General features: G+C 66.0%; 48 protein-coding genes (2 of these 48 only partly in view). 25 read left to right on the top strand and 23 right to left on the bottom strand.

The window, feature by feature from the left end; genetic code table 11:
- The 3 genes from TSB10GB4_RS06610 to TSB10GB4_RS06620 form a co-directional block, all read right to left on the bottom strand.
- Positions 1-439, bottom strand: partial view of an ABC transporter permease gene (locus tag TSB10GB4_RS06610; protein ID WP_186395080.1) — the 5' end (the start) only. Its footprint begins 482 nt before the window's first position; only the first 439 of its 921 coding nucleotides appear in the window; the start codon lies at positions 437-439; its stop codon lies off the left edge, out of view.
- A 10-nt stretch (positions 440-449) separates the two neighbouring features.
- Positions 450-1,427 (bottom strand): ABC transporter permease, encoded by a 978-nt coding sequence (locus tag TSB10GB4_RS06615; protein WP_186395081.1) that lies wholly within the window; start codon positions 1,425-1,427, stop codon positions 450-452.
- Between the two features lie 173 nt (positions 1,428-1,600).
- Positions 1,601-3,193 carry an ABC transporter substrate-binding protein gene (locus TSB10GB4_RS06620; RefSeq protein WP_208984523.1) on the bottom strand — a complete coding sequence of 531 codons (1,593 nt, stop codon included), beginning with the start codon at positions 3,191-3,193 and terminating at the stop codon, positions 1,601-1,603.
- A 175-nt stretch (positions 3,194-3,368) separates the two neighbouring features.
- Between TSB10GB4_RS06620 and TSB10GB4_RS06625 the strand changes: the two genes are divergently transcribed.
- The 4 genes from TSB10GB4_RS06625 (at position 3,369) to TSB10GB4_RS06640 (ending at position 8,948) form a co-directional block, all read left to right on the top strand.
- Positions 3,369-4,331, top strand: a complete 963-nt coding sequence (locus tag TSB10GB4_RS06625; protein ID WP_186395082.1) for a LysR family transcriptional regulator — start codon at positions 3,369-3,371, stop codon at positions 4,329-4,331.
- Positions 4,332-4,356: 25 nt separating this feature from the next.
- On the top strand, positions 4,357-5,523 hold the full coding sequence (argE, locus tag TSB10GB4_RS06630; RefSeq protein WP_186395083.1) for an acetylornithine deacetylase: 1,167 nt from the start codon (positions 4,357-4,359) through the stop codon (positions 5,521-5,523).
- Between the two features lie 38 nt (positions 5,524-5,561).
- Positions 5,562-6,521, top strand: a complete 960-nt coding sequence (locus TSB10GB4_RS06635; RefSeq protein ID WP_186395084.1) for a succinylglutamate desuccinylase/aspartoacylase family protein — start codon at positions 5,562-5,564, stop codon at positions 6,519-6,521.
- Positions 6,522-6,761: 240 nt separating this feature from the next.
- On the top strand, positions 6,762-8,948 hold the full coding sequence (locus tag TSB10GB4_RS06640; protein WP_186395085.1) for an anthranilate synthase: 2,187 nt from the start codon (positions 6,762-6,764) through the stop codon (positions 8,946-8,948).
- Between the two features lie 49 nt (positions 8,949-8,997).
- On the opposite strand, the gene TSB10GB4_RS06645 is transcribed toward TSB10GB4_RS06640, so the two are convergent.
- The gene (locus tag TSB10GB4_RS06645) at positions 8,998-9,375 is read right to left on the bottom strand and encodes a helix-turn-helix domain-containing protein (protein ID WP_186395086.1); all 378 of its coding nucleotides are present in this window, start codon (positions 9,373-9,375) and stop codon (positions 8,998-9,000) included.
- A 221-nt stretch (positions 9,376-9,596) separates the two neighbouring features.
- Between TSB10GB4_RS06645 and gstA the strand changes: the two genes are divergently transcribed.
- The 3 genes from gstA (at position 9,597) to TSB10GB4_RS06660 (ending at position 10,939) form a co-directional block, all read left to right on the top strand.
- The gene (gstA, locus tag TSB10GB4_RS06650; protein ID WP_186395087.1) at positions 9,597-10,211 is read left to right on the top strand and encodes a glutathione transferase GstA; all 615 of its coding nucleotides are present in this window, start codon (positions 9,597-9,599) and stop codon (positions 10,209-10,211) included.
- A 78-nt stretch (positions 10,212-10,289) separates the two neighbouring features.
- Complete coding sequence (locus tag TSB10GB4_RS06655; RefSeq protein WP_186395088.1) at positions 10,290-10,691, top strand: nuclear transport factor 2 family protein; 402 nt, start codon at positions 10,290-10,292, stop codon at positions 10,689-10,691.
- 29 nt (positions 10,692-10,720) lie between these two features.
- Positions 10,721-10,939 (top strand): 4-oxalocrotonate tautomerase family protein, encoded by a 219-nt coding sequence (locus tag TSB10GB4_RS06660; RefSeq protein ID WP_186395089.1) that lies wholly within the window; start codon positions 10,721-10,723, stop codon positions 10,937-10,939.
- A 13-nt stretch (positions 10,940-10,952) separates the two neighbouring features.
- Here TSB10GB4_RS06660 and TSB10GB4_RS06665 read toward each other — a convergent pair whose 3' ends face one another.
- From TSB10GB4_RS06665 to TSB10GB4_RS06695, 7 genes are all read right to left on the bottom strand, one after another.
- A complete protein-coding gene (locus tag TSB10GB4_RS06665; protein ID WP_186395090.1) occupies positions 10,953-12,959 on the bottom strand; it encodes an acyltransferase family protein in 2,007 nt (668 codons plus the stop codon).
- A 109-nt stretch (positions 12,960-13,068) separates the two neighbouring features.
- The gene (locus TSB10GB4_RS06670) at positions 13,069-13,488 is read right to left on the bottom strand and encodes a RidA family protein (RefSeq protein ID WP_244293206.1); all 420 of its coding nucleotides are present in this window, start codon (positions 13,486-13,488) and stop codon (positions 13,069-13,071) included.
- Between the two features lie 66 nt (positions 13,489-13,554).
- The gene (locus TSB10GB4_RS06675) at positions 13,555-15,207 is read right to left on the bottom strand and encodes a benzoate-CoA ligase family protein (protein WP_186395091.1); all 1,653 of its coding nucleotides are present in this window, start codon (positions 15,205-15,207) and stop codon (positions 13,555-13,557) included.
- A 54-nt stretch (positions 15,208-15,261) separates the two neighbouring features.
- On the bottom strand, positions 15,262-16,461 hold the full coding sequence (locus tag TSB10GB4_RS06680) for an acyl-CoA dehydrogenase family protein (protein WP_186395092.1): 1,200 nt from the start codon (positions 16,459-16,461) through the stop codon (positions 15,262-15,264).
- Positions 16,462-16,485: 24 nt separating this feature from the next.
- Positions 16,486-17,355: an enoyl-CoA hydratase family protein gene (locus TSB10GB4_RS06685; protein ID WP_186395093.1), complete on the bottom strand. Its 870-nt coding sequence runs from the start codon at positions 17,353-17,355 to the stop codon at positions 16,486-16,488.
- Positions 17,348-17,923 (bottom strand): MarR family winged helix-turn-helix transcriptional regulator, encoded by a 576-nt coding sequence (locus TSB10GB4_RS06690; protein WP_186395094.1) that lies wholly within the window; start codon positions 17,921-17,923, stop codon positions 17,348-17,350. The genes TSB10GB4_RS06685 and TSB10GB4_RS06690 overlap by 8 nt, the downstream gene beginning before the upstream one ends.
- Positions 17,924-17,933: 10 nt before the next feature.
- The gene (locus tag TSB10GB4_RS06695; RefSeq protein ID WP_186395095.1) at positions 17,934-18,707 is read right to left on the bottom strand and encodes an SDR family NAD(P)-dependent oxidoreductase; all 774 of its coding nucleotides are present in this window, start codon (positions 18,705-18,707) and stop codon (positions 17,934-17,936) included.
- Between the two features lie 211 nt (positions 18,708-18,918).
- Between TSB10GB4_RS06695 and TSB10GB4_RS06700 the strand changes: the two genes are divergently transcribed.
- Positions 18,919-21,258 (top strand): bifunctional salicylyl-CoA 5-hydroxylase/oxidoreductase, encoded by a 2,340-nt coding sequence (locus TSB10GB4_RS06700; protein ID WP_186395096.1) that lies wholly within the window; start codon positions 18,919-18,921, stop codon positions 21,256-21,258.
- 132 nt (positions 21,259-21,390) lie between these two features.
- A complete protein-coding gene (locus tag TSB10GB4_RS06705; protein ID WP_186395097.1) occupies positions 21,391-22,830 on the top strand; it encodes a DUF418 domain-containing protein in 1,440 nt (479 codons plus the stop codon).
- A gap of 26 nt (positions 22,831-22,856) precedes the next feature.
- On the opposite strand, the gene TSB10GB4_RS06710 is transcribed toward TSB10GB4_RS06705, so the two are convergent.
- Positions 22,857-23,366, bottom strand: coding sequence for a hypothetical protein (locus TSB10GB4_RS06710; protein WP_186389932.1), 510 nt, complete (start codon positions 23,364-23,366; stop codon positions 22,857-22,859).
- Positions 23,367-23,639: 273 nt separating this feature from the next.
- On the opposite strand from TSB10GB4_RS06710, the gene TSB10GB4_RS06715 reads away from it, so the two are divergent.
- The 6 genes from TSB10GB4_RS06715 (at position 23,640) to ilvD (ending at position 30,292) form a co-directional block, all read left to right on the top strand.
- A complete protein-coding gene (locus TSB10GB4_RS06715; RefSeq protein ID WP_186389933.1) occupies positions 23,640-24,806 on the top strand; it encodes an ABC transporter substrate-binding protein in 1,167 nt (388 codons plus the stop codon).
- A 93-nt stretch (positions 24,807-24,899) separates the two neighbouring features.
- Positions 24,900-25,823, top strand: a complete 924-nt coding sequence (locus tag TSB10GB4_RS06720) for a branched-chain amino acid ABC transporter permease (RefSeq protein WP_186395098.1) — start codon at positions 24,900-24,902, stop codon at positions 25,821-25,823.
- Between the two features lie 4 nt (positions 25,824-25,827).
- On the top strand, positions 25,828-26,823 hold the full coding sequence (locus TSB10GB4_RS06725; protein ID WP_186395099.1) for a branched-chain amino acid ABC transporter permease: 996 nt from the start codon (positions 25,828-25,830) through the stop codon (positions 26,821-26,823).
- Positions 26,816-27,568 carry an ABC transporter ATP-binding protein gene (locus TSB10GB4_RS06730; RefSeq protein WP_186395100.1) on the top strand — a complete coding sequence of 251 codons (753 nt, stop codon included), beginning with the start codon at positions 26,816-26,818 and terminating at the stop codon, positions 27,566-27,568. Before TSB10GB4_RS06725 ends, TSB10GB4_RS06730 begins: the two co-directional genes overlap by 8 nt.
- On the top strand, positions 27,568-28,278 hold the full coding sequence (locus TSB10GB4_RS06735; protein ID WP_186395101.1) for an ABC transporter ATP-binding protein: 711 nt from the start codon (positions 27,568-27,570) through the stop codon (positions 28,276-28,278). The genes TSB10GB4_RS06730 and TSB10GB4_RS06735 overlap by 1 nt, the downstream gene beginning before the upstream one ends.
- Before the next feature lie 169 nt (positions 28,279-28,447).
- Positions 28,448-30,292: a dihydroxy-acid dehydratase gene (gene ilvD, locus TSB10GB4_RS06740; RefSeq protein WP_186395102.1), complete on the top strand. Its 1,845-nt coding sequence runs from the start codon at positions 28,448-28,450 to the stop codon at positions 30,290-30,292.
- A gap of 167 nt (positions 30,293-30,459) precedes the next feature.
- On the opposite strand, the gene TSB10GB4_RS06745 is transcribed toward ilvD, so the two are convergent.
- From TSB10GB4_RS06745 to TSB10GB4_RS06760, 4 genes are all read right to left on the bottom strand, one after another.
- Positions 30,460-31,227, bottom strand: a complete 768-nt coding sequence (locus tag TSB10GB4_RS06745) for an SDR family NAD(P)-dependent oxidoreductase (RefSeq protein ID WP_186395103.1) — start codon at positions 31,225-31,227, stop codon at positions 30,460-30,462.
- 140 nt (positions 31,228-31,367) lie between these two features.
- Positions 31,368-32,186, bottom strand: coding sequence for an MBL fold metallo-hydrolase (locus tag TSB10GB4_RS06750; RefSeq protein ID WP_208984525.1), 819 nt, complete (start codon positions 32,184-32,186; stop codon positions 31,368-31,370).
- A 19-nt stretch (positions 32,187-32,205) separates the two neighbouring features.
- Complete coding sequence (locus TSB10GB4_RS06755; RefSeq protein WP_186395104.1) at positions 32,206-32,664, bottom strand: cyclic nucleotide-binding domain-containing protein; 459 nt, start codon at positions 32,662-32,664, stop codon at positions 32,206-32,208.
- Positions 32,665-32,749: 85 nt separating this feature from the next.
- Positions 32,750-35,293: an ATP-binding cassette domain-containing protein gene (locus tag TSB10GB4_RS06760; RefSeq protein ID WP_208984527.1), complete on the bottom strand. Its 2,544-nt coding sequence runs from the start codon at positions 35,291-35,293 to the stop codon at positions 32,750-32,752.
- A 250-nt stretch (positions 35,294-35,543) separates the two neighbouring features.
- Here TSB10GB4_RS06760 and TSB10GB4_RS06765 point away from each other — a divergent pair, with 250 nt between their 5' ends.
- The 5 genes from TSB10GB4_RS06765 to TSB10GB4_RS06785 all read left to right on the top strand — a co-directional run bounded on the left by TSB10GB4_RS06765 (position 35,544) and on the right by TSB10GB4_RS06785 (position 41,201).
- A complete protein-coding gene (locus tag TSB10GB4_RS06765) occupies positions 35,544-36,764 on the top strand; it encodes a glycosyltransferase family protein (RefSeq protein WP_186389941.1) in 1,221 nt (406 codons plus the stop codon).
- Between the two features lie 68 nt (positions 36,765-36,832).
- Positions 36,833-38,074 (top strand): glycosyltransferase family 4 protein, encoded by a 1,242-nt coding sequence (locus TSB10GB4_RS06770; protein WP_186395105.1) that lies wholly within the window; start codon positions 36,833-36,835, stop codon positions 38,072-38,074.
- 18 nt (positions 38,075-38,092) lie between these two features.
- Complete coding sequence (locus tag TSB10GB4_RS06775) at positions 38,093-39,220, top strand: glycosyltransferase family 4 protein (RefSeq protein WP_186395106.1); 1,128 nt, start codon at positions 38,093-38,095, stop codon at positions 39,218-39,220.
- Entirely contained in the window at positions 39,217-40,371 is a 1,155-nt protein-coding gene (locus TSB10GB4_RS06780) for a glycosyltransferase family protein (protein WP_186395107.1), read from the top strand. The genes TSB10GB4_RS06775 and TSB10GB4_RS06780 overlap by 4 nt, the downstream gene beginning before the upstream one ends.
- A gap of 11 nt (positions 40,372-40,382) precedes the next feature.
- Positions 40,383-41,201 (top strand): polysaccharide deacetylase family protein, encoded by an 819-nt coding sequence (locus TSB10GB4_RS06785; RefSeq protein WP_186395108.1) that lies wholly within the window; start codon positions 40,383-40,385, stop codon positions 41,199-41,201.
- On the opposite strand, the gene TSB10GB4_RS06790 is transcribed toward TSB10GB4_RS06785, so the two are convergent.
- The 6 genes from TSB10GB4_RS06790 to TSB10GB4_RS06815 all read right to left on the bottom strand — a co-directional run bounded on the left by TSB10GB4_RS06790 (position 41,176) and on the right by TSB10GB4_RS06815 (position 49,980).
- On the bottom strand, positions 41,176-41,766 hold the full coding sequence (locus tag TSB10GB4_RS06790; protein ID WP_186389945.1) for a trans-aconitate 2-methyltransferase: 591 nt from the start codon (positions 41,764-41,766) through the stop codon (positions 41,176-41,178). The two genes, TSB10GB4_RS06785 and TSB10GB4_RS06790, sit on opposite strands and share 26 nt — an antisense overlap.
- A 91-nt stretch (positions 41,767-41,857) precedes the next feature.
- Positions 41,858-43,018 (bottom strand): ABC transporter permease, encoded by a 1,161-nt coding sequence (locus TSB10GB4_RS06795; RefSeq protein ID WP_186389946.1) that lies wholly within the window; start codon positions 43,016-43,018, stop codon positions 41,858-41,860.
- Positions 43,018-44,037, bottom strand: coding sequence for an ABC transporter permease (locus TSB10GB4_RS06800; protein ID WP_186389947.1), 1,020 nt, complete (start codon positions 44,035-44,037; stop codon positions 43,018-43,020). Before TSB10GB4_RS06800 ends, TSB10GB4_RS06795 begins: the two co-directional genes overlap by 1 nt.
- Positions 44,038-44,076: 39 nt before the next feature.
- Positions 44,077-45,990 (bottom strand): ABC transporter substrate-binding protein, encoded by a 1,914-nt coding sequence (locus tag TSB10GB4_RS06805; RefSeq protein WP_186395109.1) that lies wholly within the window; start codon positions 45,988-45,990, stop codon positions 44,077-44,079.
- Entirely contained in the window at positions 45,987-47,879 is a 1,893-nt protein-coding gene (locus TSB10GB4_RS06810; RefSeq protein WP_186395110.1) for an ABC transporter ATP-binding protein, read from the bottom strand. Before TSB10GB4_RS06810 ends, TSB10GB4_RS06805 begins: the two co-directional genes overlap by 4 nt.
- A gap of 193 nt (positions 47,880-48,072) precedes the next feature.
- Complete coding sequence (locus TSB10GB4_RS06815) at positions 48,073-49,980, bottom strand: adenylate/guanylate cyclase domain-containing protein (protein ID WP_186389950.1); 1,908 nt, start codon at positions 49,978-49,980, stop codon at positions 48,073-48,075.
- Between the two features lie 236 nt (positions 49,981-50,216).
- Here TSB10GB4_RS06815 and TSB10GB4_RS06820 point away from each other — a divergent pair, with 236 nt between their 5' ends.
- From TSB10GB4_RS06820 to TSB10GB4_RS06840, 5 genes are all read left to right on the top strand, one after another.
- A complete protein-coding gene (locus tag TSB10GB4_RS06820; protein WP_186395111.1) occupies positions 50,217-51,062 on the top strand; it encodes an alpha/beta hydrolase in 846 nt (281 codons plus the stop codon).
- Between the two features lie 119 nt (positions 51,063-51,181).
- Positions 51,182-53,827 (top strand): aminopeptidase N, encoded by a 2,646-nt coding sequence (gene pepN / locus TSB10GB4_RS06825; RefSeq protein ID WP_186395112.1) that lies wholly within the window; start codon positions 51,182-51,184, stop codon positions 53,825-53,827.
- A 256-nt stretch (positions 53,828-54,083) separates the two neighbouring features.
- Entirely contained in the window at positions 54,084-56,441 is a 2,358-nt protein-coding gene (locus tag TSB10GB4_RS06830; protein ID WP_186395113.1) for a PAS domain-containing sensor histidine kinase, read from the top strand.
- 205 nt (positions 56,442-56,646) lie between these two features.
- On the top strand, positions 56,647-56,994 hold the full coding sequence (locus TSB10GB4_RS06835; RefSeq protein ID WP_186395114.1) for a helix-turn-helix transcriptional regulator: 348 nt from the start codon (positions 56,647-56,649) through the stop codon (positions 56,992-56,994).
- Positions 56,984-57,460, top strand: a complete 477-nt coding sequence (locus TSB10GB4_RS06840; protein ID WP_186395115.1) for an SRPBCC family protein — start codon at positions 56,984-56,986, stop codon at positions 57,458-57,460. The genes TSB10GB4_RS06835 and TSB10GB4_RS06840 overlap by 11 nt, the downstream gene beginning before the upstream one ends.
- Positions 57,461-57,522: 62 nt before the next feature.
- Here TSB10GB4_RS06840 and TSB10GB4_RS06845 read toward each other — a convergent pair whose 3' ends face one another.
- Positions 57,523-57,671 carry the final stretch of a hypothetical protein gene (locus tag TSB10GB4_RS06845; RefSeq protein WP_208984531.1) on the bottom strand. The gene runs 631 nt beyond the window's last position, so 149 of the gene's 780 nt are visible here — the last part of the coding sequence; its start codon lies beyond the right edge, outside the window; it ends in the stop codon at positions 57,523-57,525.

Here is a 57,671-nt window from a genome sequence, read left to right on the forward strand (position 1 = left end):
ACTGGATGTCGACGATGCGCATGATCACCCCTTCCGTCCGCCCGCCGGCATAAGCGGCGACCAGTCCGACGATCATGCCGATCGTCAGTGCAATCGCTGCGGAGGCAACGCCCACCGACAGCGAGATACGCAGCCCGTAAAGAATCGCGGAGAGCAGGTCCCGCCCCGAACCATCCGTACCAAGCCAGAAGGTGACGCCGTCCATGCTCTGCGAGCCCGGCGGCAGGCGGGCGTCGAAGACCGACACCACGGCCAGATCGTAAGGGTTCTGCGGCGAGATCCAGGGCGCCAGCAACGCCGCCAGGACAACGATGGCAAGCCCGATGGCGGCAAGAACGGCCAGCCGGCTATCGGTGAAGTCCGAGAGGAAACGGCGAAAGGGCGTGTCCGCGCGGCGGGAGGCGGCAATGCCTGCGATGGGGGTCTCGGTGGATGCCATGGGTATGTCCTCACTGGCCACGGTTGCCGAGCCGCACGCGCGGATCAAGGATCGAATAGAGAATGTCGACCACCAGGTTGATGACCACGAAGAGGAAGACGATCATCATGAGGTAGGCGACGATGATCGGCCGGTCGAGCTGCTGGATCGACTCGATGAGCAGCTTGCCCATCCCCGGCCAGGCGAAGATCGTCTCAGTGACCACCGAGAAAGCGATGAGCGAGCCGAACTCCAGTCCAAGAACCGTGACGACCGGAATGAGGATGTTCTTCATCAGATGAACGCCGACGATGCGCGAGCGCGACAGGCCCTTGGCGCGGGCGAACTTGATGTAATCCTGCAGCATCGCCTCGCGGGCGCCGGCGCGGGTCAGACGGATGACCAGCGAAATCTTGAGAAGCGCAAGATTGAGGGCCGGCAAGGCGAGATGGCGCAGCCCATCGAGTGTCAGGAAGGACACGCGGATGCCGAAGACATCGACCGTGCTGCCGCGCCCGGTCGAGGGCAGCCAGCCAAGCATCACGGCAAAGACCATGATCATCATGATGCCGACCCAGAAGGTGGGCAGGGAGAAGCCGAGGATCGAGCCGGCCATGATGGTCTTAGCGCCGACACTGTCCGGATAGAGCCCGGCATAGAGGCCTAAAGGAATGCCGATGACAACGGCCATCAGCAGGGCGGCGAAGGCCAGTTCAAGCGTCGCCGGCATGCGCTGGATGATCAGCCCCAACGCCGGCTCGCCGAAGATGAAGGACTGGCCGAGATTGCCGCTCAAGGCATTGACGATGAACAGCCAGAACTGCTCCCAGATCGGTCGGTCGAGGCCGAGCGCGCGGGTGACGTTCTCGATGTCCTGCTGGTCCATGTCAGGCGTAATGAACATGTAGACCGGGTCGCCGACCAGATGAACGCCGAAGAAGACGATCATGGCCATGGCGACGATGACCAGCACGCTCTGCAGGAGGCGGCGGAGAATAAAGACGCTCATGAAGCGGTTTCCCGGCAAAGCGGCATGGAGGGGGCGGGACAGTCCGGCGGAGCCGCCGCAAGGTGCGGCGGAGAGTCCTTGCGGGCGTCTCCGCCGGCACTGCCTGTCATCGCGACGGAGCGTCCCGGACACTCCGCCTCCGGCACGGAGCCGGAGGCGGAACGAGGCGAGCCTCAGTCTTTGAGCACACCATAGGCGACGGTGTATTCGTCGGTGCGCGGGATGTAGTTCAGCCCCTTGCGGGTCGCCCAGGTGTTCACCTGATAGTGGATCGGGACGATCGCGAGTTCGCCGATTGCGATCTCCGTTGCTTCCGCAAGCAGGCCGGCGCGCTTCTCGTCGTCAACTTCCGAGAGCGCCGCCTCGATCAGCCGGTCGACCTCCGGGTTTGAGTAGCGGCCGCGATTGGCCGAGCCCATGCCCTTGTCCTTGTCGGCGGTGGCGATAAGGGCGCGCAGCGGCGAGGACGCCTCGCCCGAGCCCGCTCCCCAGCCGACCAGGATCAGCGAGAATTCCGGCAGGCCGTCGGCACCGGTGGAGGCGCGGGTGAAGTAGACCGAGCTCGGCATGGTCTCCACCTGCGTCTTGATGCCGGCGCGCGTCAGCATCTGCGCGATCGCCTCGGCGATCTTGGCGTCGTTGAGATAGCGGTTGTTGGGCGCGTGGATGGTCAGCTCGAACCCGTCCGGCAGTCCGGCCTCGGCAAGCAGCGCCTTGGCGCCCTCCAGATCATAGGGTTCCGCCTTCAGGTTCTCCGACACGCCGAAGAAGCCCTCCGGCAGGAGCTGGCCGGCCGGGATCGCCTGCCCTTCCATGACGCGGTCGCGGATCAGCTCGCGCGAGATCGCCTTCGAGAGGGCCTTGCGAACCTTGACGTCCATCAACGGGTTCTTGATGTCGCCGCCGCCATTGGCCTTCACGAAAGGCGAGGCCTCGCGGAAATGGTCGAGATGCAGGTAGATGACGCGGTTGGACACGCCCTGCGAAAGCACGACATTGTCCCGGCTCTTCAGCGTCTCGATGTCGGTGGTCGGAACACCGTTGATGACATCGACATCGCCGGCCAGAAGCGCGGCAACGCGCGAGGGAGCCGACTTGATCGGCTTCAGCGTCACCTTGTCCCAGATCGGCTTGCCGCCCCAGTAGTCTTCGTTCGCGGCAAGCACGATGCGGTCACCGGGCACGTATTCGACGAACTTGAAGGGCCCCGTGCCGGCCGCCGCCTTGCCGGAGTTGAACTCCTCGGTCGTGCCCTGGCAGCCACCCTCGTTGGAGATGATCGCGACGTTGCCGAGGTCATTGACCATGACCGGATAGGGCTCGGCGGTCTTCACATGGATCGTATAGTCATCGATCTTGATGAAGGTTTTGCCCTTGATATAGGTGTCGAAGCTCGCTGGCGAATTCGGCACGCTGGGGGCGCGTTCGAACGTGCAGATGACGTCGTCGGCGTTGAAGTCCGTGCCGTCGTGGAACTTCACGCCCTCGCGCAGCTTGAACTCCCAGGTGGTGCTGTCGACCGGCTTCCAGGATACGGCAAGACCGGGCTGGAAGTTCTGGCGCTCGTCCGGATTGGCGAGGCGGTCGAACATCATGAAGCCGAGCTGGTTGTTCGGCCCCAGATTGTGGAAATGCGGATCGATCGAGGTCGACTCCGAATCGAGGCCGATCACGAGATCCTCGGCCGCGGCCGGTGTGGCGAAAGCGACAATGGCGCACGCCGCCCCCATGAGCGCGCGCGCGAGCGGCGTCCTTGCAGACTTCATCAGGTAGCTCCCCTCTGGATCCCCTCTGGTCTTGTCCAGACGGGGCGGGATCGACTGGTCCCCGTCTGCTGTCCCGTGTCGAGGTTGACGCCTCGCCGGCTTGTGGGGAAGGCTATTATGCGTTTATATGATCGACAAACGAAAAACGATAACTCGAACGCATAATTGTATTCCCATGACAAATACAGAGGTTACGGACGAGCCGCCGGCTCGGCAAGCCACGAGCACCGTCAACCGCAGCGGCCTGACGCTTCGCGAGCTGGAAGTGCTGCGGGCGGTTATTTCGGAAGGCAAGACGACGGCCGCCGCCCACCGGCTCGGCATCTCGCAGCCGGCGGTGAGCCGTGCCATCGCCCAGTTGGAAACCCGGCTCAACCGGCAACTGTTCCACCGCAACGGCAACAAGATCCTGCCGACATCCGAGGGGCTTGCCTTCAACGAGCAGATCGAGCCGATCTTCGCCACGCTGGCGCGGCTCGATGCGGCCGAGGCGGAGGACCTCAACCCGAAACGGTTGCGGATCGCCGCCCCGCCGACGCTGGCCCACCGCCTGATGACCAAGCTCGTTCCAGGGTTTCTGGCCGACAATCCGGAAGCGTCTGTGCATCTGGAAATCGGCATGTCGACCACCGTGACTGCGGCGGTCGCCGACGAGAACGCCGACCTCGGCATCAGCGACGGGCGGTTGCGCCACGATGGTCTGCGGATCTATCCCTTCCGCCACGCGATCGCCCATGCGGCGATCCCGGCGGATCACCGGCTGGCGAGCCGTGAAGAGATCCTGCCGGAAGATCTGGCGGGAGAATCCTTCATCGCGCTGACCCGCCGCTTCCACCAGCGCAATGTCTATGACCGGATCTTCGCCGAACGCGGCATCGAGCGGAAGATCCGGGCGGAAACAGCGACCAGCATCGCGATCTGCGAGTTGGTGCGCGAGGGCATGGGCGTCGGCCTGGTCAACCCCTTCCCCGTGAGTCTGCGGCCGCTTGAGGGCGTGGTCTTCCGGCGCTTCTCGCCGCGTGTCGACTATCTCACCCAGTTCTTCGTTCCCGCCGGGCGCGTCTCGCCGATCGCCCAGCGCTTCATCGAATATGCGCGCCGGGCCGTGCCGGCCGACGCCTACTCGCATCCGGCCTGATTCGGCCGCAAGGAAAGGACACCGCATGCTCCAGCTTGCTGCTCCGCGCTCGGTCGGCATCCTGAAGGACCTCGTCGGCTTCGACACCACGAGCCGGAACTCCAACCTGGCGCTGATCTCGCATGTGGAGGCCTTCTTCGCCGCGCGCGGCGTCGCCACGACGCGGGTGCCGGACGAGACCGGCGAGAAAGCCAACCTGATCGCCACCATCGGACCGAAAGACATCCCGGGCTACGTGCTGTCCGGCCACACGGACGTGGTGCCGGTGGATAGCCAGACATGGGCCAGCGATCCCTTCACCTTGACCGAGCGCAGCGGCCTGCTCTACGGGCGCGGCGCCTGCGACATGAAGGGATTTCTCGCCTGCTGCCTTGCCAAGGTCGACGAGATGCTGGCGCGCGATCTCGTCAAGCCGATCCATTTCGCCTTTTCCTATGACGAGGAAGTCGGCTGCAAGGGCGTCCCAAGCCTGATCGAGCGGCTGGTGGAGACGGTGGCCCTGCCGGAAGCCTGCTTTGTCGGCGAGCCGACGGAGATGCAGGTGGTGATCGGCCACAAGGCCAAGCGCTCCTACCGAGCGATCGTCACGGGCCGAACCTGCCACTCCTCGCTGGCTCCGCAGGGCGTCAATGCCATCGACCATGCCGCGCGGCTGATCCTCAAGGTGCGCGAGATGGGAGTTAAGCTTGCCGATGGCCCCAGCGACCCGCTCTACGATGTGCCGGTGACGACGTCGCATACAGGCACCGTTGCCGGAGGCACGGCTCTCAACATCGTCCCCGACCGCTGCGACTTCGCCTTCGAGTTCCGGGTTCTGCCCGGCGAGGATGCGGACGCGCTCGTCGACGAGGTGATGCGCTTCGCCCGTGAGGAGATCGAGCCGGAGATGAAGTCACGCGCACCGGAGACGGGCATCGCCTTCGAGCAGATCTCCAGCTTCCCCGGCCTCGACACGGCGGCGGATGCCGACGTCACCCGGCTCGCCAAACGGCTTGCCGGGCGCAACGACCACGCCAAGGTCGCCTACGGCACGGAAGGCGGCCGCTTCGTCGAGATCGCCGCCATCCCCACCGTGGTGATCGGCCCCGGCTCCATCGAGCAGGCGCACAAGGCGGACGAGTTCATCGCCGTTTCCGAACTCGTCAAGTGCGAGACCTTCCTCGACCGGCTGATCGAGGAAGCCACCCGCTAAACCACCGTTTCCCGCTCAACTTCGCCGAGAAAAACGCCATGACCACCGGACAGCCTCCTGTCGAACTGCTCAAGACGGACATCTCCTCCTATCGCGCCGGCAATACCGGTATCGAGGGCGTCACCACCTTCGACAGCGGCATCGCCGGCCCGCATGTGGCTGTCACAGCCGTGGTGCATGGCAACGAGCTCTGCGGTCCGATCGCGCTTGACTGGCTGTTCCGCCACGATGTCCGCCCTGTGCGCGGCAAGCTGTCCCTCGCCTTTGTCAACCTCGATGCCTATGACCGCTTCGACCCGGCGGACCCGTTTGCCTCGCGCTGGGCGGACGAGGACATGAACCGGCTGTGGCAGCCGGAAACGCTCGGCGGCGGCGAGACCTTGGAGCGCAAACGCGCGAAGGAGCTGCGCCCCTTCATCGACAGCGTCGATCTCCTGCTCGACCTGCATTCGATGCAGAACGCGACGGCGCCGCTCTACATCGCCGGTCCCCTGGCCAAGGGACGGGCGCTGGCGCGTGCCGTCGGAACGCCGGCGCTGGTTGTCAGCGACGAGGGCCATGCGGCCGGCAAGCGGATGCGCGACTATGGCGGTTTCGGCGATCCTGCGAGTGAAAAGAACGCGCTGCTGGTGGAATGCGGCCAGCATTGGGAGGCCGCCAGCGCCGAAGTGGCCCTTGAGACCACCCTGCGCTTCCTGCAAGTGACGGGCGCGGTGGCGCCCGACGCCTTTGCCGACGAGCTTGCACGCTTTCCGGTCCCCAGGCCGCAGACCTCTATCGAGATCATCGAGCCGATCACGATCATGACCGACAACTTCCGCTTTACGGCGGACTATGTCGGGCAGGAAGTGATCGAGAAGGCCGGAACAGTGATCGCCTATGACGGCGAGGTAGCGGTGACGGTGCCGGAGGATCGCACGGTGCTGATCATGCCGAACCGGCGGCCTGTGAAAGGCCAGACCGCCGTACGGCTCGGCCGCCTCATTGCCGGATCGTGAGCCCGTTCCGCCCGCGACTTTCGGCGTTGCGGACGGGGCCGGCATGCGCTACTGACATTGGCATGACGATGACGACGATGATCAACGGCTGGTGGTGGCGCTCCTGGTAACAGGCGGCGAACGACAGCGCGTGACTTAACGTCATTCGGGGAGTTTCAAAAAGCCGCCGCGGGGTCCCGCCGGCGGCTTTGTCATGTCCGGCCGGGAGGATCGCGGCCAGCGGAGGCAGGGAAGACGGACATGCAGACAGGACGCGAAGAGAGCTTCGTGACGAAGGGGGGGATCGGCATCAGCGTCGTGACGCGGGCCGCCGACTACGACCAGGGCACCTCGCCCTGGATCGACCGGCTGGACGCTGAGCGGGGTGCGGTCTTCTCTTCTTCTTACGAATATCCCGGCCGCTACACCCGCTGGGACATGGCGCTGGTCAACCCGCCAATGGCGCTGGAGTCCCGGGGTTCCGACGTGCGCGTCGAGGCGCTGAACGAGCGCGGGCTTCTGCTGCTGCCGGCGGTCGAGCGCTGCCTTGCCGCGCAGGAGGACGTCGAAGGCCTTGCCCGCGACGGCAACCTCCTGACCCTGCGGATCAAGCCGGCCACCCGCGCTTTTGCCGAGGAGGAGCGCTCGCGCCAGCCCTCCGTCTTCTCGGTGATCCGGGCGATCAGCGCGCTGTTTGCCTGCGACGACGGCCATCTCGGCCTCTACGGCGCTTTCGGCTACGATCTCGCGTTCCAGTTCGAGCCGATCGAATTGATCCTCGCGCGCCCCGACGACCAGCGCGACGTGGTGCTCTACCTGCCGGACGAGATCCTGCTGGTCGACCACTACGGCCGCAAGGCGCATGTGCGAAGCTACGACTTCGAGATCGACGGGACCAGCACCGCCGACCTGCCGCGCGGCGGCAAGAAAGAAGCCTACCGGCCGGCCAACGAGGATCCGGGGCGGGGCGACCATGAGCCCGGCGAATATGCCAGGCTGGTGGATGCTGCCAAGGACTACTTCCGGCGCGGCGACCTGTTCGAGACCGTTCCCGGCCAGGTGTTCTACGAGGCCTGCCCGGCAGCGCCCTCCGCCGTCAGCCGAAGGCTGACGGAAATCAACCCCTCCCCCTATGGCTTCTTCATCAACCTGGGCAACGCCGAATATCTGGTCGGTGCCAGCCCGGAAATGTATGTCCGCGTCTCCGGCGGCCGGCGGGTCGAGACCTGCCCGATCTCCGGCACCATCCGGCGCGGTCGAAACGCGATCGAGGACGAGGCGCAGATCCGCAAGCTGTTGAATTCGGCCAAGGACGAGGCCGAGCTCACCATGTGCTCCGACGTCGATCGCAACGACAAGAGCCGCATCTGCGTGCCGGGCTCGGTGCGGGTGATCGGCCGGCGCCAGATCGAGATGTATTCCCGCCTGATCCATACGGTCGACCATATCGAGGGCATCCTGCGCGACGATCTCGACGCGCTCGACGCCTTCCTGTCGCACACCTGGGCTGTAACCGTGACCGGGGCGCCGAAGCGGTGGGCGATGGAGTTCATCGAGCGCCACGAGAAGAGCCCGCGCGCATGGTATGGCGGCGCCATCGGCGCGATCCTGTTCAACGGCGACATGAACACGGGCCTGACCCTGCGCACCGTGCGGATCAAGGACGGCGTCGCCCAGATCCGCGCCGGCGCGACCCTGCTCTATGACAGCGTGCCGGAGGAGGAAGAGGCGGAGACGGAGTTGAAGGCGGAGGCGATGCGCGCCGCCGTGCGCGAGGCCGGGCTTGCCCGCGAACGCAAGATCGATCCTTTGGCCGCGCAGCCAGGCAAGGGACTGAAGATCCTGCTCGTCGACCACGAGGACAGTTTCGTCCACACGCTCGCCAACTATTTCCGGCAGACGGGCGCCGAGGTCGTCACCTATCGCTCACCGGTGGCGGACAGCGTGTTCCACGATGTTGCGCCGGATCTTGTGGTTCTGTCGCCCGGCCCCGGCAGTCCGAAGGACTTCGACTGCGCGGCGACCATCGGTCGGGCGCGGGCGCGCAGATTGCCGATCTTTGGCGTCTGCCTCGGACTGCAGGCCTTGGCGGAAGCCTATGGCGGCGAACTGGCGCAGCTAGCCATCCCGATGCACGGCAAGCCCTCACCCGTTTCGTTCATCGAAGGATCGATGCTGTTCGAAGGGCTCGCTTCGCCCGTGACGGTCGGTCGGTATCACTCGCTGCACGCGCGGCGGGACAAGCTGCCGGCCGGGTTCCGAGTGACATCCGAGACCGAGGACGGGGTGATCATGGCCGTCGAGCACGAAAGCGAACCGGTCGCGGCAGTGCAGTTCCATCCCGAGTCGATCATGTCGCTCGATCAGGATGCCGGCCACCGCATCATCCAGAACGTGGTCATCCGCCTCGCCCGCCAGACGTGGCAAGCGATGGCCGCTGCCGTCTGAACGACAGAAGTACGCCAACAGCCGGGTGCGGATCAGACCGCGCCCGGCCCTACTCGGCAGCTTCCCGGCCAGCGCCGGCCGGCCTGTTGCGCGTCTTCAGCTTGTGCGACACGTCGACAATGGCGCGGATCGCCGGCAGCAGTTCCGCGCCGAGATCGGTGAGGCAATATTCGACCGAGGGCGGCGATGTCGGGCGAACGGTGCGTGCCACCACCCCCTTCCTCTCCAGATCCCTGAGGCGGGCCGTCAGCACCTTGGCCGAGACCGCCGGTATGTCGAGCCGCAGCTCGGAGAAGCGGCGCGGGCCGGCGGCCAGGCACCAGATCACGTTCGGCGTCCAGGCTCCCTTCAGGATCTCCATGCAATGGCTCAAGGGGCAACCTTCCGGCGGCGGCGGACTGTGATTCTTGCGTATTTTCAAAGCCATGCCTGCCTCCTGAGCCTCGTCGATCCAGCCCTCACCAATGGAGCCAGCCCTGGGCGGCCGGGAGGGGTTACCGATCGGAAATCTCATTATCCCGTAACACAAGGTTTGCTGGTTTACAAAGGTAACCGAAGCTTCCTAGATGCCGGGGACGCGGCGGACAGCCGCAGCAACACCCCGGGGCCGGATGCAACCGGACCTACAGCCATAGGGACGCAGACACGATGAAGCTCTACTACAAGCCGGGCGCCTGCTCGCTCGCCACCCATATCGTCCTCAACGAGTTGGGCCTGTCCTTCGACATCGAAAGCGTCGACACGAGCGCGAAGACGACAGCCGGCGGGCGCGACTTCCTGGAGATCAACCCGGACGGCTACGTCCCAGCGCTGGAACTGGAGAACGGCAACGTCCTGACGGAGGGCGCCGCGATCCTGCAATATCTCGCCGACCAGCATCCGTCGTCCCGCCTCGCACCTGTGCCCGGCTCCTGGGAGCGGACCCAGCTTCACCGGCACCTGAACTTCATCGCAGCCGAGTTGCACAAGTCCTTCTCGCCGCTGTTCCAGGGAGCAGAAGGCGCTGCCCGCGAGGCGGCGATCGACAAGGTTCGCAAGCGGATCGCGCATTTCGAACCGATCTTCGCGGACGGTCGTCCCTACCTGATGGGCGACACGTTCTCGGTGGCCGACGCCTATCTCTTCACTGTGCTGAACTGGACCAACTTCATCGGTCTCTCGCTGGATGAGTACCCGCAGGCAAAGGCCTTCGTGGCTCGGATCGCCGAGCGAAAGGCCACCCAACAGGCGCTGGAGGCCGAGGGTCTGCGCAAGGCGGCCTGATCAGCCATCCGACCGGACCGACACCAGGACGGCGGGCGGGTATTGCGTCCGCCGCTCCTGAAAGAACGGACAAGCGCGATGACCTTCAGTGATCGGGCGGGCTTCGCCGCCATTCTTGATCTTTGCGGGCGCTATCATGACGCCCTGCACCGAAGCGACGCCGTACTGCTCGGCAGCCTGTTCCACGACCGCGCGCTTTACGCGGCGACGACCGACGGCGACATCCGCTTCTGGTCGATGGACCATTATCTGCCGATCGTCGCTGCCCGCCCCTCACCCGCCTCGCGCGGTGAACCGGCGGACGGCGAAGTTGTCGCCATCACCTTCGCAGGCCCCAATGCAGCGCTGGCGCAGGTTCGCAGCTCGATCGGCGAGCGGTTCTTCACCGACTTCCTGTCGCTGGTGAAGATCGACGGACGCTGGCTGATCGCCGCCAAGGTTTTCGACTACACCACCCGGCCACGCAACGCGGCCGCCTGACACGAACAAGGACAAGGACAAGGACACCCATGCCATATGTGAACATCAAGGTGACACGCGAAGGCGTCACCCGCGAGCAGAAGGCCCGGCTGATCGCCGGCGTCACCGATCTCCTGGTCGATGTGCTGAACAAGGACCCGGAGACGACGTTTGTCGTGATCGATGAAGTCGAACTGGAAAACTGGGGAATTGCCGGTGTGCAGACCGATGTCTTTCGCGCCCGGAAGAAGGCCGCCGCACAGGAGTGACAGCGGGCGCCTGCTATTTCCTGCCAAGCAGTGGAGACAGGGCCTCGACAAGGCCGGGCGAGAGCAGTTCGGCGCCGCGCACCGTCAGGTGGTTGGAATCGAAATAGAGCGGCTCGCCCGCAGCCACGATCCGGCAGGCGGCCCCCGCGCCGCATAGCGCATCCAGCGGGTCGACCACACGCCAGCCGTGGCCGGTTGCCGCCTGATCGAGCGCCGCACGGGTGGCTTGCTGGCGTGTCAGTGCGGCCTGGCGTCCGGGGCCCGCAGGCTCGGCCAGGCCGAAGCGATCCGACACGGCGATTGCCGAGGGCACGTTGATGCCGGGTTCGGGAACCGTGTGAACCAGGATCACCGGAATGCCGGTGTCTGCAAGCCGCGCAGCGAGAGCCGCGGAAGCCTGCGTCAGTTCCATCAGGCGCGCGCGGCGCACCGATGCGGAAGGGGGCGGCGCGAAGCGCAGGTCGACGCCCGTGCCGCCCTCCGCAATGAGTGTCCAGCGGGCGGCAAGGATCACCGCATCCGGGCGGGCAGCGAGGATCTCGTCCAGAACCTGCTCCGTGAACTGCTGGCAGGTGCCATCGCGTTCGGAGCCCGAAATGCGGGGATCGACCAGCGGCGGGCAGCCGGCCTTGGCGATGAGAAGCCCGCCAATCCCGAGCTCGGCCAGGGCAGCGTCGACGCCCGGCGCCAGGGCAGCCGCGTGAGAATCGCCCCACAGAACCACCCGGGCAGCCCCCTCGTGAGCGCCCAACCGGCAGGGACTCTCCGGCACGCCTCTCTCCGCAAACGAGAAACCCTCGTCGCGCCAGCGGCTCATGCAGGCGAGCCTGTCGCTTGCCCGCCATTCCTCATTCGCAGACATCAGACCGGCAACCCGTGGCGGGATGCGCTGCGGCAGGCCGTCGGTCGCCTCCACCACGGCGGTGACCGCGAGCGTTGCCAGCGACAGACCGGCGAAAAGACCGAAGGCGCGCGCGGCCCCCGCGGAGCGCCAGCCGCGCGCCGGCTGCTCGACGAAGCGCCATGTCGCCGCAGAGAGCGCCGCCATCAGCAGCAAGAGCGAGGCGGTGGTTGCCGGCGAGGCAGGATCGAATCCAAGCGTGCGGGCAAAGGCGATCACCGGCCAATGCCAGAGATACAAGGAGTAGGAAACGAGGCCGACGGCGATGCTGACCCGCCAGCGCAGCACGGACGTGGCGTGGGGTTGCCCACCGGTGCCGGAGATGATGACGAGCCCGGCGCCAAGGCACGGCAGCAGTGCCCAGCCCCCAGGATAGGCCAGACGATCCGACAGCAGGACGAAGGACGCGGCGATCAGGACAAGCCCCAGCGCTCCGGCGAGTTCGCGCCGGATGGGCGAGAGCGCTCTCCCGGCGCCCGACAGGGCGAGCAGCGCACCGATCATCAGTTCGAAGGCCCGCGTGTGCGGCATGAAAAACCCGGCGCGCGGTGCAAACACCGCCATGGCAATGCTCGCCGCAAGCGACACCGCCCCGAGGACGAGCACGAGCAACAGCGCCTTGCGGGTCGACGCGCCGGCAGGGCGCACCAGCAGCATCAGGAGCAGCGGGAAGACGACGTAGAACTGCTCCTCGACCGCGAGCGACCACAGGTGCAGCAGATGATCCTGTTCCGACGCCTGGTCGAAATAGTCGATCCGCTGGGCGAACCAGAAATTGGCGGCGAACAGCACGGAGGCCCGCGCCGACATGGAGAACGCCTCGAACTCCATCGGCATCAGCACCAGCGCTGCCACCAGGAAGCTTGCCGCGAGCACCAGGTAATAGGCGGGCACGATGCGCAGGATGCGCCGCTGGTAGAAGCCCTTCAGCGTGAAGCGTCCGGCTGCAAGCTCCGACCAGACGATGCCGGTGATGAGGTAACCGGAGATGACGAAGAAGATGTCGACACCGGCAAAGCCGCCCGGCAGCCAGTTCGCATCGAGATGGAACACCACCACGGACAGGACGGCCACGGCGCGCAGGCCGTCGATATCCGGTCGGTAGGCAGGAGAGGTCACGTGGTCGACAGGCCCTGTTCGATGGTGCGGCTGTCTATTCCATAAGGCGCCGGGCTGCACAAGCGGGCTGAGCATGCGCAGCCCGCAGGGCTTGTCGTTGCCCGAGCGGTTACACCGGCAGGATCGCAGTCCCCTCGATCTCCACCATCGCCTCCGGCTCGACCAGCGCCACCACCTGGACGACGGCCATCGCCGGATAGTTGCGTCCCATTACCGAGCGGTAGACGGGCCCGAGTTCCTTCAGGCACTCGCGATAGGCGTCGATGTCGGTGACATACCAGGTCAGGCGGGCAATGTGCTCGGGACCGCCGCCGGCAGCGGCGACGACGGCGACAACGTTCTCCAGCGTCTGGCGGATCTGGCCGAGGAAATCGGACGCGAAGACCCCGTCCGGAGTCCAGCCGATCTGACCACCGGTCAGCACCATCCGTCCCTCCCCGGCCATGCCGTTGGCATAGCCTTTCGGGATCGGCCAGCCATCGGGCTGCAGGGCCGCAAGCGGCGAGGGAACGGCGGCACGCGCAGGCATCGCGGTGGCGGTGTCGGCAGTCTTGCTCATAGGGTCTTCCAGGTCCCGATCTTCAACGGTTCGCGTTTACGACGCGGCGGATCTTGCGGCCGGCGGCTCGCTCTCTCCCGCCGCCAGTTCACGCAGCGCAAAACGCTGCAGCTTGCCCGTCTCGGTGCGCGGCAGCGCGGAGACGAATTCGATGGCACGCGGATACTTGTAGGGAGCGAGTTCAGCCTTGATGTAGTCCTGCAGTTCCTTCACCAGCGCCGCATCCCCCGTGACGCCGGGTTTCAGCACCACATAGGCCTTGACGATGCGGCCACGATCCGGATCCGGGGCACCGACCACTCCGCACTCCGCCACGGCCGGATGGGCCAGCAGCGTTCCTTCGACCTCCGGACCGGCAATGTTGTAGCCGGACGACACGATCATGTCGTCGGAGCGCGCCTGATACCAGAAATAGCCGTCAGCGTCGCGGATATAGGTGTCGCCCGTGACGTTCCAGCCGTTGATCACATAGCTGGCCTGGCGGTCGTCGGCGAGATACCTGCAACCGGTGGGACCGCGCACGGCGAGCCGGCCGGGCGAGCCGTCCGGCACTTCCTCACCGTCGGGGCCGATCACCTTCGCCTCGTAGCCCGGCACGGGCTTGCCGGTGGCTCCGGGACGCACGTCCTCCTCGCGCGCGGCGATAAAGATATGCAGCATTTCGGTCGCGCCGATGCCATCGAGAATGCGGATGCCGGTTGCCGCCAGCCATTCGTCCCAGGTCGCCTTGGGCAGGGCCTCACCAGCCGAAACGCATTTGCGCAAGGACGAGAGATCCGCCTCGCCCTTCTTGGCGAGGATCGCGCGATAGGCGGTCGGCGCGGTGAAGAGCACAGTGGGGCGCATCTGAGGGATCGCCTTCAACAGATCGTCGGGACCGGCCCGCTCCAGCAGGATGGCGGTCGCACCGACGCGGAAGGGGAACAGCACCAGCCCGCCGAGGCCGAAGGTGAAGGCAAGCGGCGGCGAGCCGATGAACACGTCGCTTTCCTGCGGCCGCAGGACTTCGCGCGCGTAGCAATCGCAGATCGCCAGCATGTCGCGGTGAAAGTGCATCGTTGCCTTGGGCACGCCGGTGGTGCCGGAGGTGAAGCCGAGCAGACAGACGTCGTCGGCAGCGGTATCGCAGGCCGCGAAGTCCGGCGAAGCGGCCTCCATGCGGCGCTCCAGCGAAGCGTCGTCGCCACTGCCGGCATAGAGGATCGTCGCCAGCCGGCCGGTACGGCCGCGCGTCAGTTCCATCTCCTCGGCAAGGCGGTGGTCGCAGACGGCGAGCGAGAGCTCCGACTTGTCGACGATGACGGCAAGCTCCTTGGCGCGCAGCAGGGGCATGGTGGCAACGACAATGCCGCCGGCTTTCAGAATCGCGAAGTAAACCGCGGTCATCATCGGCGTATTGGGAAAGCGCAGCAGCACCCGGTGGCCCGGCTGCAAGCCGAAATCGGCGACAAGGACATTGGCGATGCGGTTCACCTTTTCGGCGAGTTCCGCATAGGTCCAGCGCTCGGTCGGGGAAACCAGCGCCAGCTTGTCGCCGCGCCCTTGCGCGACGCTGCGGTCGATCAGCTCGACGGCACAGTTCATGCGCTCGGGATAGCCGAGCTTTTTCAGGTTGATGAAGTCGGGCCAGAGCTCACGCGGTGGCAGATTGTCCGCCGCGAAAGTGTCGGTATGGGCTGAGCGGGCCATTCGGCACTCCTGTGGAAGGTTGGGGCGGCCGGTTTCCGGCGCGTTCTATGGTCGTCATTCGGCCGCCGCCGCCGAGGAGCGGCGGGCGGCATGGTCGGCGATCGCCTGACGCGCGATCACGATCTTCTGGATTTCTGTTGCGCCCTCGTAGATGCGCAGCGCGCGGACATCGCGGTAGAGCTCTTCCACCTTGCAGCCGACGCGCACGCCATGGCCGCCATGAAGCTGGACCGCACGGTCCACCACTTTCTGGGCATTCTCCGTTGCGACCATCTTGGCGAGCGCCGCTTCTCGCGTGACGCGCGGGGCGCCCATGTCCTTGGTCCAGGCGGCGCGATAGACCAGCAGTGCCGCTGCATCGACATCCGCGACCATGTCGGCCAGCGCGCCTTGCGTCATTTGCAGATCGGCAAGCGGTGCCCCGAAAAGCTGGCGACTGGTGGTGTGCTCCAGCGTATCGGCAAGGGCCCGGCGCGCGAAGCCGAGCGCCGCCGCCCCGACCGTGGAACGGAAGATGTCGAGCGTCGCCATGGCGACCTTGAACCCCTCCCCCGGCCGGCCAAGGCGAGCGGAGACGGGCACCCGGACACCGTCGAAGGACAGGGTCGCCAGCGGATGCGGAGCGACCGTGTCGATGCGCTCCTTGACCGAGAACCCGGCCGTGTCGGCGTCGACCACGAAGGCCGAGAGCCCCCTCGCGCCCGGCGCCTCGCCGGTGCGGGCGAAAACCACGTAGTGATCGGCAATGCCGCCGTTGGAGATCCAGGTCTTCTCGCCGGAGATGCGGACATGGTCCAGCCCGTCGGCGTCCGCGACGGTGGCCAGCGCCGCCACGTCGGAGCCGGCCTCCGGCTCTGACAAGGCGAAGGCCGCGATCTTCTCGCCGCGCATGACCGGAGGCAGGTAGCGATCCTTCAGCTCGTTCGAGCCGGCAAGCGTGATGGAGCCGGTGCCCAGCCCCTGCATGGCGAAGGCGAAGTCGGCGAGACCGTTGTAGCGGGCGAGCGTTTCGCGGGCGATGCACAGGCTGCGAACGTCCAGCCGCTCATGCAAGCCGCCATGGGACGCCGGAACGGCGGCACGCAGCAGACCGGCCTTGCCGAGCGCGGCGACCAGCCTGCGACAGGAACCATCGACGTCATGATGGTCGGCAAGCCGCTCGACCTCGGCGGCGGCGAAGGCCTCCACCCGCGCGGCAAAGGCGCGGTGTCCGTCGTCGAAGAACGGCCAGTCGAGAAAGCTCAGGTCGGTCATCGCATCCTCCTCGACGACAGCGCGTCAATTGCCCTCGAAGACGGGCTTCTGCTTCGCCGCGAAGGCCTCGAAGGCGCGGCGATAGTCCTCGGTCTTCATGCAGACCGCCTGCGCCAGCGCCTCGGCTTCGATGGCCTGGTCGATCGACATGTCCCACTCCATGTGGAGCATGCGCTTGGTCATGGCATTGGCGAAGGTCGGACCGGCGGAGAGGCCGTCGGCCAGCGACTTCGCCTCTTCGAGAACCGCCTCGGGCGACGCCAGACGGTTGAAGAAGCCCCAGCGCTCGGCCTCCTCGCCGCTCATCACGCGGCCGGTATAAAGAAGTTCCGAGGCACGCCCCTGTCCAATGATCCTCGGCAGGATGGCGCAGGCGCCCATGTCGCAGCCGGCAAGACCGACCCGGTTGAACAGGAAGGCGACCTTGGCGCCGGCCGTTCCCACGCGCAGATCCGACGCCATGGCGACGATTGCCCCCGCACCGACGCAGATTCCGTCGATGGCGGCGACGATCGGCTGCGGGCAGGCGCGCATCGCCTTGACCAGCTCGCCGGTCATCCGGGTGAACTGCAGCAGGCCCGGCATGTCGCGCGACAACAATGGCTCGATGATCTCGAAGACGTCGCCGCCGGAGCAGAAATTGCCGCCGGCACCGGTGACGACCACCGTCTTCACCTCGTCGTCAAACTGCAGGGCGCGGAACAGGTCGCGCAATTCGGCGTAGGAATGGAAGGTCAGCGGGTTCTTGCGCTCCGGCCGGTTCAGCGTGATCACCGCCGTCTTGCCGTCCACCTCGAGACGGAAATGGGTCGGCCGATAGTCCCGCACGGGCAGCGCGATCGGATAGGTCTCCTGTGCGCCGACGATCGGGGCGGAAACGGTGGCATCAGCCATTGGACGGCTCCTTGTGGATAGATGGCGCGTTGCGAGCGGCCTCCGAGGCCGCTCGCGCCGAAGCCTTGGCCCGTGCAAGCAGCGCCATGAGCTGCTCGATGTCGGCGTCCGAAAGCCCGGCGAAGAGATCGCCGACCCAGTCGCCATGGGCATGTGCCATGGCCTCGAAACCGGCCCGTCCCTCGGGTGTCAGGGTGACCAGGGCGGAGCGCCGGTCGCCGGGAGCCGGGCGCCGCTCGACGAGCCCGTCCTGGACCAGGCGCTCGACAAGGCCGGTGACATTGCCGGCCGAGACCATCATGCGCCGCGAAAGATCGCCGAGGGTCAGTCCTTCCGGCGCCTTTTCCAATTGCGCCATCAGATCGAAGCGCGGCAGGGTGACATCGAACGCGCCGCGCAACCGGGAGCGGATCTCGCTCTCGATCAGGTTTGTCAGGGTCAGCAGCCGCAGCCAAAGGCGCAGCTCCGCGCGGTGATCGTCGCCATGCAGGCGGGTCTCCGCATCGAGCAGGACGGCAGGAGCCTCCGCCTCGCTGTCGCCAATGTCCTTGCTAGCGCCCTCGTCCATCCCTCTTCCCTCACATCACCTCGCCGCCGGCGACCGCGATCGCCTGGCCGGTCACGGAACGGGCCGCATCGCCCGCCAGCCAGGCAACCGCGTCGGCCACCTCGTTCGGATCGATCAGCCGTTTCTGCGGATTGTCGCGCACCATGTCGGCGACAATGTCCGCCTCCTCACGGCCGGTCTTTGCGCGGATCCGCGCAACGCTCTCGCGCACCAGATCGGTGTCGGCAAAGCCCGGACAGACCGCGTTGACGGTCACCCCGGTTTCCGCCGTTTCCAGCGCCAGCGACCGCGTCAGACCGATCACCGCATGCTTGGCGGCCACATAGGCCGAGACGTAACGATAGCCCTTGAGCCCCGCCGTCGAGGCGACATTGACGATGCGCCCGTCGCCGACCGCGATCATGCCAGGCAGCACGGCGTGGCAGGCGTTCACAATGCTCATCAGATTGACCGAGAACATCCGCTCGAAACGCTCGGGCGGCGTCTTCAGGAAGGGAGAGCTTTCCGCCTGCCCGGCATTGTTGACGAGGATCGCAACGCTGCCGTGCATCTCCTCGCACGCGCGCAGCGCCGCGATCAGCGCGTCCCGGTCGGTGACGTCGGCGACAGCAAAACCGGCCGCTCCGATCTCGCGCGCCGTCTGCTCCGCCCGCACGGCATTTCGCCCGAGGATGGTGACGGTTGCGCCGTCGGCGATCAGCCGGCGGGCGATCGCAAGCCCGATCCCGCGCGTTCCCCCGGTCACTAGGGCGTGACGGCCGTGCAACGGAGCCTCTTTCGCCATGCCTCTCCCCGAACCTTTCTCCGGTCGGCGCCGCGCCACCAGAACGGCGTTGCGTCGCGAATTATTTTAAGCTTAAAATATCTGCGAGGGGGACGCAAGCGCATCGATGCGGCGACCCGAGATCGGCGGCACGCCGGCCTGTCGGGAGGCCTGCGAGGCTTGGCCGGCGGCGATGTCCCGCAAACCGAACACGACAGGGAAGGATCTGGTCATGCGTATCGAGGTCATCGGCGGCGGCCCGGCGGGGCTCTATTTCGCCATCCTCATGAAGAAGGCGCGCCCGTCGGCCCGCATCACCGTGCATGAACGCAACAGGCCAGACGACACGTTCGGCTTCGGCGTCGTGTTTTCCGATCAGACCCTTGAGACCTTCGAGAAATACGATCGCGAGAGCTATCGCGCCATCACCGAGAACTTCGCCTATTGGGATGACATCGCGATCCACTACAAGGATGCGAGCTTCCGGATCGGCGGCAACGGGTTCTGCGGCTGCTCCCGGCGCACGCTGCTGCTGCTGCTGCAGGAGCGCGCCCGCGAACTCGGCGTCGAGATGCACTTCCAGGCCGAGGTTCCGGGCATCGAGCAATTCCCCGACGCAGACCTGATCGTCGCCGCGGACGGCATCAACTCGGCAGTGCGCGAAGCCCATCGCGACCACTTCCGCCCCTCGGTCGACCTGCGCCCGAACAAGTTCACCTGGATGGGCTCCACCAAGCCGCTCGACGCCTTCACCTTCTATTTCAAGGAGACCGAGCACGGCATCTTCATCGCCCACACCTATCAGTACGAGCCGGGCCGCTCGACCTGGGTCCTGGAGACCGATCCGGAGACGTTCGGGAGGGCCGGCATCGGAGCGATGTCGGAGCAGGAGTCGGCCGACTTTCTCGAAGGCGTGTTCGCGCAAGAGCTCGATGGCCACAAGCTGCTGATCAACCGGTCGATGTGGCGCAACTTTCCGATGATCCGCAACGCCCGCACGACGATGGACAATGTGGTTCTGCTGGGCGATGCCAAGTCGACGGCGCATTTCTCCATCGGGTCCGGCACCAAGCTTGCCATGGAAGACGCCATCGCGCTCTACGAGAGCGTGATGCGCAAGCCGACCATTGCGGACGCGCTTGCCGATTTCGAGGACACGCGCCGCGAGGAGGTGGAGAAGACCCAGCATGCGGCGGACGTGTCGCTCGTCTGGTTCGAGCATGTGAAGCGCTACTGGCACATGGATCCGGTCACCTTCGCCTTCGGCGTGATGACCCGCTCCAAGGCGATCACCTATGACAATCTGGAACTGCGCGCGCCTGACTTCGTCGACGCCGCGGCTCGCGCCTTTGCGGAGAAGGTCAAGGCGTCCGGGCTCGACGTCGACACGCAGCGCCCGACGGTTCCCGCCTTCCAACCGCTGCGCCTGCGCGAGATGCAGGTCTCGAACCGCTTCGTCGTCTCGCCGATGTGCATGTATTCCGCCGTCGACGGCATGCCCCAGGACTTCCACCTCGTCCACTACGGCTCGCGCGCCATGGGCGGTGCCGGCCTCGTCTTCACCGAGATGACCTGCGTGTCGCCAACCGCGCGGATCACTCCGGGCTGCGCCGGCCTTTGGACCGACGAGCAACAGGTCGCATGGACGCGCATCGTCGACTTCGTCCATGCGCAGTCGGATGCGAAGATCTGCCTGCAGCTCGGCCATGCCGGGCGCAAGGGTGCCTCGAAGCTGATGTGGGAGGGCATGGACCGGCCGCTGCCCGCGACCGAGGCCTGGCCGATCCTGTCGGCGTCCGCCCTGCCCTATTATCCCGAGAGCCAGACGCCGAAGGCGATGGACCGGGCCGACATGGATGCGGTGAAGGCGGATTTCGTTGCCGCCGTCGAGCGGGCGATTGCCTGCGGCTTCGACATGATCGAGCTGCACTGCGCCCATGGCTATCTGCTGGCAAGCTTCCTGTCGCCGGTCACCAACCAGCGTGACGACGCCTATGGCGGCTCCATCGAGAACCGGTTGCGTTACCCGCTCGAGGTGTTCGAGGCGATGCGTGCGGCCTGGCCGAAGCACAAGCCGATGTCCGTGCGCGTCTCGGCGACCGACTGGATCGAGGGTGGCATCACCGGCGACGACAGTGTGGTGATCGCCCGCGCCTTCGCCCAGGCTGGCGCCGATCTCATCGATGTCTCCACCGGCCAGACCAGCCCGGAAAGCTCGCCGGTCTACGGCCGCATGTACCAGACGTCCTTCTCCGACCAGATCCGCAACGAAGCGGGCATCGCCACCATGGCGGTCGGCGCCATCACCTCGGCGGACCAGGCCAACACGATCCTGGCCGCCGGCCGCGCCGATCTGATCGCGCTGGGGCGGCCGCATCTCGCCGACCCCGCCTTCACCTTGCGCGCGGCGGGCGACTACGGCGTGGGCGACATCTTCGCTCCGAAACAGTACCAGCCGGGCAAGTTCCAGCTCCTGCGCAACGCGGAGCGGGCTCGCGAGGAATTGAAGGAACTGAAGCTCAAGGCGAAGCCGAAGACCCACAACCCGGCCTATCGCGAAGCCGCGGAATAGGGCGCAAAATCGGCAACTCTCTCCGGGGCGCGTGCTGCTGCGACAGGACGCGCCCCGTGCAATCGCGCTTGTGCGACTCCGCGTCCGGGAGTAAGCATTCCGCCAATACGTCTTCTTTCCGGACATTCACACGTGGATCAACGCATCCGTCGGACCAGCGCCGACACGGTCGCAAGCGCGTCCGCGTCGAACAGGCTGGTTGTGCTGGACGCCCTGCGCGGCCTTGCGGCCCTCGGCATCCTGTGGCGCAACATCTTCGTTTTCGGCATGCCCACCGTCGCCTTCGCCCTGCCGGAAGAGTGGGGGGAGACGGTCGTCGCCAATGTCGCGTCGTGGTTGTTCGTCGTCATCTTCGTCGACGGAACCATGCGCGGCCTGTTCTCGCTGATCTTCGGGGCGACCGCGATCCTGCTGATGGAGCGTCATGCCCGCGCGCCTGGCGGGCTGCTGGCGGCAGATCTCTATTTTCGCCGGCTGATGTGGCTGATCGTCTTCGGCATCGTTCACGGCTATCTGCTGCTGTGGCCACATGACGTTCTCTACGTTTACGGCATTCTGGGGATGTTCCTGTTCGTCTTCCGGAACGTCTCGGGCCGGACGCTCCTCGCCATTGCGCTGGTGATCTTCGTTGCTTCCTCCCTCAAGGACGGGACCGGCCTGTCGCTGGACCGCATCTCAAGCGATGCCTTCGAGGCGGCGCAGAGCGAGCAGGCGGCCTCCCACAGCGAGACCGAGACGTCCGAGACCCCGGCGGATTCCTCCGGGAGCTCGCAACCGCAGGAAGACAGCCGGCTCGAAAGCCAGGCTGCCGAAAGCCAGGATGGCGAAGACCAGGACGACGCCGCTCGCCAGGAGGCCGAGGAAGAAGCGGCCATGTTCGACGAGCTTGAGCGTATGGCTCTGGCGGAAATGGACGAGCGCCTCGCCAGCTATACCGAAGTCGTGCGCAACCTTGCTCCCGAAACCTTCCAGGAACAGACCACGCTTTTCTTCAGCGATCACATCTTGGATGTCGGCGCGATGATGTTCTTCGGAATGGCGCTCTACCGTCTCGGAGCCTTTTCGGGCCGCTGGAAATCATCGCACTATGCGATGATGACCGTCGCGGGCCTGTGTGGCGGGGCGCTGGTCGGCTTCCTTGTCCATGGCACCAGCGCTGTTCCCGGTTTCGAGAACTGGTCCATCGGCTCCTGGGACGCCTATCTCTACAATCTCCGAAGGTTGCTGATCGGGCTGGGCCTGATCGGGCTCGTCAACCTGCTCGTGCGGCGAGCCGCCGGACAGTCGCTGCTGTCTCCCATCGTCGCCGTCGGGCGCATTCCGCTCACCACCTATATCGGCCAGACGGTCATCTGCGTGCTGCTCTTCTATGGTTTCGGCTTCGGCCTGTTCGGGTCGATGGAGCATCACCAACTGCTTCTGGTCGCTCTTGCCATCAACGCGGCGCAGATCGTCTTCGCCCTTGCCTGGCAGCGCAGCGGCCGGCAGGGACCGATGGAATGGCTGCTGCGCTGGCTGACCCAGAAGGGGCCGGTTCCTCCCACCGACGCGGGACCCGAGCACAGGGGCTGACAGACGGGGCTGACAGACGGGGGCGGTCAGTCGCAGTCGCGGCGCGATGAGACGGCAGGGCCGCCCGACTGCCCGCTTCCGGTGACGACGCCAGTGGAGCGGCATCGCTCCCGGCGGGTCAGCGGCCGGGCTTCGCCGGCCATGCAGGCCGCGTAGGCCCTGTCGAACGCGGCCTGCCAGGCTGCGGCATCGACATGCCCCACCCCTTCGAGCGCGGCAATGCCCGCAGCGGTGCGCGCACCGCGCGCGGCGCCGTCCGGGCTCCAGCCGGTGCCGCGCCGGTCCCGCCCGGCAAGCCCGCCGACGATGGCGCCCTCGATGCCGGCAGCCGCCACGTCGCCTGCATGGGGGCCTCTCGGCGTGTCTCGGTCGGCAAAATCCGAAGCAATCTCGACACAGGCCTGCGACCGCGATGTGTCGACAGGCTCGGGACCGGAATCGGCCCGCGTCTCGAACGCTACCAGCAGCCCGCAGACGCACAGGGCGACGGCACACCGTCCAGGTGTTTCCAGCCAGACCGATCCCGTTCGCGTCATCGCGCCCTCCCATTCCGAGCAGGCCGATCGCGCGCAGCGCGCCCATCGCCGCCGGAAAACTCCCCTCAACCTATTCGGTTTCCGCTTTCCACATGCTTAACTTCACCGTCCGTGCAAGACGGGGCTTCACAGAGGAAATATTTTAGGCTTAAAATATTTCCAGCCGCCGGGAGAGCGGAAGCGGCAAACCCGCCGCGATAACGACGATATGCCATCCAGATGCACGCACGGACCAGACGGTCTGGCTGCGGGCGGTCCTGAGGGGAGACTATGATGAAGCGTATGTTGACGGCGGCAGTCGCCGCTGCGGCTCTTGGCCTGACCGGTCTGGCCGCCCAGGCCGAAAGCCTGAAAATCGGATTCCTCGCCACCTTGTCCGGACCGCCGGCTGCCCTCGGCGAACACATGCGCGACGGCTTCCTGCTTGGCGTGAAGCAGGCCGGTGGCAAGCTTGGCGGCCTCGACACCGAGGTCCTCGTCGTCGACGATGAGTTGAAGCCCGACGCGGCGCTGACCAAGGTGCGGGGCCTGATCGAACGCGACCAGGTCGACATCCTCGCCGGCATCGTGTTCTCCAACGTGATGATGGCCGTCTACAAGCCGATCATCGATTCCGAGACGATCTTCGTCGGCAGCAACGCTGGCCCGTCTCCGATCGCCGGCAAGGCCTGCTCGCCCTACTTCTTCACCACGTCCTATCAGAACGACCAGAACCATGAGGCGATGGGCAAGTATGCCGAGGATGCCGGCTACAAGCGCATGATCATCATGGCGCCGAACTATCAGGCCGGCAAGGACTCGCTGGCGGGCTTCAAGCGCTACTTCAAGGGCGAGGTCGTCGATGAGATCTACACCCAGCTCGGCCAGCTCGACTTCTCGTCGGAGCTGACGAAGATCGCCGCCGCCAAGCCGGACGCCGTTTTCGTGTTCATGCCGGGCGGCATGGGCGTCAACCTCGTCAAGCAATATGCTCAGGCCGGTCTGGCCGGTCAGGTGCCGTTCCTCTCCGCCTTCACCGTCGACGAGACGACGCTGCCGGCGACCCAGGACACCGCGCTCGGCCTCTTGTCTGGAGCTCAGTGGGCACCGAACCTCGACAACGAGGCCAATAAGGCCTTCGTCGCGGCCTTCGAGCAGGAATTCGGCTATGTGCCGTCCATCTATGCCTCGCAGGGCTATGACGCAGCGCGCCTCATCGACGGCGCTCTCAAGCAGGCCGGCGGCAAGGCCGACAAGGCCAAGCTGATGGCCGCCATGAAGGATGCTCCGTTCGAAAGCGTGCGCGGTGACTTCAGCTTCAACACCAACAACTTCCCGATCCAGGATGTGTATGTGGTGAAGGCCGTCAAGCGCGAGGACGGCAAGTATGCGACCGAAACCGTCGAAAAGGTCTTCGACGACAAGGTCGATGCCTATGTCGGCGAGTGCGCAATGAACTGACGCCCTTCCCGCCGGGGCCCGTGCACGCCCCGGCGGGACCTTCGCCCCATAACCTCCCATCGCAATGCTTGCGCAACCGACGAGGCCGGTCCGTTGAGCGCCACCCTTCTTGCCGTCCAGACGCTGAACGGCCTGCAACTCGGTATCCTGTTGTTCCTGATCGCCGCGGGCCTGACACTGGTCTTCGGTGTCATGGACTTCATCAATCTGGCGCATGGAGTGCAATACATGCTCGGCGCCTATCTGGCGGTTGCCGGCTATGGCATCACCGGAACGTTCTGGGGGGCGCTGCTGCTGGGCCTGCTGGGCGCACTCATTGTCGGGCTGGTCCTTGAACTGCTGGTTTTTCGGCATCTCTACGACCGGGATCACCTCGACCAGGTGCTGGCGACCTTCGGCATTATCCTGTTTCTCAACGAGGCGGTTCGCGCCATCTGGGGCTCGACACCGCTGACCCTGCCGATGCCGGATCTCCTGAGCGGGTCCTTCGAGCTGATGGACGGTCTGCGCTATCCGGTCTACCGCATCGCGCTCATCGCCGCCGGCCTGCTGGTGGCCGCCGTGCTCTACGTGCTCGTGACCCATACCCGCGCCGGCATGCTGGTGCGCGCAGGTGCCACCAACGCACCGATGGTTGCCGCGCTCGGCGTCGACATCCGCCGCCTGTTCATGCTGGTCTTCGGCTTCGGCACGATGCTCGCCGGTTTCGCCGGCATTCTCGCCGCGCCGATCCTCGTCGTCGAACCGGGCATGGGCGACAATCTGCTGATCCTTGCTTTCGTCGTCATCGTCATCGGCGGCATCGGCTCGATCCGTGGCGCCTTTATCGCCGCTCTGATCGTCGGCCTCGTCGACACGCTGGGGCGCGGGTTCGCGACCGATATCGCCAGACTGGTGATGTCTCCCTCGGCCGCCAATGGCGTCGGGCCGGCCATTGCATCGATGCTGATCTATGTCCTGATGGCCGCCGTCCTGTTCTTCCGGCCGACCGGCCTGTTCCCGGCGCGTGGAGGCTGACCCGATGACCGCAAGCTCCTCCGCCGAGGCCGCAATGGCTGCTCTGTCCCCAGCGCCGCGGCGCTCCCGCGAGACGCTGATCGCCGCCATCGCCTTCCTGCTCTTCGCGGCGCTGCCGCCGGTGGCGAGCGCGATGAACGACACCTTCCTCGTCTTCTTCGCGATCCGAGTGATGGTGTTCGCGATCGCCGCCGTCAGCCTCTCGCTGATCCTCGGCTTCGGCGCCCTGGTCAGCTTCGGTCATGCGGCCTATCTCGGCCTCGGCGCCTATTCGGTCGCGATCCTGGCCGAGCACGGCTATTGGGACGTGACGATATCCCTGCCGGTGACGCTGCTTGTCTGCGGCCTCTTCGCTGCCGTCACCGGCGCGATCAGCCTGAAGACCCGCGGCGTCTACTTCATCATGATCACCCTCGCCTTCGGGCAGATGGCCTATTACACGGCGACATCGCTCTCCGCCTATGGCGGCGACGACGGGCTGACCATGTGGGGACGCACGGAGATCTTCGGATCCTCCGTCCTCGGTGACAGGACGACTTTCTATTATGTCGTGCTCGGCGTCCTTTTGCTCAGCTACGTGGTTGCCCGGATGATCGTCGCATCGCGCTTCGGCCGCGTGCTGCAGGGCGCCAAGCAGAGCGAGATGCGCCTGCGCGCCATCGGCATCGATCCCTACTGGTACCGGCTCGTCGCCTATGTGATCGCCGGGATGATGGCCGGCCTCGCCGGCGCGCTGCTTGCCAACGCGGCGGAGTTCGTGTCGCCGGCCTACATGTCGTGGCACCGGTCGGGCGAACTCATCGTCATGGTTGTGCTGGGCGGCCTCGGCTCACTTGCGGGCTCCATCGTCGGCGCGGCGACCTTCCTCGTGCTGGAGGAGGTGCTGGCGCATTTCACCGAACACTGGCGGCTGATCTTCGGGCCGCTGCTCGTGCTGGTCGTGCTGTTCGGCAAGGGCGGTCTGACGGCAATGCTCGGGGGAGGACGCAAGAATGGCTGACCCGATCCTGCAGCTTCAGGACCTGACCAAGGCCTATGGTGCGCTCAAGGTCACCGATCACGTCTCGCTCGACGTGCTGCCCGGCGAGATCCACGCGGTGATCGGCCCGAACGGTGCCGGCAAGACGACACTGATCGGCCAGATCTCCGGTTCGCTGCGCCCCGACGGCGGCAGCATCCGCTTCGCCGGCGAGGATGTCACCCATCTGCCGATGCATGCGAGGGCGCGCGCGGGTCTCGCCCGCTCGTTCCAGATCACCGAGATTCTGCCCGCCTTCACGGCCCGCGAGAACGTGGCGCTGGCGCTGCAGGCGCGCCAGGGCCACTCCTTCCGCTTCCTGCGCAATGTCTCGCGCGACCGCGACCTCAACGAGCGGGCCCTCGCCTGCCTTGCCGAGCTCGGCCTTTCCCAACGCGCGGACCTGCCCGCCGGCATCCTGTCGCATGGCGAGAAGCGAGCGCTGGAGCTTGCCATCGCCATGGCCTGCGAACCGAAGCTGCTGCTTCTCGACGAGCCGATGGCCGGCACGGGACGCGAGGAGACAGACCGTCTGGTCGAGGTGCTCGGCCAGCTCAAGGGGCGATACGCCATGCTCCTGGTCGAACATGACATGAGCGCCGTCTTCGCGCTGGCCGACCGGATCTCGGTCCTCGTCTATGGACAGATCATCGAGACGGGCACCCCGGAGCAGATCCGCGCCAGCGCCAAGGTGCGGGAAGCCTATCTCGGCGAGGAGGCCGCCTGATGACCGATCTGCTGGAACTGGACGGCATCGAGGCCGCCTATGGCGCGGCAAAGGTGCTGTTCGGCATGAGCTTCACCGTCGGCACCGGCGAGGTCGTCACCCTCATGGGCCGCAACGGCATGGGCAAGACGACGACCATCCGCACGCTTATGGGGATGATGGCGGCGAGCAGCGGAAAGATCCGCTTTGAGGGTAAGGACGTGACCGGCGCGCCATCCTACCGTATCGCGCAGTGCGGGCTGGGTCTGGTTCCGGAAGGCCGGCAGGTGTTTCCGACGCTTTCGGTCGAGGAGAACCTGGTTGCCACCGCCGCAAACCGCTTCGGCGCGGCGCCTGGCTGGTCCCTGTCGCGGGTCTACGAGTTCTTTCCCCGATTGAAGGAGCGGCGCGCCAACATGGGCAACCAGCTCTCCGGCGGCGAGCAGCAGATGCTGGCCATCGGCCGGGCGCTGATGACAAACCCGAAGCTCCTCATTCTCGACGAGGCGACCGAGGGACTGGCGCCGCTGATCCGCGCCGAGATCTGGAGTTGCCTCGAGCGGCTCAAGAGCGAGGGACAGTCGATCCTCGTCGTCGACAAGAATGTCGAGGCGCTGGAGTCACTCGCCGACCGGCATGTGGTGGTCGAGAAGGGCCAGGTCGCCTGGAGCGGCACGAGCGCCGAGCTGAAGGCCGATCCGACGATCCGGGAGCGCTATCTCAGCGTGTGAAAATCGCAGACTTCAGCCAATGCGAGAGATCAGGGCGTCCCATCCGGCACCCTTGCGCGCAATGCATGGCCGCATCGCAAGCCCGTCCCGCAATTTCCTTGCGTCGGCGGTCCCGATCCCGTACCCCATCCTTCCGAACGAATAGTCATACGAACTGATCGAGGCGAGCATGCCGACTTACCGGTCCAGAACCACCACCCACGGACGCAACATGGCGGGCGCGCGCGGCCTTTGGCGCGCCACCGGCATGAAGGACGGAGATTTCGGCAAGCCGATCATTGCCGTGGTCAACTCCTTCACTCAGTTCGTTCCCGGCCATGTGCATCTGAAGGACCTCGGCCAGCTCGTTGCCCGCGAGATCGAGGCAGCCGGCGGTGTCGCCAAGGAGTTCAATACGATCGCCGTCGACGACGGCATCGCCATGGGCCATGACGGCATGCTCTATTCGCTGCCCTCGCGCGAGATCATCGCCGACAGCGTCGAATATATGGTCAATGCGCATTGTGCCGATGCCATGGTCTGCATCTCCAACTGCGACAAGATCACCCCCGGCATGCTGATGGCCGCCATGCGGCTCAACATCCCGGCGGTGTTCGTCTCGGGCGGACCGATGGAGGCCGGCAAGGTGCGGCTTGCCGACGGCAAGGAACGCCGTCTCGACCTTATCGATGCCATGGTGGCCGCCGCCGACGACAGTGTTTCGGACGAGGACGTCCAGGTCATCGAGCGCTCGGCCTGTCCGACCTGCGGCTCCTGCTCCGGCATGTTCACCGCCAACTCGATGAACTGCCTCACCGAGGCGCTCGGCCTGTCGCTGCCCGGCAACGGCTCGACCCTTGCCACCCACGCGGATCGCAAGCGCCTGTTCGTCGAAGCCGGCCACCTGATCGTCGACATCACCCGCCGTCACTACGAGCAGGACGATGCCAGCGTGCTGCCGCGTTCCATCGCCAACCGTCAGGCGTTCCACAACGCCATGTCGCTGGACATCGCCATGGGCGGTTCGACCAACACGGTGCTGCATCTGCTGGCGGCCGCCCGCGAGGGCGAGATCGACTTCACCATGGCCGATATCGACAAGCTGTCGCGCAAGGTTCCCGTACTCTGCAAGGTCGCCCCGTCCGTATCGCATGTCCATATGGAGGACGTGCACCGGGCCGGCGGCATCATGGGAATTCTCGGCGAACTCGACCGGGCCGGTCTGATCGATACCTCGCTGCCGATGGTCCATGCGGCGAGCGTCGCCGACGCCCTTGAACGCTGGGACGTGAAGCGCACCACCAGCCAGAGCGTCCACGACTTCTTCCGAGCCGGTCCGGCGGGTATCCCGAGCCAGACCGCCTTCTCGCAAGATTGCCGCTATGACAGTGTCGACACCGACCGCGAGACGGGCGTCATCCGCTCAAAGGAGCATGCCTATTCCCAGGACGGCGGCCTTGCGGTTCTCTACGGCAACATCGCTCGCGACGGCTGCATCGTGAAGACCGCCGGCGTCGACGACTCGATCCTCAAGTTCACCGGCCGCGTCCGCATTTTCGAGAGCCAGGACAGCGCCGTGAACGCCATCCTGACGGGCAAGATCGAGGCCGGAGACGTGGTGCTGATCGTCTACGAAGGACCGCGCGGCGGCCCCGGCATGCAGGAGATGCTCTACCCGACCAGCTACCTGAAGTCGAAAGGCCTCGGCAAGAAGTGCGCCCTCGTTACCGACGGACGCTTCTCCGGCGGCACGTCCGGCCTGTCGATCGGCCACGTTTCGCCGGAAGCGGCGGAGGGCGGCGAAATCGGCCTGGCGCAGGAAGGCGACACGCTCGAGATCGACATCCCGAACCGGACGATCCACCTCGCCGTCTCGGACGAGGAGATGGCGCGTCGACGGGCGGAGATGGAAGCCAGGGGCGCGGATGCCTGGAAGCCGAGAGAGAAGCGTACGCGCAAGATCTCCACGGCGCTGAAGGCCTATGCAATGCTTGCGACCTCCGCCGCAGAGGGCGCTGTGCGCCGGATCGACTGAGCCGCCAGTTGCTGAATACCAAAAAACCGGCCGCCCATTGGGCGGCCGATTTTATTTTGTGCGCATGAATACGGTGCCAACCATCTAAGGCACTTGCGCATCAGCGCGGTGCATCTTGCTGGCACCTGCGCATCAGCGCGGTGCGGCTCCTTGCTGGCACCTGCGCATCAGCGCGGTGCCATGCGGATTGCACCATCGAGACGGATCGTCTCGCCGTTCAGCATCGGGTTCTCGCAGATCGCCGCAACGAGGTCGGCATATTCCGACGGACGACCGAGGCGCGAGGGGAACGGTACCTGCTGGCCGAGCGAGTCCTGCACGTCCTGAGAAAGGCCCAGCAGCATCGGCGTCTCGAAGATGCCCGGTGCGATGGTCATGACGCGAATACCGGACTTCGACAGGTCACGGGCAATCGGCAACGTAGAGGCTGCGACACCGCCCTTGGAGGCGGCGTAAGCGACTTGGCCGATCTGGCCGTCGAATGCTGCCACCGAGGCCGTGGAGACGATGACGCCGCGCTCGCCATCGGCCGTGATCGGATCGAGTTCCACCATTGCCGTCGACGAATGGGCGATGCAGCGGAAGGTACCGACCAGATTGACGGCGATCACCTTCTCGAACATGTCCAGCGGGTGCGGTTCGCCGCGCGACGTGGTCTTGGCCACCGGTGCGATGCCCGCGCAGTTGACGAGAATACGCTCGACACCGAAATGCCCGCGAGCGGCGGCAAAGCCGGCCTTGACGCTGTCGTTGCTGGTCACGTCCACCGCGACGAAGGCGCCGCCGATCTCCTTGGCGATCGCCTCGCCCTGCTCCACATTCATGTCGAACAGCGTGACGTTGACACCGGCAGCCGCCAGACGGCGAGCGGTTGCAGCCCCGAGCCCCGACGCACCACCCGTTACGACGGCGGCAATTCCCTGCCCAAGCTTCATGTTCACTCCCTGATTGCATCGGAGCGCCGCGCACTCCCTGACCGTTTTGGTGAGCAACAGGTGGCAGGAAGCAGACGGGCGGTCAAGCGCCTGAAAACCATGACCTAACGTCACGTCGACCCCGGAGGATCGTTCGCCCGTCAGGGAGTGATCACCATGCCTTCCCGCCCGACCACGACGCCCGGATGCCGGTGCGCGGCCTGCTCGCCGATCGCATCCAGAGCATCGTCCGACCGTCGCGGGTCGTGGTGATGCAGAACAAGCTGCGAGACCCCGGCCTCCAGGGCCAGTTCCACTCCCTTCTGCCAGGTGGAGTGTCCCCAGCCGACGTAACGGGGATATTCCTCATCCGTATACATGGCGTCGTAGATCATGACGTCCGCGCCCTCGACGAAACGGCGCACGGCGCGATCGATCTCCGCATCGCCATGCTCGTGGTCGGTGATCACGCAGATCGTCTTGCCGCCGTAGGCGATCCGATAACCTGTCGCTCCGCCCGGATGGTTGAGGGCAATCGTCGTCAGGCGGGCCGCCCCCTTGCGCTCGACCTCGCCGCCGGCCCGGAAATTGCGAAACGTCACGGCGCGCAACGTATTGGCGGCAACGGGAAAGATCGGTGGCGACATGATCCGGCAGATGATGTCCATCAGTCCGGAACTGTCGGCGAAGTGCCCGGCCCAGGCATTGATGGAGAACCGGTCGTCATAGGCAGGGGTAAAGAAGGGCAGTCCGCAGATATGATCGAGATGGGTATGTGTGAAGAAAAGATCATACTCGGCAGGCGGACGGGCATGCATTTCCAGACCCAGATTGCGCGCACCGGAGCCGCAGTCGATCAGGAAGGTGTCATCGCCGGCATGGATCTCGAAACAGGTCGTCTCGCCGCCGTAGCGGAGCGTCGAGGGGCCCGGCGTCGGCGTCGAACCGCGCACGCCCCACAGCTTCAGCGAAAGGGTCACAGAAAGGCCATCCCCGTCTTCACGCCGTAGCACCCGAGGACTGCAATGCGACAAGATCCTGCGTGGTGCGGTCCAGGCGTTTCGCAAGCGTTCGCATCACTTCAAGCGACATATCCGGGAACTCCTTGAGGAGACGGAGGAAATCGTCCTTCGAGACGGTCAGGACGTCCATCTCCCTGATGGCTACGACCGTGGCCGTGCGGGGAACGTCGCACAGGATCGCGATCTCGCCAACTATGGAATTCTCGCCGAGCCTGGCGACCGTGCGCTCGCCGTCAGGCGTGTTCACCCGCACTTCCACCTCTCCTTCCAGGATGATGAAGGCAGAATCGCCGTCATCCCCCTGGTCGCACAGATGCTCGCCGGGCGCGAAGCGGGAGCGATCGGAGATGAAGGCCAGGAGCCTCAGCTTGGTTGCATCGATGCCGCGAAACAGCGGCACGCGCCGCAACGCATCGACTTCCGCGTCAAGGGTCACGTGTCCTCCTTCGGGAGTTCGACCGGCTGTACGCCGGGCGCCTCCGCATTCAGGTTCGGGAATTTCGCGCAAGGATATCGGTGCTTCATGACGCACCTTCCTCGTCGACGATACGTCCCTGTTGCATGACGATACTATGGGGGAATTCCGCCGCCACGTTCAAATTCGGCGCCCCGAACAGCAGCATTCGCCCATCGAGCGCCTTGCGAAGGGATGCGCGCAGGGCCCGGTCATCTTCGCTGCCGCTGCTCACGGTATCGTCGAGAATGGTGATGGCAGCGTTCTTCATCAGCGCCCGCACCAGCGCGACGCGGCGCCGCTGCCCGGTGGAGAGGCGCGACCCGGCGACGCCGACATGGAAATCGAGGCCCGCGCGCACGATCGGCCGGCGCAGATCCATCTCATCGACAATGGTGCGGATCAGGCCGTCGATCTTTTCGCGGGCATCGCGCCGGTCGACACGCGGGCGACCGAACAGCAGATTGTCCTCGATCGACATGGGAGCGATGAACTTGTCCCTGTCGAACACCACGAAGCGACTCTGGTCGCCATTGAGACGCGTGTGGAAGGCGGCACGTGCGGCAACGATCTCCGCTCGAATATCATCGTCGACCACACCGAGGCGATGCCGCGCCGGGATCAGCTTGAATGCCAGGCCGATCAGCCGCTCCTTGTCCGGATCGCGCAACTGGCCCTTGCCCGTTTCCGAGCGGGCGGCACGCACGATGCGATCGAACTCCGGCAACTCGTCGGGTGTGATGAACGAGTAGTCCCCGAGCAGGCCCGAATCGTCGCTGACATTGGCGAAGAGTTCGACCATGGTGCCGGCGATCTTCAGACCGATCTCGACCAGCCGATCCCGCAATCCGGTCTCCCGAAGCGCCGCGGCGACGTCGGGATCGGCAGCCAGGGTGTCGATCCCCAAAGCCGGATCGACCGGCATCGCAAAAAGCAGGTTCTCGGCCACCGTAGCCGAATTGTTGAACTTGCCGACATCCCAAAGCTCGACCATGGCAGCCAGCCGACCGTCGCCGGCCACCCGATCGGCGAGCGCCCGGCGGACCATCAGCACCCGCTCGGCGAACTCCGGATACCGTGCCGGATCGATCGGAGACTGCAGGCCCATCCGGAACACATCCGCGGCAAGGCCCGTCATTTCGATCAGTTCGAGAGCGCGCGCGTCGAGCGCATCGACCGATTCGACGCCCGCCGCCTCCAGGTCCTCCCACTCGGCCTCCACGTCATAGTCCGGGTTCTGGGTGGCTTGCGCCTCCACCAGCCTGCGGGCGTGTTGTGCCTTCTCGCTTCCTGTCCGCTCGGGCGGGCGCAAGGGGCGATGACGCAGACCGTAGACGATGTTGTCGCGCACCGTGCCGGTCCATACATGCACCGACGGTCCGACGAAGGCGATCTGTCGCCCAAGCACGGCCTCGCTCAAGTTGTCGAGGTTCTGACCGCCGATCTCCACGCGCCCGCTCGTGGCGCCGAGCAGCCCCGCGGCCAGTTGCAGAACCTCGGAGCGCCCGGATCCGTCCGGGCCGACCACGGCGGCATGGGCGCCCTCCGGCACCGTCAGCGACACGTCGAAGACCTCCTGCCCCGCCGCCCCGCCGGAGAAACTGACGCCGCGCATCACGAGATCTCCGGACAGACGCATCCCCTCCGCCTCGCCGGTCAGCCGGGTCACCGGATAGATGTCCGCGGGATCGAAATTCTCCACGACGGTCTGGTACTTCACGTCCACATCGGCGACCATCTGGTAATAGGCCAGCAGTTCTTTCCAGGGTCCGGCAAGATCCTTGTAAGCCGCGATCACCGCCAGCAGCGCACCGATGGACAGATCCCCCTCGATCACCAGCCAGCCGCCGATCAGGTAAAACAGGAACGGGGTCAACTGGTTCATGAAGTTGTTCAAAAACTTGATAAAATACTTCCAATTGAAGATCTGGAATCTGATCTTGTAGTTTGCGTAGAGCCTGTCTGACAGATCCGCCGAGTGCCAGGCGGATGCATCATTGGCATGGATTTCGGAAACACCGCCAATGCTCTCACCGATCTTGTCGGCGATCACCCGAACATTGCGCACGCGCTTGCGCGACAGCACGATGACCTTGCGCTGCAGCTTCGGGATCACATAGGCCTGCATGGGATAGGAGGAGACTGCGGCCAATCCGAGCAGCGGGTCCTGCATGAAGATGAAGCCGATCTGGACCGCCAGCATGCCGCCCTGATAGGCGGGCAGGGCCACGGCTTCGCCGATGAAACCGCCGACATCCTCCACTTCCGAGGTGATCATCGGAATGATCTCGCCGGAACTGACCTTCTTGAAGTGCGGCAGACGAAACCGAAGGACGCGCTGGAACAGTTCGAAGCGCAGCCGGCGCAGCATGCGCTCGCCCAGTCGCCCCTTGTAGACATTCAGGGCGAGCTTGATGCCATTCGACAGCACCACCAGTCCAAGAAACGCGAGGCAGAGAATGACCAGATAGGACAACTGGTCGAATTCCAAGCCCCACAGATCTCGGGGAAAATTCTCTCCCTGGATGGCGTCGTTGACGATGAGCTTGGGCAGTTCCAGCAGCACATAGGTGACCGGATAAGCTATCACCGTGATCAGCAGGATCGTCATCTGCTGAGGGGCACTGTATCGCCAGATGAATTTGAAAAGGCTTTTTTCCATGATCAATCGCGGTATCGTGTCGCGGGCCTGTTTCAACATCCGGCGCGTTTCCCGCGCATCATAACGTGGAGCGCCAAAACCGCCACAAGTAACAAGAGCCCCCGCCCTTGCATCCTCACCAATCGGAAGCTAGAGAAGGACGGACGATGGGGGAGCGTGGTCGTGCCGCAGTACCGACGCGCTGACCGAATGGGTAGGCATGACCAATAGCGCCCCGAAAGTGCTGATCTACAGCCATGACTCCTTCGGGCTCGGTCACCTGCGACGGTGCCGGACAATAGCACACGCCCTCACCCGCCGGTTTACCGACATGTCGGTGCTGATTCTGTCCGGCTCTCCGATCATCGGCAGCTTCGAATTCCGCTCCCGCGTCGACTTCGTCCGGATTCCCGGCGTCATCAAGTTGCGCAACGGGGAATACACGCCGCTGTCGCTGTCGCTCAATATCGAGCATATCCTGGCGATCCGGACCTCCATCATCGAGCATACGGCGAACGTCTTCGATCCGGACATCCTGATCGTCGACAAGGAGCCCTTGGGGCTGCGCGGCGAGATCCTCGGCACGCTCGAAATGCTGAAGGAGCGCGGCAACACCCGCCTGATCCTCGGCCTGCGCGACGTGATGGACGATCCGACGGTGCTGCGCGAGGAGTGGACGCGCAAGAATGTCGATCCGGCGCTGGAGCGCCTTTACGACGAGATCTGGATCTATGGCCCGCCGGACCTGCACGATCCGCTGGCCGGCATGGGCCTGTCTCCCAATGTCCATGCCAAGGCAGTGAACACCGGCTACCTGCGGCGCGATGTGCCTGCCGATGCCCGCATCACCGAGCCCCTCCCCTTCGACGACGAGCCCTATATTCTGGTCACGCCAGGTGGCGGCGGCGACGGTGTCGAACTGGTCGACTGGGTCATGCGGGCCTACGAGTCGCGCGCTCAACCCCTGTTCCCGGCGCTGATCGTGCTCGGCCCCTTCATGCCCGCCCAGGCGGCAGCGGAATTCCAGGCCCGTGCCGAGAACCTGCGCGACGTTCACATCCTGCGCTTCCTGCCGACGATCGAACCCTATATGGCCGGAGCCAAGGCAATTGTCGGGATGGGCGGCTACAACACGTTCTGTGAGATCCTGTCCTTCGACAAGCCGACGCTGCTCGTACCTCGCGTGGTTCCCCGCCGCGAGCAGTCGATCCGGGCCACCCGAGCCGAAACCATCGGCCTGCTGCGGGTTCTGCCGATCGACGACTATCCGGATGTCGACAAGATGATCGATGCCCTGGTCGAACTGCCCTGGCTTGCGCCTCCCTCGACCGCCGGAATAGACAATCTGCTCGGCGGGCTCGACGTGATCGGCGACCGGGTCGAGCGGATCCTCGCGGAACGCGCCGCCCCCCTCAGGGAACTGGCGGCCGTCCGCGCCTGACGCCCCGGCCAGCAACCCGCCACGGCACGCCTATCAGTCGCGCCCTGCTTTCAGGACTCTTGCCACGCATGTCTCGTATCGCCGTCGTCGTCAAAGGCTATCCACGTCTGTCGGAGACCTTCATCGCGCAGGAGATCCTCGGCCTCGAGCGCCGGGGCATCGGCCAGTTGATCGTGGCGCTGCGCCAGCCCTACGACCCCTTCATTCATGAGGTGCACCGGCAGATTTCCGCGGAAGTCCTGTATCTTCCCGAATATGTGAAGGACGACCCCGCACGTGTCGCCAGGGCGAAACGCTGGGCGGCGCGGCAGCCGACCTACGAGGCCGCCCACGCCCTGTTCATGGCGGACTTTGCCCGCGAGCCGAACGCCAACCGCCAGCGCCGTTGGGCCCAGGCCTGCGTCTTTGCGCATGAACTCCCCCAGGACGTCGTCTGGATCCATACCCACTACCTGCATACGCCCTGTTCGGTCTCACGCTATGCGGCTCATCTTTCGGGACGCGGTTGGTCGTTCTCCGCCCATGCCAAGGACATCTGGACCAGCGAGGAGTGGGATCTCAGGGTGAAGCTGGACGACGCCGCCTGGGGTGTCACCTGCACCCGCGTCAATCTGGACTATCTGAGGTCCTTGTCCGCGCGGCCGGACAAGCTGGACCTGGTCTATCACGGGCTTGATTTCTCACCCTTCCCAAGCCGGCAGGCCTACGGCACCGGCGATGGCGCACAAGGCGACCCGGTCCGCATCCTCTCCGTCGGCCGGGCGGTGGAAAAGAAGGGATATGACGACCTGCTGAAGGCGCTCGCCCGGTTGCCGGCGGGGCTCGATTGGCATTTCGAGCATATCGGCGGCGGCGAACAGGCAAAGCGCCTGGCCGAACTGGCGCAGAGCCTCGGCGTGTCGGACCGTGTCACCTGGCACGGGGCGCGGCCACGCGAGGATGTGATCGCGGCGGCAGGGCGCGCGGACCTTTTCGTCCTCGCCTCGAAAGTGGCGAAGTCCGGCGACCGGGACGGCCTGCCCAACGTCCTGATGGAAGCACAGGCGATGGGCCTGTGCTGCCTCGCCACCGACGTCTCGGCGATCCCCGAACTCATCCGCGATGGCGAGACGGGAGCCCTGGTGCCGCCGGGAGATGTCGCGGCCCTCAGCGCGGCGCTGGCGGAGCTGATCGGAGATCCCGCGAGACGGGAGCGTCTCGGACGGGCGGCGTCGAGCGACGTCCGTCGGCGTTTTTCCACAGATCCGGGCATCGACCGGCTGGCGGCTCGCTTTGCTCCCCTGCTCCAGGATCGGGCCCGCGCCTCGTAAGGTGGAAGGAAGACCGCCATGCGCATCGCCTTCACCGCCCCGATGAAGCCTCTCGACGATCCGGTGCCCTCCGGCGACCGGACTATGGGGCGGTTGATCGTGAAGGCACTCGAGGCGGCCGGGCACGAGGTCGAGACCGCCACCCGATTCCGCGCCTGGCGGGCGACCGGCGGCGTCGACACACAAAAGGAGGTGGAGCGGGCCGCCCTTGCCGAAGCCGAGCACTTGGCGGGCGCCTGGCGATCGCGCGGTTACCGGCCCGACCTGTTCCTGACCTATCACCTTTACCACAAGGCCCCCGACTGGATCGGGCCGGCCATCGCGGCAGAGTTCGGCATTCCCTATGTCGTCGTCGAGGCAAGCCGCGCGCCGAAGCGCAGGACCGGCGAGTGGGCCCACGGCTTTGCCGCCGCCGACACGGCGCTCGCCCGCGCCGACATGGTGGCGGCGCTGCACCGGGCGGATCGCCAGTGCCTCGCCGACGTCGTTCCTCCGCACCGGCTTGCCGTGCTTGCCCCCTTCATCGATGCCGCCCCCTTCCTGCGAGCCGAGCGCAAGCCCCGGCACACCGGCGAGCCGCTGCGACTGCTCGCCATCGGCATGATGCGCGAGGGGGCAAAGCTCGCCTCCTATCGTGTGCTCGCCGAAGCGCTGGACCGGCTCCCGGCCAGCCTCCGCTTCACCCTCACCATTGCCGGCGACGGCCCGGGCCGTGCCGAGGTCGAGGCGCTTCTCTCCCGCCATCCGGTCACCTTCACGGGCACCCTTGCACCGGAGGACATTCCCGCTCTTTGCGCCGCACATGACATCTTCGTCTGGCCGGCGATCCGCGAGGCTTTCGGCCTCGTCTTCCTGGAAGCGCAGGCGGCCGGCCTTGCCATCGTCGGCGGTGATACGTTCGGGGTGCCCGACATCGTCACTCATGGCCGAACGGGCCTGCTGTCTGCCGAGGGAGACGCTGTCGCCTTTGCCGCCAACCTCGCCGCTCTGCTCTCCCACCCAGAACGCGCGGCGGCAATGGGGGCGGCGGCGCGAGGCCACATCCGCGCCGATCACGACCTGGCAAGCGGCGCCGGACGTCTCGACGCCCTCCTGAGCCGAGCCTTGCGCAACTTCGCCGGCCGCGCTACCGCTTCGCCGCAATGACACGATCCGCCTTCATCCATGTCCAGCACCTGCTCGGCACCGGCCATGCGCTGCGTGCCGCAGCCATCGGCCGCGCCCTTGCCGCGCGCGACATATCGGTGACGCTGGCCACCGGCAATCACCTGCCGCCGCTGCTGGACACGTCCGGTCTGAAGATCGTCCAACTGCCCCCTGTCCGGGCGCTCGATGCCCGCTTCAAGACCTTCCTGACGCCGGATGGGCAGGAAATTGACCAGGAGTGGAAGGAGGCCCGCACAAAGGCGACGCTGGACGCCTTTCGGGCCCGGCCGTTCGACCTGCTGCTGACCGAAACCTGGCCCTTCGGACGGCGCCCCTTCGCATTCGAGATGCAAAATCTGGTCGATGCCGCCAGGGCGCTGCCGCGCCCTCCGCTGATTGTCGCGTCGGTCCGCGATATTCTCGTGCGCAAGCAGGAGATCTGGAAGGAGGAGGAGATGGCCGAGCGGGCGCTGGCTGCCTACGATCTCGTCCTCGTCCATTCCGATCCGGCCTTCATCCGGCTGGAGGACAGCTTTCCCTTCACCGATCGCGTCGCGCATCTGCTGCGCTACACCGGCTTCGCCGAGACCGGTTCCGACAGCCCGCAAGCACCCGGCGACGACGGCCGGGACGAGGTCATCGTCTCCTGCGGCGGCGGCGCCGTGGGGATCGAGCTTCTCAAGGCGGCGCTTGCGGCGCGCACCCTTTCCCGATGCGCGGGCGACTGCCGCTGGCGGCTGCTCGCCGGCCACGACATCGACACGACCACCCTCGCCGCCCTCGCCGGCCAGGCCGGCGACGGGATAGTGGTCGAACGGGCGCGCAGGGACTTCCCCTCGCTGCTTTCGCGGGCGCGCCTCTCGATCAGCCAGGCCGGCTACAACACCGTGCTCGACATTCTCCGGGCCGGGGTGCCCAGCGTCCTCGTGCCGTTCGCGCAGATCAAGGAGACCGAGCAGCAGCAGCGGGCCGACGCCCTGGTGCGGCATGGCCGCGCCGTTGCCATTCCCGAAAAAACGCTGACGCCGGCCGCACTGGCACAAGCGGCCGACGAGGCGATCACCCTGCCCCGCCGTGACATCGCGGTTCGCTTCGGGGGCGCCGAGGCGGCAGCCGACATCCTGGCGCAGGCCCTCGAGGCACGCGGATGAGGGGGGCTGCCATGGGCGACGATCCCGACTTTCCGGCCTATCGCGACAGTCTCAATCGCCATCTCGATTGGTTCGCGGAGCGCGGCCTGGCGGTGCCCGTCTGGTGGCGCGACGATGATGCGGTGGAGCCGACGCCGGCGCTGGAGCGGTTGCTCCGGATCGCCAACACCTGCGAGATCGAGGTCGCGCTTGCCGTCATTCCGGCGAATGCGACCGAAGCCCTTGCCGGGCGGCTCGCCGGCGAGCGCTTCGCGTCCGTCCTGCAGCATGGCTACGAGCACCGCAATTTTCAGGACAAGTCGCGAGGCGAGAAGGCGGCGGAGTTCGGCCGGCGCCGCGATCCGGACGAGGCGATCGCGCTGATCAGACGCGGCAGGCAGCGGCTGGACGAACTGTTCGGCGCGCGCTTCGTTCCGATCATGGTGCCGCCGTGGAACCGGATCGCGCCGCGCATCTCCGCCCGCCTCGGCGAGGCCGGGCTTCACGGTCTGTCGACCTTCACCCAGTTCCATCCGCGCGCGCTCGTCCAGGTGCAGACGCATGTGGACATGATCAAGTGGAAGAAGGAGCGCCGTTTCATCGGCTGGCGGTCGGCGTCCTTGCGCTTCGACTACCATCTGGCGCGGCGGCGCACCAATGCGTCGGAGCCGCTCGGCATCCTCTCCCATCACCTCGCGCAGACCGACGCCTGCTTCGAGTTTCTGGAGAGGACCTTCGCCCTCCTGCGGGCGCATCCCGGCGCCCGCCTTACCCGCATCTCGGACCTGCTCGACGAAGAGCGTGCGGCCCGCGGCCTTGCTGCCGTCAGCCGGCCGGCCGGAGCAACCTGAGCCGCCAGGTGACGTTCTTCTTGTCCGAGGTCAGTCGGTAGTCGTCGAGCACTTCCCAGTCCGGCCCGTCGGTCGCCTCCCACAGGCGGGCGATCAGGCGGTTGGCGCCCGACTCCAGTCGCTTGGGCGAGTACATCGACACGGCGATGACCCCGTCCGGCGCCAGGAACGGCACATAGCGCGCCACGGCGGCGGCCGGATCGTCGGAAAAGTGCAGCACCTCGTTGAAGACGATGGCGGAGAACACCTCGTCCTTCTCCGGCGCGAACGTGTGCAGGTCGCCCGCGCGCAGCGAAGCGATCTCGGGATCCACATTGGCGATGCCGAGCGCTGCCGGCGCCAGATCGACGCCGACATAGCGGCGGATGCCCATCGGCTGCAGCCGCTCGTACAGCAGCCCCTCGCCGCAACCGATATCCAGCACCTTGTCGAGCGATCCGTTCAGCGCCAGCCACATGCCGATGATGCCGTAGCGGCCGCTCTCCGGCAGGTCGCGCAGGAAAGACCAGCGCCCGCGCCGATACTCCTCGTCCCAGCCATCGGCGGTCGATGCGTTCTTGGACATGCCTTGTCTTCCTGTTTGCCGGCCTGTCGACCGGTCTGTCAACGCCCCCCGGAAGCCGGCGCCGAAGCGCCGGCCTGCCTACGGCCGGACATCACTTATACGGGTCGGCGGCGTCACGCAAACCATCGCCAAGGAAATTGAACGCGAGCACCACGATGATGATCGGGACAACCGGCGCCATCAGCCAGGGATAGATGACGACGACGGAGATATCCTGAGCCTCGTTGAGCAGCACGCCCCAGGAGACCGCCGGACGGCGCAGCCCGAGGTTGAGATAGGAGAGTGCCGTCTCGCCGAGGATCATCGCCGGGATCGACAGGGATGCGGAGGCGATGATGTGGCTGGTGAAGCCCGGCAGCAGGTGCTTGCGAATGACCCGCGAGGGCGTTGCCCCCATCAGCAGCGCCGCCTTGGCATATTCCTCCTCGCGCAGCGCCAGCAGCTTCGAGCGGACAGCGCGGGCAAGACCCGGCCAGTCGAGCAGCCCGAGGATCACCGTGATGCCGAGATAGATCCACACCGGCGACCAGGTCACCGGCAGGGCCGCCGACAGTGCCATCCAGAGCGGCAGTTCGGGCAAGGACCGCAGGATCTCGATCAGCCGCTGGATGGCGCTGTCGATCAGGCCACCGAAGAAGCCGGCGATCCCGCCAAAGAACAGGCCGAGCACGATGGAAATCGTCACGCCGACAAGGCCGACCGTCAGCGACAGCCTGGCCCCATAGATCAGTCCCGACAGCACATCGCGGCCCAGCCGGTCGGTGCCGAGCAGATAGAACGTCCCCCCTTCGGCCGGACAGACCAGATGGAAGCTTGCATCGAACAGGCCCCAGAACCGGTATTTCGAACCGAAACAGAGGAAGCGCAGCGGTTGCACGTCCTGGCGGTCTTCCGTGTAGACCCAGCGCACGGTCTCAAGGTCGACCTCCGCCTTCAGCCCATAGACGAAAGGCCCGACGAAGGAGCCTTCGTGGAACAGGCGCAGCGTCTGCGGCGGCGCGTAGAGATGGTCGTTGGAGCGCTGGTTCGGCGCGTAGGGGGCGATAATTTCCGCAAAGGGAACACAGAGATAGAACAGGATCAGGATCACGCCCGACCACACCGCGAGGCGGTGTCGTCGGAACTTCCACCACATGATCTGCCATTGCGAGGCCTGGTAATAGCGCTCCTGCGCCGGTGACAGCGTCTCCATCTCCGAAGGGTTGAAGGCCTCCGGGTTGACGTAGTGTTCGCTCTCGCTGCGCATGCTCATCACCCCTTCCTCCCGAACCGGATGCGCGGATCGAGCACCGCCAGCAGCAGATCGGAGACGAGCATGCCGATCAGCGTCAGCACCGCGACGAAGAGCAGGATGAAGCCCGCAAGGAACTGATCCTGCGATTGCAGCGCGTTGAGCAGAACCGGTCCGACGGTCGGAAGGTTCAGCACCACCGACACGATCACCGAACCGGACACGAGCGAGGGGATCAGGTTGCCGATGTCGGCGATGAAGGGATTGAGCGCCATGCGCAGCGGATATTTCACCAAGAGGCGCGGCTCGCTCATCCCCTTGGCCCGCGCCGTCGTCACATACTGCCTGTGCAACTCGTCGAGCAGGTTCGCCCGCAGCCGCCGGATCATCGCCGCCGTTCCCGCCGTGCCGATGACGATCGTCGGCACGATCAGATGCGCCAGGACCGACAGCGCCTTCCCCACGCTCCAGGGCTGCCCGATATATTCGGGCGCCATCAGCCCGCCCACCGACAGGCCGAACCAGAGGTTGGCGAAGTAGAGCATGATCAGGCCGAGCAGGAAGTTCGGGGTCGCCAGACCGATATAGCCGATGAAGGTGAACCCGTAGTCGCCCCAGGAATATTGCCGGGTCGCGGAATAGATGCCGATCGGAAACGACACGACATAGACGAAGAGAATGGTCGCGGCGTTGAGCACGATGGTCAGCGGCAGGGTCGGCCCCACCACTTCGGCAACCGGCTTCTCATACTCGAAGGACCAGCCCCAGTTGCCCTGCAGCAGGCCGTCGAAACCGTGCACGCCGGGCCACAGGCCGATCCAGATCAGGTAGCGTTCCAGGAAGGGCCGGTCGAGCGCGAACTCCGCCCGCAGAAACTCGAGCTTGGCGATCGACGCGCTCTCGCCGGTCGCCCGCAGCGCCGCGATCTGATTGGAGATGTAGTCACCAGCCGGAAGCTCGATGATGACGAAGGTCAGCAGACTGATCACGAAAAGCGTCGGGATCATCGTCAGCACCCGGCGCAGGATATAGTAGAGCATCAAGCGGTTCCCCCAGCGCCCCGCAGCGCCTTCCTCACGTCACTTCCGGTAGAATTCGTCCATGCGATGAATGCCGAACTGGGCCCCGGGATCCCAGCCGTAGATCCCGACCTTCGGAACGTTGCCGAGCCCCTTGACCACCACCGGCTGACGCACTTCCGACACCAGGCCGATATGGATCGTCTCCTCGGCGTGGATCTGCAGGATCTCGTGCCAGATCTCGGTGCGCTCCTCCGGCGTGCTGGAGCTCAGCCAGTCGTCATAAAGGCGCGTCAACCGGATGGCCGGTTCCCAGTCGGGCTGCTCGCCGGTCTGGCCATCGGTCTCGTACCAGTTGCCCCAGCGCGACCAGGACAGGAAGTCGCTACGCACCGGCGCGAAATCCTCCGGCGACATTTCCGAGGTCGGGATGCCGTTTTCGAACCCGGCCCAGACGGACATCACCAGCAAGCCGGCGAGCGCGCGTTCGCGGATGATGTCGCGCTGGCTCGGTTTGGCAAACAGCTTCACGCCGATCTCGCGCCAGGTCTCGCCGACAAGTTCCAGCGCGTCCAGTTCCTCCTGGCTTTCGCCGGTGGCCTCGACGATGATCTCCAGCGGCCGGCCGTCCGGCATCAGGCGCACCCCGTCGCCGCGCCGCTTGGTCAGCCCGATCTCGTCGAGCAGGCGGTTGGCCTCATCGGGGTCGAATTGCGCGTGCAGCTCGCGATATTCCGGGCGGTAGAGCGGGCTTTGCTCGAGCACCGTATCGTTGCCGGGCGTGGCGAGGCCCAGATACAGGACCTTGTTGATCATCTCCCGGTCGATCCCGAGCGACAGGGCCCGGCGGAAGCGCGTGTCCAGCATCAGTGTCCGCCAGACCGGATCGGCAACGGTCAGGTTCGGCTGCAACGAGATCTGCGATCCCTTGCTGATCGGCCACAGATAGGTCTCGAAACGGCCGAACCGTTCGCCCTGCTTCAGGATGGTGATGTCGGAGAAGCCGATATTGCGCGCCTGCAGGTCCGTCTCGCCGGCCTGGGTCTTGGCGGCGATGATCTTGCCGTCGGCGACGGTCATGACGACGCTGTCCAGATAGGGAAGCTGCTGTCCGGCCGTGTCGACGCGGTGATAATAGGGGTTGCGGTGCAGGACGAAGCGCCGCTCGCCGTCGTCGGTCAGCCGCACCCAGGGCTGCAGGCTCGGCAGCTCCGGATTGCGGGCGTCGTACATGTCGTCCATTCGGTTGAACAGGGCCGCCCAACTCCGCAGTTTGCGCGCCTCGGCCTGCTTTTCCAGCGCCTGCAGGTCTCCGTAGCGAAGATGGAACTGCTTCAGATAGTGCGCGGGGCGATAGATGAAGGGCGGCCGCGACTTCGCCAGTTCCGGCTTGAACAGCGGGTTCGGCGCGTCCCAGGTGAAGCGAACCGTCGTCTCGTCGATCACCTCGAAAACCGGTGGCTTGCCGCCGGCCAGCATGAATTGCGGCAGGCCGGAGGGCTGCAGCTCGGCGTTCGAGGCAACATCCTCGTACCAGAAGCGAATGTCTTCCGACGTGAAGGGATGGCCGTCGGACCATTTGTGGCCCTTGCGCAGGACCAGCGTGAAGCGGCGCCCGTCCTCCTCGATGAAGTCCTTGAGGATGTCGGGGACCAGTTCGAGGTCCTCGTTGTAGCCGACGAGCCGGGCATAGCCCCAGACGTTGATCAGCCGCACGTCGCGGGAGCGGCCGATCAGCGTGTCGATCCGGCCGCCCGGCGTGCCGATCTCGCGGCCGCGCGCCACCAGATCCACCACAAGCGGTTCCTCCGGCAGGCGCTCGGCCACCGGCGGCAGGTCGACGCCGATCCGCGGGACCAGCGACGGCGTTTCCTTGAGCGTCAACGCGGCCGCCGGAAGCCCGGCAAAGACCGTTGCCCAGACCGGGACGAGCGCGGACAGGACCAGCGCGGACAGGCGAGCACGGTGTCTCATTGGGCGGCCTCCATCGGCAGCGACCCGCTGTTGCCGGCAAGTCCGGGAGCGCAGACGAAATGTCCGCTCTCCACCTCCACAAGAGCCGGACGAACGCCGTCGACCAGCCGGTAGGGCTCCGGCCACAGGTCGGGTTCGGACGCCCGTCCCGCCTCCAGCGCGGCGAAGTCCAGCGGCGCGTTGAGGTCCGGTTCGGGCACCGAGGCAAGCAGCGCCCGGGTATAGGGGTGCAGCGGGTTCTCCACCACGTCCCGCGTGCTGCCGATCTCCACCACCCGGCCGCGGCACATGACGGCGAGCCGCTCGGCGATGTAGTCGACCACCGCGAGATTGTGGCTGACGAAAAGATAGGTGAGGCCGAGTTCCGTCTTCAGGTCGCGCAGCAGGTTGAGGATCTGCGCCTGGACCGACACGTCGAGCGCCGAGGTCGGCTCGTCGCACAGGATGAACTCGGGATTGAGGGCAAGCGCCCGGGCGATGCCGATCCGCTGGCGCTGGCCGCCGGAGAAGGAATGCGGATAGCGGCGCAGGAACCTCGGGTCCAGCCCGACGAGGCGCATCAGCTCGCGCACTCGCTCCGCCCGCTCCTCCGCCGTCCCGACATTGTGGATGATCAGCGGCTCCATCAGCAACTCGTTCACGGTCATGCGCGGGTTGAGCGAGGAGAACGGATCCTGGAAGATCAACTGGACACGCCGGCGATAGTCCAGCAGTTCCGCTCCCTTGAGGCTCCCCACCTCGACCGGGCCGTCGCCGCAATCGTATCGGATCGAGCCTTCGTCCACCTCGATGGCACGCAGGATCGCCTTGGCCGCGGTCGTCTTTCCCGAGCCGCTCTCGCCGACGAGACCGACGCATTCCCCGCGCCGCACCGTCAGGTTGACAGTGTCGAGCGCCAGAACGCTGTGCGCGCCCTTGCCAAGGAACCCGCCCTTGCGCGTGGTGAAGCGTTTGGTGACATTGGTGAGGCTCACCAGCGGCGCCCCGGCGGCGCAGGCGCGTTCCGAGCGCCCCTTCTTCAGGAACCCTTCCGCATGCGGCTCGATCGGCCGGATCGGCACCAGCCGCTCGCCTTCCGCCATGCCGAAACGCGGCACGGCGTTGAGCAGCGCCTTCAGATAGTCGTGCCGGGGCTCGGCGAAGAGCGCCTGCGCGCTGCCGCGTTCCATGATCCGGCCGTGATAGATCACCACCACGTCGTCCGCCATGTTGGCGACAACCCCGAAATCATGGGTGATGAGCAAGGTCGACATGTGCAGCTCGGCCTGCACATCCTTGATCAACTTGAGGATTTCCGCCTGGATCGTGACGTCGAGCGCCGTCGTCGGTTCATCCGCGATGAGCAGGGCCGGATGGCAGATCATCGCCATGGCGATCATCGCGCGCTGGCGCAGGCCGCCGGACAGTTCGAACGCATAGGAATCGAGCGCCCGCGCGGGGTCGGGAAAGCGGACCAGGCGCAGCATCTCGCGGGTGAGTTCGCGCGCCTCCTGGGGACCGACATCGCGATGCAGTTCCGCCGCCTCGCCGATCTGATCGCCGATGGTGTGCAGCGGCGACAGCGAGGTCATCGGTTCCTGAAAGATGATCGCGATGCGATTGCCGCGGATCGCACGCATCTTTGCGCCCTTGCGGTCGAGGGCGGCGATATCCACCGGCGCGGCGGTCTCGCTCTCCTGGAACAGGACGCGGCCGCCCGTGACCTGCGCCTTTTCCGGCAGCAGCCCCATGATCGTCTGCGAGATCACGGTCTTGCCCGAGCCGGATTCTCCGACCAGCGCCACCGTCCGGTTGCGGGGAACCGAGAACGAGACGTCGTCGACGGCTCGCATACGCCCCTCTCCCGTCAGGAAATCCACGGTGAGACCGTCGATTGTCAGAACATCCACGCGGCTTGTCCTCCAGGCGCCCTCATTGTGCCGTTGTCGCGCCATTATAGGAGGCGATCGCCCGCATGAAAGTGCCCGGCACCCCCTCCCCCCTGTCGCTACTTACCAGTGCTAGCGCAGGCGCGTGTGACCGGCATCACAAAATCATGACACAGGCTTGAAAAACCGGTGTGAAAGGCCCATGCGACCGGACTCAACCGGCCAGCGTGAGGCCCGATCCGGCCGGACACAGGTTCTCCGGCTCCACCGTGTCGTCCAGCCGCCACACCGCGATCGCCTCGCTGCGGCCGCGGAAACGGTGCGTCCCGACCTTGAGCGCGGCACCGGGAGCGATCATCCCGCCGGACTGGGCCTGGATGCGGCAGACAGCCGTGTCGCTCGCCAGGATCACCACCTCGTCCCGTGGCGCCACCTCGCGGCCGAAGGACTGCAGCCTCTCGCACAGGTTCACCGCATCGCCCACCACGGTGTAGTTCCAGCGGTCGAGCGCCCCGACATTGCCCACCACCACGCGGCCGGTGTGCAGGCCGATGCGCACGTGCACGGCCTTTCCGCCGTTCTCCCGCGCCCTTGCATTTTCCTGCCGCAGGGCCGCCGCGATGCCGAGACAGGCGCGCGCGGCGGCCAGCGCATGATCCGCCCGCTCGTCCGGCGCGCCCCAGAAGGCCAGCATGCCGTCGCCGATGAACTTGTCGACCGTCCCCCCCTCCCGTTCGACGGCCGCAACGAGAAGCGCGAAATGCTCGTTGAGCACGTCCGCCGTCTCCGCTGCGGTGAGGTTCTCCGACAGGGAGGTGAAGCCGACGATATCGGTGAAGATGAATGTCAGGTCGCGCTCACTCGCCACTGCGGCCCGATCCATGCCGAGGCGCATCAGCTTGCGAAACAGCGAGCGCGGAACATAGGTGTTCATCGCCCTCAGGCCGCTCACCATGGCATTGAACGCCTGGAACACCTGGTCGATCTCGCGCACGCGGTTGCGCGGCAGGCGCTCGACGCGGTCGAAGTCGAGTTCCCCGATGAAGCGGGCCTGGCGGGAGATTTCCGCCAGCGGCCGGGTCGCCCTGCGCACCAGCAGAACCGACAGACCGATCGCCACGAAGATGGAAACCAGGCCGACCACCGCGGAGCCGAACAGCCGCCGGACCTCCCGCGATATCGACGAGGCCACATAGTACTGCCCCACCGTCCACACGCCCGGACCATAGCCGGCGATCACTTTGGTCATCGAGAGATAGTCCGGCTCGCCGTCATCGCTTTCCAGGTCCCGCACCTCGACGCCGGCGGCGCTGGCCCGCTGGAAATTCTCCAGCGGCCGCGATGTCGACAGGCGCATCAGCGCCTTGTCGCCGAGCGCCTCGACGGTCACCGGCAAGCGCGGAACCTCCCCTCCCGGAGCGGCGAAGTCCTCAAGGTCCGAATGGGCGATCACCTCATTGCCGTTGGCGATGATGAAAACCGTGGAATACGCTCCCTCGTCGAGCTGTCGGGCGGTTCGGCCCAGTTCCTCGATCGACACGGCGGCCGTCAGAAAGCCGACCAGCGCGCCGCCCCGGACCAGCGGGACGGTAACGTTGGCATAGAGCACGTCCCCCGAAGTCACCAGCGGGCCCCAGGTCGCGGGCGAAGCCGCGGTCATGTTCGGCAGCGCGTAGAGCTTCGCTTCCTCGGGGATCTGTTGCCTGCGGAACGGCCAGAGCTGTCCGTCCGGCGAACGATAGATGCCGAAGCCGTCGCCCGCCGTGTCGTTGACGACGAGGGCATCGAGAGACGGGTTGGCATATACGGCGGCGGTCAGTTCGGCGCGCAGGTCCTCCAGATGGCCGTCGAGCTCCCGTTCGTCGAACACGGTCTTGAGCTGCACGACGGCCTGCGAGGCGAGATCCAGATGGTCTCGCAGCCGCCGTTCCAGCGCATTGGTGGTCAGCACGGCCTTGTCGTTCAGCAGGGAATAGGTGTTGCGCATGTTGGCGGTCACCGCCAGGCCCAGCACCAGCAGCATCGAGACGCCGATCAGCAGCCCGAAAGCCAGGCCCACCACCCAGGTAATCGAATAGACGCGCTGTTCCTCGTCCACGCGCTCAATTTTCCCATCGGTCATGCGTCGCCGCGCCATCCCTGCAATTTCGGCCCCGTCCGATATCCGTCGTGTCTTCCCATCGCATATCAGCGGTTACCGTTTCCGAAACAATAAGCCGGATTGCGTCCGAAACGCGACCCCACGGCGGCAAATCGCGCGGCGCCTGGCTTCCGTCAGGGAGCGGGCATCCCGGCGCCCGTCGGCGATGCCGCGCGCTCTCTGTACTCGGCTCGGCGCAGCCGCTAAGAGGAAACTCAATGAACGGGAGCGAGCGCGTGATCGACTACGAGGCCGAATACAACAACCGGGCGCTTGTGCCGGAACACCCGGCGATCATCGAGGGCTGGGCGCGCGACGCAGCCCGGTACCGCGAAGAGGCCGTCTGCGCGCTGGCAACGGCTTACGAACTGGGCGAGCGCACGGTCTATGACCTTTTCCTCCCGGAGAGCGGCATGCCGGATCGCGGCCCCCTCGGCCTCTTCATTCATGGCGGCTACTGGCAGGCGCTCGACCGGAGCTTCTTTTCGCATATGGCGCGCGGCGCCAACGCCCATGGGGTGCCGGTGGCCGTTGCCAGCTACACCCTGTGTCCGCAGGTCCGCGTCGGCGACATCATCGAGGAAATGCGCCGGCTGGCTGGTCATCTGTGGGAGCGCTACCGCCGTCCGGTGGTTGCCTACGGCCATTCGGCGGGCGGACACCTTGCCGCGTCGCTGCTGGCGACGGACTGGGGCAGCCGCGGCCTGCCGCGGCGGCTGGTGCCCGCCGGCCTCGCCATTTCCGGCGTGTTCGACCTCCAGCCGCTGATCGGCACCTCGATCAACGAGAAGCTGCGCCTCGATCGCAAGGAGGCCATCGACGTCTCGCCGATCGCCTTCGCGGCACCGGCCGGGACGCATCTGATCGCCGCCGTCGGAGGGGGCGAATCCTCCGAGTTCATCCGCCAGTCGCGAGTGATCGCCGACATCTGGGCACGCGGCGGCGTGGAGACGGAACTCGACATTCGCGGCCAGGACAACCATTTCACCGTCATCGGACCGCTAGCGGATCCCGACAGCGACCTGACCCACCGTCTGGTGACGATGGCCCGGTCGATCTGCTGATCGCCGGATATCGCGCCGCGCCAGCGCGCGCGGTCCCGATGACCCTATTCAATGCGCGCGGACTGGTTTCCGTTGAGGTTGGGAACCCACATGCCGCAGCGCTGCAGGAAGGAGCCTCGATGCGCCCCGATTCTCCCGCCCCCGTGCGTCTGGAAGAGTACAGACCGCCCGCCTACCGCATCTCGACGGTCGACCTCGACATCCGTCTTGCGCCACGGGCGGCGAAGGTCCGTGCCCGGCTGGCCCTGGAGCGGGCGCCGGGGACCGTTCCGGGAACGCCGCTGGTGCTGGATGGCGACGAACTGCGGCTCACTGCCCTGTCGCTCGACGGGCGGGCGCTTGCCGACACCGACTGCACCATCACCCCCGACAGGCTCGAGATCGCCTCGCCGCCGGCGGGTCCCTTCACGCTGGAAATCGAAACGGTGCTCGATCCCGACGCGAACACCAAGCTGATGGGGCTCTACCGGTCGAACGGCACCTATTGCACCCAGTGCGAGGCGGAGGGCTTCCGGCGCATCACCTATTTCCTGGATCGGCCCGACTGCCTCGCGGTCTACACCACCCGCATCGAGGCGCGCGTCAGCGAGGCGCCCGTGCTGCTGGGCAATGGCAATCCCGTGGAAAGCGGGCCCGTGCCGGGCACCGACCGCCACTATGCCGTCTGGCACGACCCGCATCCCAAGCCGGCCTATCTCTTCGCCATGGTGGCGGGCGATCTCGCCTGCGTCCGCGACAGTTTCCGGACCTGCGAGGGGCGCGACGTGGCGCTCAACATCTATGTCGAGCATGGCAACGAAGGCGCCTGCGGCTGGGCCATGGACAGTCTGAAGCGTTCCATGGTCTGGGACGAGGAAGTGTTCGGCCGGGCCTATGACCTCGACGTGTTCAACATCGTCGCCGTGTCCGACTTCAACATGGGCGCGATGGAGAACAAGGGCCTCAACATCTTCAACGACAAATATGTGCTGGCCCGTCCTGAGACGGCGACCGATCAGGACTATGCCGGCATCGAGACCGTGATCGCCCACGAGTACTTCCACAACTGGACGGGAAATCGCATCACCTGCCGCGACTGGTTCCAGCTCTGCCTGAAGGAAGGGCTCACGGTGTTCCGCGACCAGGAGTTTTCCGCCGACATGCGCTCGCGCGCCGTCAAGCGCATCGCCGACGTGCGGCTGCTCAAGTCGCACCAGTTTCCGGAGGATGCCGGCCCCCTCGCCCATCCCGTCCGGCCCCGGCTCTATCACGAGATCAACAACTTCTACACGGCCACCGTCTACGAGAAGGGCGCCGAGGTCGTGCGCATGCTGAAATGCCTGATCGGCGATGCGGCGTTTCGGGCGGGCATGGACCTCTACTTCCGCCGCCACGATGGCGAGGCGACCACGATCGAGGCGTTTCTCGCATGTTTCCAGGAGGCAAGCGGCCTCGATCTTGACCAGTTCTCGCTCTGGTACGAGCAGGCCGGCACGCCGGTGCTGAAGGTCGACAGTTCCTACGAGAACGAAGCCGGCCGTCTCACCCTCACCTTCCGCCAGCACCTGCCGCCCTCTCCCGGGCAGAGCGAGAAGAAGCCGATGCACATTCCCGTGCGCGTCGGTCTGATGGGCGCCGACGGGCGCGAACTCGTGCCGGCGGGCGTCGCCGGCGCGGAGGTTACCGGTGACGTCCTGCACATCCGCTCGCCACAGCAAACGGTGGTTTTCTCGGGGCTGACGGAACGGGCCGTGCCGTCGGTGCTGCGGGGCTTCTCGGCGCCCGTCTCGCTCAAGACCGACCTTGGCGAGGCTGACCTGCTGTTCCTTGCGGCCAACGACAAGGACCCCTTCAACCGCTGGGAAGCGCTTCAGAGCGTCGTGATGACGACGCTCATCGCCGCCACGGCCGGCACCGCACGCCAGGATCCGGTTGCCGTCAGCCCGGCGCTGGTCGCGGCCTTCGCCGCCAATGTCGCGGACGACACCCTGGAACCGGCGTTCCGCGCCCTGTGTCTGCAACTTCCGGGCGAGGCCGACATCGCCCGCGAGATCGGCCACAATGTCGATCCGGACGCGATTCATGCAGCGCGCGGTGCCATCCGCCGCGCCGTCGCTGACGACATCGCGCCGGAGATCCTGGCCACCTACGAGACGATGCGCGACGGCGCGACCTTTTCGCCCGATGCCCGCTCCGCTGGTCGAAGGGCCCTGCGCAACACGCTTCTCGACTATCTCGGACACGGGTCGGACCCCGCCGGGGCCGCGCGCGTGCAGGCGCATTTCGAAGCCGCCGATAACATGACCGACCGCTTCGCCGCCCTGACCGTGCTCATTCACGCGGATCTGCCGGGGCGGGCCGAGGCGCTCGCGGCCTATGAAGCGCGCTATCACACGGTGCCGCTGGCGATGGACAAGTGGTTCATGGCGCAGGCAACGGCCCCCAACGGCGCGACCCTCGACCGCGTCCGCGACCTCACCAGCCACCCGGCCTTCTCTCCGGCCAATCCGAACCGGGTCCGCGCGCTGGTCGGTGCCTTCGCCAGCGGCAACCAGAGCCAGTTCAACCGTCCGGACGGGGCAGGCTTCACCTTCGTCGCCGATTTCGCCCGCGATCTCGACCGGCGCAATCCGCAGGCGGCGGCGCGCATGATGTCCGCCTTTCGCTCGTGGCGGGCCCTGGAGCCTGGCCGGCGCGCCCATGCCGAAGCCGCCCTGCGGCGCCTTGCGGCGGAGGGGGACCTGTCCGCCGACATGCGGGACATCGTCGAGCGCTGCCTGCAATAGCCGGCCGGTGGAGCGCATCGAATCAGGCTTTCGGGCCGCCTGGGCAGTCATCCGTGGCGGCCCGGGCGGCCCTTTCCATATTCGCCCCACGGGACTCGCAAGAGTTGTGCGTTCTGCAAATCGCGTTAAGCTTCCATTAACTATATTTTTCTTGGGGGACTCTGGACAACGCAGGCGAATGCGATTCAAATGAAGATGATTCGAGCGCCGGTTGCGTTCTGTTTGCGGCAAAATCGACACATCGGGAGCCATTACGATGGCGCGTGCCTTTGCAGGGGCGGCGTCCGCGCGTCGATTCGCGGACTTGTTGAAGCGGCAGCGTGACTCGCAGTCGCTGACCGGGCACATCCGCCTGCTGGCGCAGCCCGCCTATCAGCGACTGTTGACGGCGGAACCGTTCTTCCGCCGCGCCATCCCGATCCTCTGCATCGTCTTCATCGCCACGCTCGCCACCTACCGCGCCCTCACCCTGTCCTACGATCACGAGGAAACCGACCAGCGGGCGCGCGACGACCTCACCATGATCGCAACCACCCTGTCGGCGCGCCTGTCGACCGCCGAGGCGGCACTGCCGGAACAGGGTTTCAGCACGGCACTGCAGGCGGCGCTGGCCGACAGCCTGCCGCCGCGCGCCACCGGCGACGGGCGCCGCATCCTGGTCGCCGATCCAGACGGCGTCATCATGGCCACCGCGCCGATCCGCTCCGATCTGGAGGGGCGCATGCTCTCCGACCTGCTGGGCGCCGGGCAGCCGCTGACCATCTTCGGAGCCCGCGCCGGCGTTCTCACCATCTCCACGACCGAGGCCGGCGTGGCCTATGCCACCGTGCATCATCTGGAAGGCCGGCTGGGCATGGTCGCGCTGATCCAGTCGAAGGACACGATCTTTGCCGGATGGCGGGCCAGCGTTTCGGCCAATGTCACGCTCTTTGTCGGAACCGCGTCGGTGCTGCTCGTGCTCATCTACGCCTTCTTCGCGCAGGCGACCCGGGCCGAGCAGGCCGACCAGATCTATGCCGCGACCCGCGCGCGCATCGACCTTGCGCTCAATCGCGGCCGCTGCGGGCTGTTCGACTGGGACCTGTCCCGCGGGCGCATCTTCTGGTCCGCCTCGCTTTACGAAATGCTCGGACTGCAGCCGCGCGACGACATCCTCGGCTTTTCCGAAATCTCCGCGCTGACCCATCCCGACGACATCGACCTCTACCAACTGGCGGAATCGCTGCTGGAAACCGGCGAGACCACCGTCGACCGCATGTTCCGCATGCGCCATGCCAATGGCGAATGGGTGTGGCTGCGCGCCCGCGCCGAGGTTCAGACCGAGCCGGGCATCGCCGAGCCGCACCTGATCGGCATCTGTATCGACGTCACCGAACAGAAGCAGCTTGCCGAGCAGAGCCGCACCGCCGACCTGCGCCTGCGCGATGCGATCGAGACGATTTCCGAGGCCTTCGTCCTGTGGGACACGGAAAACCGTCTGGTGATGTGCAATTCCAACTATCAGACGCTGCACAACCTGCCGAATTCCGCCATCAAGGCCGGCACGCCCTATGCCCAGGTGATGGCCTCGGCCCGCCAGACCGTGGTTTCGGCGAGCCCCACCATCGGCAGCGACGCCTCCGATCCGTCCTCGTCCTACGAGGCTCAGCTCGCCGACGGCCGCTGGCTGCAGATCTCCGAGCGGCGCACCAAGGACGGCGGCTTCGTCTCGGTCGGCACCGACATCACCGCGCTGAAGCGGCACGAGGAAAAGCTGATGGAGAGCGAGCGGCGGCTGATGGCCACCGTCGCCGACCTGCGCCAGTCCCGCCAGAAGCTGGAAGTGCAGGCGCAGCAGCTCGTCGAGCTTGCCGAAAAGTATTCCGAGGAAAAGACCAAGGCCGAAGAGGCCAACCAGGCGAAGTCCGAATTCCTCGCCAACATCTCGCATGAGCTGCGCACGCCGCTCAACGCCATCATCGGCTTCTCAGAGATCATGGACCAGGGCATGTTCGGCCCGCTCGGCTCCGACAAGTACCGCGAATACTGCGCCGACATCCATGACAGCGGCCGCTATCTGCTGAACGTGATCAACGACATTCTCGACATGTCGAAGATCGAGGCCGGCCGCATGGAGCTGAAGCGCGAGGCGGTCAATCTCGGCGCCATCGTCACCGACGTGTCGCGCATCATCTCGGCAGCCGCGGCGGAGAAGACCATTTCCGTCACCTGCGAGACCGAGGAAGGCCTGTCGCTCTCCGCCGACCGGCGCGCCGTCAAGCAGGTGCTGCTCAACCTGCTCGCCAACGCGGTCAAGTTCACCCCCGACGGAGGCTCGGTGACGCTGGCTGCGACCCACGGCCGGATGGACGGCGTCGATGCGGTGGTCATAGCCATCTCGGACACCGGCATCGGCATTCGCGAGAGCGACATCGTCCGGCTCGCCAAGCCCTTCGTGCAGGTGGAGAACCAGTTCACCAAGACGCACAAGGGCTCCGGGCTTGGCCTTGCCATCGCTCAGTCGCTGGTCAAGCTGCATGACGGCACGATGGAGATCCGCTCCGCCGTCGGCAAGGGCACCACGGTGACCGTCACCCTGCCGGTCGACATGCGCCCGGCCAGCAAGGCGGCGTGACGGGCGGGGCGAGCGCATCTTCCCTTCGGCGTCTCCGGCAGAGGCCCCCTGCGGGGCCTTTTTCGTTGCCCCGCCCTCCCCTTTTCGTTGCCCGGCCCTCCCCTCCATGCCTGCGACACCGCGCCGCTCACTTGCGCCTTCCAGAAAGTTAGGCAATGATCTAAGTTTCTATTGACCTCCTCGCGACGCTGGAATAGTTAGGCGCATGGCTAAGCATGATCCGAAGCTGAACCTCAAATTCGCCGCCCTGAGTGACGAGACCCGCAGGGCTGTGGTCACGCGCCTCGCACGGGGGCCGGCTTCGGTGAGTGAACTGGCCTCGGCTCACGCCATGACCCTGCCTTCGTTCATGGGACATCTGGCCAAGCTCGAAGCCGCAGGCTTGATCGAGACGACGAAGACGGGACGCGTGAGATACTGCCGGCTATCGGCGGACGGAATTGCCCCGGTGACGCACTGGCTGGCCGAGCAGCAGGCGCTGTGGACCTCGCGGCTGGACCAGTTCGACGCCTATGTCACCCAGCTTGTGAAAGAGAGGAACGATGAAACTTGATCCGCAAACCGATCTCATCCTGACGCGCACGCTCAAGGCGCCGCGCGCGATCCTTTGGGAATGCTGGACGACACCCGCGCATATCAAGCACTTCTTCGTGCCGAGGCCTCACAAGGTGACGGCCTGCGACATCGACCTGCGCGTCGGCGGCCGTTTCAACACCACCTTCGAGGTCGAAGGCAACGAGATGGCGAACGAAGGCGTGTTCCTGGAGGTCGTGCCGCAGGAGAAGCTGGTCTTCACCGATGCCTATACCGAAGGCTGGAAGCCGGCGCCGGATCCGTTCATGACAGCCCTCCTGCTGCTGGAGGACGCCGCCGGCGGCGGCACGAACTACACCGCCATTGCCCGGCACCGCTCCACCGATGCGCGCAAGACCCATGAGGACATGGGCTTTCACGATGGCTGGGGCACGGTGTGTGAACAACTCGACGCCTATGCGCTGGACCTCCTGAAGTCGCGATAGGCGCAGTTCCGAAAGGCGGCGCGGGAGGGTACGGATCGGGGCGGCATCGCCGCCCCGGCCGATCAGTCGACGAGACCGTCCTCGTCGAAGAACGCCTTCTCCTGCACTGCGCCGAAGAGCTGGCCGAGCCCCTGCCCGGCCTCGCTCAGGCTGTTGCAGGCAAGTTCGACCTGCTGGGTCCGCCCCTCGTAAAGCAGGACGCCGCCTTCCA

It is taken from the genome of Stappia sp. TSB10GB4, from assembly GCF_900185745.1.
Taxonomy (GTDB): Bacteria; Pseudomonadota; Alphaproteobacteria; order Rhizobiales; family Stappiaceae; genus Stappia.

Coding starts and splice junctions, on each gene's coding strand:
- TSB10GB4_RS06820 (WP_186395111.1), top strand. CDS start 50,217: ATGAACGGGAGCGAGCGCGTGATCGACTACGAGGCCGAATACAACAAC.
- TSB10GB4_RS06675 (WP_186395091.1), bottom strand. CDS start 15,207: ATGGCCCGCTCAGCCCATACCGACACTTTCGCGGCGGACAATCTGCCA.
- TSB10GB4_RS06700 (WP_186395096.1), top strand. CDS start 18,919: ATGCGTATCGAGGTCATCGGCGGCGGCCCGGCGGGGCTCTATTTCGCC.
- pepN (WP_186395112.1), top strand. CDS start 51,182: ATGCGCCCCGATTCTCCCGCCCCCGTGCGTCTGGAAGAGTACAGACCG.
- TSB10GB4_RS06795 (WP_186389946.1), bottom strand. CDS start 43,018: ATGAGCATGCGCAGCGAGAGCGAACACTACGTCAACCCGGAGGCCTTC.
- TSB10GB4_RS06760 (WP_208984527.1), bottom strand. CDS start 35,293: ATGACGATCCTGCTGATCACGGTGATAGCTTATCCGGTCACCTATGTG.
- TSB10GB4_RS06775 (WP_186395106.1), top strand. CDS start 38,093: ATGCGCATCGCCTTCACCGCCCCGATGAAGCCTCTCGACGATCCGGTG.
- TSB10GB4_RS06835 (WP_186395114.1), top strand. CDS start 56,647: ATGGCTAAGCATGATCCGAAGCTGAACCTCAAATTCGCCGCCCTGAGT.
- TSB10GB4_RS06785 (WP_186395108.1), top strand. CDS start 40,383: ATGGGCGACGATCCCGACTTTCCGGCCTATCGCGACAGTCTCAATCGC.
- TSB10GB4_RS06735 (WP_186395101.1), top strand. CDS start 27,568: ATGACCGATCTGCTGGAACTGGACGGCATCGAGGCCGCCTATGGCGCG.
- TSB10GB4_RS06670 (WP_244293206.1), bottom strand. CDS start 13,488: ATGCCTGCGCGTGCCGCCGTTCCCTCGCCGCTTGCGGCCCTGCAGCCC.
- TSB10GB4_RS06765 (WP_186389941.1), top strand. CDS start 35,544: ATGACCAATAGCGCCCCGAAAGTGCTGATCTACAGCCATGACTCCTTC.
- TSB10GB4_RS06695 (WP_186395095.1), bottom strand. CDS start 18,707: ATGGCGAAAGAGGCTCCGTTGCACGGCCGTCACGCCCTAGTGACCGGG.
- TSB10GB4_RS06745 (WP_186395103.1), bottom strand. CDS start 31,227: ATGAAGCTTGGGCAGGGAATTGCCGCCGTCGTAACGGGTGGTGCGTCG.
- TSB10GB4_RS06840 (WP_186395115.1), top strand. CDS start 56,984: ATGAAACTTGATCCGCAAACCGATCTCATCCTGACGCGCACGCTCAAG.
- TSB10GB4_RS06770 (WP_186395105.1), top strand. CDS start 36,833: ATGTCTCGTATCGCCGTCGTCGTCAAAGGCTATCCACGTCTGTCGGAG.
- TSB10GB4_RS06660 (WP_186395089.1), top strand. CDS start 10,721: ATGCCATATGTGAACATCAAGGTGACACGCGAAGGCGTCACCCGCGAG.
- TSB10GB4_RS06645 (WP_186395086.1), bottom strand. CDS start 9,375: ATGGCTTTGAAAATACGCAAGAATCACAGTCCGCCGCCGCCGGAAGGT.
- TSB10GB4_RS06640 (WP_186395085.1), top strand. CDS start 6,762: ATGCAGACAGGACGCGAAGAGAGCTTCGTGACGAAGGGGGGGATCGGC.
- TSB10GB4_RS06805 (WP_186395109.1), bottom strand. CDS start 45,990: ATGAGACACCGTGCTCGCCTGTCCGCGCTGGTCCTGTCCGCGCTCGTC.
- TSB10GB4_RS06710 (WP_186389932.1), bottom strand. CDS start 23,366: ATGACGCGAACGGGATCGGTCTGGCTGGAAACACCTGGACGGTGTGCC.
- TSB10GB4_RS06725 (WP_186395099.1), top strand. CDS start 25,828: ATGACCGCAAGCTCCTCCGCCGAGGCCGCAATGGCTGCTCTGTCCCCA.
- TSB10GB4_RS06730 (WP_186395100.1), top strand. CDS start 26,816: ATGGCTGACCCGATCCTGCAGCTTCAGGACCTGACCAAGGCCTATGGT.
- TSB10GB4_RS06815 (WP_186389950.1), bottom strand. CDS start 49,980: ATGACCGATGGGAAAATTGAGCGCGTGGACGAGGAACAGCGCGTCTAT.
- TSB10GB4_RS06800 (WP_186389947.1), bottom strand. CDS start 44,037: ATGCTCTACTATATCCTGCGCCGGGTGCTGACGATGATCCCGACGCTT.
- TSB10GB4_RS06715 (WP_186389933.1), top strand. CDS start 23,640: ATGAAGCGTATGTTGACGGCGGCAGTCGCCGCTGCGGCTCTTGGCCTG.
- gstA (WP_186395087.1), top strand. CDS start 9,597: ATGAAGCTCTACTACAAGCCGGGCGCCTGCTCGCTCGCCACCCATATC.
- TSB10GB4_RS06625 (WP_186395082.1), top strand. CDS start 3,369: ATGACAAATACAGAGGTTACGGACGAGCCGCCGGCTCGGCAAGCCACG.
- TSB10GB4_RS06690 (WP_186395094.1), bottom strand. CDS start 17,923: ATGGACGAGGGCGCTAGCAAGGACATTGGCGACAGCGAGGCGGAGGCT.
- TSB10GB4_RS06830 (WP_186395113.1), top strand. CDS start 54,084: ATGGCGCGTGCCTTTGCAGGGGCGGCGTCCGCGCGTCGATTCGCGGAC.
- TSB10GB4_RS06680 (WP_186395092.1), bottom strand. CDS start 16,461: ATGACCGACCTGAGCTTTCTCGACTGGCCGTTCTTCGACGACGGACAC.
- TSB10GB4_RS06655 (WP_186395088.1), top strand. CDS start 10,290: ATGACCTTCAGTGATCGGGCGGGCTTCGCCGCCATTCTTGATCTTTGC.
- argE (WP_186395083.1), top strand. CDS start 4,357: ATGCTCCAGCTTGCTGCTCCGCGCTCGGTCGGCATCCTGAAGGACCTC.
- TSB10GB4_RS06635 (WP_186395084.1), top strand. CDS start 5,562: ATGACCACCGGACAGCCTCCTGTCGAACTGCTCAAGACGGACATCTCC.
- TSB10GB4_RS06685 (WP_186395093.1), bottom strand. CDS start 17,355: ATGGCTGATGCCACCGTTTCCGCCCCGATCGTCGGCGCACAGGAGACC.
- TSB10GB4_RS06780 (WP_186395107.1), top strand. CDS start 39,217: ATGACACGATCCGCCTTCATCCATGTCCAGCACCTGCTCGGCACCGGC.
- TSB10GB4_RS06615 (WP_186395081.1), bottom strand. CDS start 1,427: ATGAGCGTCTTTATTCTCCGCCGCCTCCTGCAGAGCGTGCTGGTCATC.
- TSB10GB4_RS06620 (WP_208984523.1), bottom strand. CDS start 3,193: ATGAAGTCTGCAAGGACGCCGCTCGCGCGCGCGCTCATGGGGGCGGCG.
- ilvD (WP_186395102.1), top strand. CDS start 28,448: ATGCCGACTTACCGGTCCAGAACCACCACCCACGGACGCAACATGGCG.
- TSB10GB4_RS06790 (WP_186389945.1), bottom strand. CDS start 41,766: ATGTCCAAGAACGCATCGACCGCCGATGGCTGGGACGAGGAGTATCGG.